The sequence below is a fragment of the Actinophytocola sediminis genome (genome assembly GCF_054779715.1).
Window position 1 is genome coordinate 1 of record NZ_BAAGXS010000023.1, and the last position, 57,671, is coordinate 57,671.

Sequence of the window (57,671 nt, forward strand, 5' to 3'; positions counted from 1 at the left end):
CGGCCGGCGCGGTCGAGGGCGGCCACCGCCGCGGCGGCGGCCAGCGCGGCCGCGCACAGCCGGGTGACCTCCGCCGGCGTGGTCTCCGTGGCGACGACCTCGGCCACCTCTCCGGTGCGCGGGTCGATGCTGACTACGTCGGTCACGGCGTTCCTTCCCTGTCGATGGTCACGCTCGCGACGGTCCACGCCCGCGCCTGTTCGCTGAGGGTGATACCGAGGCCGGGGCGGTCGGACAGGTGCATGCGCCCGTCCTCGGTCACCAGGCGCTCATTGAACAACGGGTACAGCCAGTCGAAGTGCTCCACCCACGGCTCGCGCGGGTAGGCGGCCGCGAGGTGCACGTGGATCTCCATCGCGAAGTGCGGGGCCAGCGCGAGGTGGTGGTGGTCGGCCAGGGTCGCGAGCCTGAGGAACTGGGTGATGCCGCCGATGCGCGGGGCGTCGGGTTGCAGGATGTCGGCCGCGCCCGCGCGGATCAGCTCGTAGTGTTCGGCGACGCTGGTGAGCATCTCACCGGTGGCGACCGCGGTGTGCAGCGACCGGGTGAGCTCCGCGTGCCCCTCGGCGTCGTAGGCGTCCAGCGGCTCCTCGATCCAGACCAGCCCGAACTCCTCCAGCGCCCGGCCCATGCGCGCGGCGGTCGGCCGGTCCCACTGCTGGTTGGCGTCCACCATCAGCGGCACGTCCGCGCCGAGGTGCTCGCGGACCGCGGCCACCCGGCGCAGGTCCGCGCGCCAGTCCGGCTGGCCGACCTTGATCTTGATGCCGCCGACGCCCGAGGCCAGGGTGCGGGTGCAGTTGTCCATGATCTGCTCGACCGACTCGTGCAGGAAGCCGCCGGAGGTGTTGTAGCAGCGCACCGAGTCGCGGTGCGCGCCGAGCAGCTTGGCCAGCGGCAGCCCGGCGCGCTTGGCCTTGAGGTCCCACAGCGCGACGTCGATGGCGGCCAGTGCCTGGGTGGCCGCGCCGCTGCGCCCGACGGAGGCTCCTGCCCAGACGAGCTTGGTCCACAGCCGGCCGATGTCGTTGGGGTCCTCGCCGATCAGGTCGGGCGCGACCTCGTGGGCGTGGGCGAACTGGGCCGGTCCCCCGGCGCGTTTGGCGTAGCTGAAGCCGATGCCGGTCAGGCCGGACTCGGTGCGCAGCTCGGCGAACAGGAACGCGACCTCGGTCATCGGCCGCTGCCGCCCGGTGAACACCTTGGCGTCGCTGATCCCCGCCGACAGCGGCAGCGTCACCGACGACAGGGTCACCGACGTGATCGCGTCCGTCATGAGGCACCAACCAGGCAAGGGCGCTTGGGGTCGAAGTGCCAGTCGGGCACCAGGTAGCGCATGGCGACCGCGTCGTCGCGGGCGCCGAGGCCGTGTTCGCGGTACAGCTCGTTGGCCGCGGCCAGCGCGTCGGGGTCCAGCTCGACGCCGAGACCGGGCGTGGCCGGGACGGCGAGGTGTCCGTGCTCGATGCGCGGCGGGCGGCGGGTGAGCGCCTGGCCGTCCTGCCAGATCCAGTGGGTGTCCAGCGCGGTGATCGGGCCGGGCGCGGCGGCGCCGACGTGGGTGAACATCGCCAGCGAGATGTCGAAGTGGTTGTTGGAGTGCGAGCCCCAGGTCAGCCCGAAGTCCGCGCAGAGCTGGGCGACGCGCACCGAGCCGCGCATGGTCCAGAAGTGCGGGTCGGCCAGCGGGATGTCGACCGCGTCCGCGCGGATCGCGTGCGCGAGCTGGCGCCAGTCGGTGGCGATCATGTTGGTCGCCGTCGGCAGCCCGGTCGCCCGCCGGAACTCCGCCATGGTCTCCCGGCCGGAGAAGCCGCCCTCCGCGCCGACCGGGTCCTCGGCGTAGGCGAGCACACCGTGCAGGTCGCGGCACAGCTCGATCGCCTCGGCCAGCGGCCAGGCCCCGTTGGGGTCGAGGGTGATCCGCGCCTGCGGGAACCGGTCGGCCAGCGCGCGCACCGCGGCGATCTCCTGTTCCGCCGGGAGCACACCGCCCTTGAGCTTGAAGTCGGCGAACCCGTAGCGCGCGCCGGCCGCCTCGGCCAACGCGACCACGGCCCCGGTGGTGAGTGCCGGTTCGCGGCGCAGCCGGGCCCAGTCGTCGGCCGGGTCGGGCTCGGCGAGGTAGGGCAGGTCGGTGCGGTGCCGGTCGCCGACGTAGAACAGGTAGCCGAGCACGGGCACCGACGCGCGCCGCTGGCCGTCGCCGAGCAGCTCGGCGACCGGCACGCCGAGGTGCTGGCCGAGCAGGTCGAGCAGGCAGGACTCCAGCGCGGTCACCGCGTGCACGGTGGTGCGCTGGTCGAAGGTCTGCCCGCCGCGGCCGGCGGCGTCGCGGTCGGCGAAGGTCTCGGCCACCGTGCGCAGCAGCCGGGCGTAGCCGGCCACCGGCTGGCCGACGAGCAGGTCGGCGGCGTCGGCGATGGTGCGCCGGATCGCCTCGCCGCCGGGCACCTCGCCCAGGCCGACCCGGCCGTCGCTGTCGGTCAGGATGGCCACGTTGCGGGTGAAGAACGGGCCGTGCGCGCCGCTGAGGTTCAGCAACATGCTGTCCCGCCCGGCGACCGGGACGACCTCGACCCGCGCGACGACAGTCATACGACCTTCTTTACCAGTGCGGTGAGGTCGGCGAGTTCGGTGGGGGTCAGGTCGGTCAGGGGTGGGCGGACCCGGCCGCCGTCGCGGCCGACGGCGGTCAGGCCCGCCTTGACGATCGACACCGCGTAGCCCCGGCCCCGGTCGCGGATGTCCAGGTAGGGCAGCACGAACTCGCGCAGCATGCGGTAGACCGCGTCCCGGTCCTGGGCGCGGACCGCGGCGTAGAAGCGCAGCGCGAACTCGGGCAGGAAATTATACAGCGCCGAGGAGTAGGTGCTCATGCCCAGCTGCAACAGCGGCAGCGCGAACGTCTCGGCCGTTGGCAGGCCGCCGATGTAGATCAGCCGGTCGCCGACCTTGGCGTAGGTACGGGTCAGCCGCTCGATGTCGCCGACCCCGTCCTTGAGGCCGATCAGGTTGGGGTTGCGCTCGGCCAACTCGGCCACCGCGGTGTCGCCGAAGACCGCGTTGGCGCGGCTGTAGACGATCACCCCGAGGCGGGTGGCCTGGCAGACCGTGCTGACGTGCTCGACCAGCCCACGCTGCCCGGCCTCGGTGAGATAGGGCGGGAACAGCAGCACGCCGGACGCGCCGGCGGCCTCGGCGGCCTTGGCCTGCGCGACCGCGACGACGGTCGCGCCGGTGGCCGGGGCCACCACCGGCACCGCGCCCGCGACCTCGTCGACGGCGGCCCGGACCACGCGGTCGGCCTCCGCGACGGTCAGCGAGAAGCCCTCCCCCGTGCCGCCGGCGGCGAACAGCCCGGCGATGTCGAACCCGGCCTGCCAGGCCAGGTGCTCGCGGTAGCGGACCTCGTCGAACTGGAGGTCGGCGTCGAAGTGGGTCACCGGGAAGGACAGCAGACCGGAACGGAGACGGTCGGCCAGGACATCCGGAGGCAGCAGGGTCACGGATCCATGAAAGGACGCCCCACGATGCATGTCCAAGAGCTGTTTCGCATGACGCGATGCCGCGCGAGCATCACGGGTTCGACGTGCGGCCCGCCAGCACCTGAAGTACCCGCCACAGCGCCGGGTTCGCCGATTCCCGCCGCCACAACACACTCCGCACTGTTCCGCCGCGTCCGTTGTTGTCGTTCGTGCAGGTCAGTGCGATGTCTGACCCGTTTGCGACGGTCCGAACGGTCCCGGACCGAGACGGTCCGTCGTGCGCCTACGGCTGGTCGTCGTGCTGACCACCCTGACCGATGATCGTGTTCAGCAAGTCGACGATCTGTTGCTGACCAGCGGCTGTGGCATCGAGCTTGCCGCGCACCTCGGTGAATCCCTGCTGGGACTCGCCGAACCCCTGCTCCAGCTTGCTGCGGAGGTCGTTCAGGTCGTCGCGCATCGCGTTGAAGCCGGACGTGGTGGCCTGACGAAAGTCCCGGATCTCGCCACGGATCTCCGCAACGTCGCGGTCGGCCCCGCCTGCCAGCACACGCGCGGCTGCTGCGTCCTGCTCACTGTGGCGGACGCGGTCGGCCAGTTGCCGGACTTCGGTCTCCAGCGCCGTCATGCGGGCTTCCAGGTCTTCAGGCTGAGCCATGCCGACAGCGTACCGAGTGGCCCTTGCCGTCCCCCGACGTGCTGTTCAGCGCTCCCGTGCCACGAACGTCCCGAGTCCGCGAGACACGACCAACACGCCGCTGTCCTTCCGTAGCTCCAACGCCGCCCGGCGGACTGTTCCTCGCGCCACGCCGTAGATCTCGGCGAGTTCCAGCTCGGCGGGCAGTCGAGCGCCTGGCGGTAGTTCTCCCGACTCGATCCGCGCGGCTATGTCATCGGCCACCTGTCGCCAGAGCGGCACCGCAGAGCCGTGCTCGATGAGGTCCGCGCGGGACGGCCAGGACATGCGTGCACTGTAGACACGCTCTGACCTGCATGGTTGTCACGCGCGAACCTCGTCGTGGGGAGCGCTGTGCGGGCGGGAAGCCGGCGGTGATCACGCACCTGCTCCAGAGTGCAGGCCATGCCGGGAAGGTATCAATCCACGCCGGCCGGGCGCGCGCGTGGCAACGTGAGTTCGGTCAACGTCGCGTGCAGCGCGGTGTCCCAGTCCGCGACGGTGCGCGCGGTGAACAGGTCGGTCGCGTACTCCCAGGTCACGGCGATGGTCTCGCCGAGGGTCAGCCGGAGGTAGAGCTCGTTGCGGGCCAGGCCGGGCACCGTCAGCTCCCGGACCGTCGCCGCGACGCCGGGCACGGTGAGCGCCGGCGGCGGGTCGGTGACGACCGTGAACAGGATGTTCGGCAGCCGTGCGCCCGGGACCTGCGCCACGACCTCGGTCAGCGGCAGGTCGCTGTGGTCCAGCGCCGTGTACAGCGTGGTCGACACCTGGCGGACCAGGTCGTGCGCGTCTGCCCGGTGCACGGGGACGCGCAGGGGCAGGGCGTCGCCGAGCATGCCGACCAGGGACTCGTGTGCCTGGCGGCCACGGTTGGCCACCGAGGTCGGGATGACCACCTCCGGCCGGCCGGACAGCCGCGCCGCCCAGACCGCGAACGCGGCCGCGAGGACCGCGTAGGGGGTGCTGCCCGCCTCGGTCGCGGTGGCGCGGACCCGGTCGGCCACCGCGCTCGGCACCGCCGAGTCGTGGCGGGCGCCGCGGCTGGTCAGGGTGGCCGGGCGGGCGTGGTCGGCCGGCAGCGGCAGCGTCAGGTCGGCGCCGGCCAACTCGTCGCGCCAGAACCGGGACAGCTCGGCCAGCCGGTGGCCGCTGAGGTGGTCGGCCTCCGCGTGGACGTGGTCGGCGAAGCGGGGCGCTGGCGGCAGGGTCTCGCCGGCACAGAGTGCGGACAGGTCGCGCCACAGCACGCCGAACGACCAGCCGTCGCACACGATGTGGTGGGCGACGAGCACCAGCACGTGGTGGTCGTGGTCGACGCTGGCCAACTGGGCGCGCAGCAGCGGCTCGCGGTCCAGGGCGAACGGCGTGGCGATCACGGTCTGGCACCAGTCGTCCACAGTGGACTCGGGGATCGTCGTGACGGGTAGGGAAATCGGGAACGGGGGCCGGAACTCCTGTGTCCGTTCGTCGATCAGGCGCGTCCGCAGGGCGTCGTGCCTGGCCACCAGCGCGCTCAACGAGCGTTCCAGGTTCGGCACGTCCAGGCGGCCGCGCAGGTCGATCCGGTGGCTGACGTTGTACACCGCCGGGCCGGTCTGCTCGTGGTGGCGGCGCCAGAGCCGGCGTTGCCGCGAGGTCGTCGGCACGGTCGCGGTGAGCCGGGCCGCGAGGCCGCGGATCGTGGGCGCGCGGAAGAACTCCGCCATGGTGACGGGGCGGCCCACCCGTTCGGTGACGCGGTTGAGCAGGCGGACCGCGGACAGGGAATGGCCGCCGAGCGCGAAGAACGAGCGGTCCACCGGCAGCTGTTCCCGGCCGAGTTCGGCGCACCACAGGTCGTGCAGTGTGCGTTCCAGTTCGGACACCGGCGCGGTGCCCGCCGGCTCGACCGCCAGCTCGGCCAGCGCGGCGGTGTCGAGCTTTCCGTTGGCGTTGACCGGAAGTTCGGGTACCGGGAGCCATCGGGACGGCACCAGGTAGTCGGGCAACAGGGTGCGTAGCCGGGTGGGCAGTACGTCGAGGTCCTGGCCGGGTGCGAGCACGACGTAGGCCACCAGCTCGGTCTCGCCGGCGCCGTCGCGGCGGGCGAGTACCGCGCTGTCCCGGACGCCGTCCAGGTCGCCGAGCACCAGCGCGACCTCGCCGGGCTCCACCCGGTTGCCCCGGATCTTGACCTGGTCGTCGCGGCGGCCGAGGAACTCGACCGTGCCGTCGCCGCGCCACCGGCCGAGGTCGCCGGTGCGGTAACGGCGTGCGCCCGGCCGCTTCTGGTCGGCGACGAACGCCGTCGCGGTCTCCTGTGGACGGCCGAGATAGCCCGCGGCGACGGCGGTTCCGCCGAGGTACAGCTCGCCGATGGCGCCGGCCGGCACCGGCAGCTGCCGATCGTCGAGCACCTCGACGGTGACGCCGTCGATCGGCCTGCCGATCGACGGGCGGGCCGGGCCCGCGGGGTCGACCTGGTGTGCGGTCACGATGATCGAGCCCTCGGTCGGGCCGTACTGGTTGTACAGCACGCAGTCGGGGTGCGCGGCGAAGAACCCGCGCAACGGCGCGGTGAGTACGAACGCCTCGCCCGCGGAGACCACCACCCGCAGGTCCGGAAGTTCGGCCGGGGACTCGAGCAGGTACTTCAGCGGTGTGTACGGCAGGAAGATCCGTTGCACCCGGTGTTCGCGCAGCACGCGGACGACCGCGGCGGGGTCGTGGCGCGTCCGGTCGTCGACCAGGACGAGGGTGGCCCCGGCTGCGAGCGTGCTGAAGATCTCCTGGACGCTGACGTCGAATGCCGGCGACGTCCACTGCAATGTCCGAAGTGGAGGGTGCTGGGCGGCTTGCCAGCGCACGACGTTGGCCGGGCCGCAGTGGGGCACCAGCACACCCTTCGGCCGGCCGGTGGAGCCCGAGGTGTACACGCAGTACGCCAGATCCGCCGGGGACACCGGCACATTCGGGCGGCTGGTGTCGGTGTGGACGGCCGGCAGGAGGTGGGCGCCGCTGTCCAGCAACAGGTGCTCGACCCGGGCGGCGGGCAGCGATGGGTCCAGCGGCAGGTAGGCCGCGCCGGACTTGAGCACGCCGAGGATGCTGGCGATGAGTTCCATGCCTCGGGGCAGCTGGACGGCGACCAGGTCGCCTCGGCCGATGCCGTTGGCCAGCAAGGAGTTGGCGAGCTGGTTGGCCAGGTCGTCCAGCTCCCGGTAGGTCAGCTCCGCGTTGCCGTCGACCAGGGCGACCGCGTCGGGCGTGCGGTCGACCTGCCGTTCGACCAGCGTGTGCAGACAGTCCGCCGCCGGCGCGGCCGCCCCCTGCCATCGGGTCAGCTCCGCGAGGTCGGCACCGGTGGGCGCGGTCAGCTCGGACAGCCTCGCCGACGGCGTGCCCACCGCCCGCCGCAGCACCTGCTCGACGAGGACGACCATCCGGCGGACGGTGTCCACTGTGAACAGATCGGTGTCGTACTCGATGCCGAGCCGCAGCCCGCCGGAATGCCGGGTCAGGTAGAGCGTGAGATCGAACGGCGCCCGGTCGGTCGGCACGTCCAGCGGCGTGACCGTCAGCGCGGGCGCGAAGTCGACGACGGTCTCGTTCTCGTACTCGACCACGACCTGGAACAGCGGGTTGCTGCCCGGGTCGCGTTCCGGGTTGAGCGCCCGCACCAGTTCGTCGAACGGCACCGGATGCTCGAAGGCGGACAGCGTGGTGTCCCGGACCCGGGTGGCCAGCTCGGTGAGGCTGGGGTCGCCGGTGAGGTCCACCCGCACGGCGACGGTGTCGAGCAGCAACCCGACGAGCTGGTCCCCGGCACGTCCCCGGTTGGCGACCACGGTGCCGAGCACGAGGTCGTCCTGGTCGGCGAACCGGCCAAGCGTCGCGGCGATCGCGCCGAGGAGCGTCATGAACATCGTCACGCCGTGCTCGCGGCTGAGCCGGTCGACCGGGTCGGCGAGGTCGGCGTCGAGGTGGTGGGTCAGCGCGGCGCCCGCGCCGGAACGCACCGGCGGGCGCGGGTGGTCGGTCGGCAGTCGCGGCGACCGCGCGCCGGCGAGCTGGGCACGCCAGTAGTCGAGGTGCTCGGCCGGATCGGCGGTCCGCTCCTCGGGCTCCGGCAACGCGGGCAGCTCGGGATCCCCGGGGAAGGCGCGGTAGTAGGTGGCGAGGTCGCGCAACAGGACCGCGGTGGACGCGGAGTCGAACACGATGTGATGGGCGTTGAGCACCAACAGGTGATGGTGCTCGGCGAGCCGGAGCAGGGTGGCGGTCAGCAGCGGGCCGGTGGCGAGGTCGAGCACCGTGTGGTCGGCCAGCGCCGCGCGCAGCGCCTGCTCCTCCGGGACGCCGGTGCGCTCGACGAGCGGGCAGTCCACCGCCATCGTGGGCAGCACCAGCCGGTACGGCTCGCCCGCCTCGTCGCGGAACACCGTGCGCAGCGCGGGTTGGCGGTCCACGACGCGCCGCAGGGCGGCCACGAGCGCGGGCACGTCGACCGGACCGGTGAACCGGATCGCCTTCGGCTCGTGGTAGATCAACTGGTCGGGGTAGAGCCGGTCGAGGAACCAGATCCGGCGCTGGGCCGGGGTCAGCGGCTCGGCCGCACGTTGGTGCGCACGGCGCAGATCGTCCAAAGTGGACAGTCCGGCGATGACCTGTTCGCGGGGCACGCCGAAGTCGACGAAGCAGGCGATCTCGTCGGCACCGGCGTCGACCAGGCGCCGCAGGACCGGGGTGACGCTGTCCCGGGTGCCGATCAACGCGCGCGACTCGCAGTAGCGCTGGTAGGCGCGTTCGAGGAGGAAGTCGACGTCGTCGGCGTCGGTGGCATCGAGGTCGACGTCGATGCCGAGGCTGTTGGTGACCTGGTTGAACAACGACAGGGAGGAGCGCAGGTAGTCGACGAAGGGACGGAAGGCCTGCTGGCGCACACGATCGAGGTCGTCGCCGAGATAGGTGTGCACGAGCACCACGACGCGGCCGGGGTCCCGGCCGAGCTCGGCCCTGGCGCGGCGGTAGCCGGCGATGTTCGCGGCGAGTTGGTCGACGTCCTGGGCCATGAGGTTGGTGACGACGCCGAGGTCGTGCTCGGCGGCCAGCCGGTAGCTCTCCGGGTTGCCCACGACGGCGACGTACATCGGGGGTTGGTCCTGCAGGGGACGCGGGTGCAGCCGGACGGGCACCTGGTCGCCGGAGCCGGAGGTGGCGGTGATCTCCTCCCCCGCCCACAGCCGGCGAACGGTGTCCAGCCGGGAGTACATGAGGTCGCGGTGGCGGCCGTAGTTCTCCGGCGCGAGCACGAAATCGGTGGCGTGCCAGCCGCTGGCGACACAGAGCCCGACCCGTCCGCCGGACAGGTTGTCCACAACGGACCATTCCTCGGCCACCCGGATGGGATGGTGCAACGGGAGGACGACCGAGCCAGCGTGCAGCCGGACGCGTTCGGTCTGGGCGGCGAGCGCGGCGGCGAGTACGGACGGGTTGGGGAACAGCGCGCCGAAGGAGTGGAAATGCCGCTCCGGCAACCAGAGCGCGTGGAACCCGTGCTGGTCGGCGAACCGCGCGGCAGTGGTGATCAGCTGATATTTGTCGGTTTCCGCGTGATCGGGATAGTCGCCGAAGAAGTAGAGGCTGAAGTCGGCGGTGCGCCGGCCGGGCGGGGACGCGACGGGGTGGGGTGCCTCGGGAACTGGCCGCGGAGTCGGGGCCGGAATCGCCGGAGCCGGGTCCGGAGCAGGCGGTTGCGGGGCGGAGGTGCGCTCGGGAGCGGGCGTGCCGAACGCGGCCAACTGGTCGGTCATCAATGTGCTGATCCGGTCGACCATCCGTTCGGCCAGCGCGAGTTGCCGCTCGACAAGCGCGCCGAACTCGGTGCGGTCCACCGGCTGCCCGACCGGGGCCACCGGTGGCGCCGGCGCGGTGACCGCAGGCGGCGCGGGGGGCTGCTGTGTGGTGGGCGGGCGGGCGGTGCGGTGGCTGGCCGCGAGTTTGCGGGGGGTGTCCAGGTCGGTGAAGAGCCTGCGGACCGAGATCGTCGTGCCGTTGGTCTCGTTCAGCTCGCGGACCATGCTCATCAGCGTCAGCGAGTCGGCGCCGATGCCGACGAACGTGCTGTCCGGGGTCACCGACGTCACCGGCACGCCGAGCAACCGAGCGGTCAGCGCACAGAGCGCCGCCTCGTCCGCCTCCGCCGCCTCCTGCGGCGGGTTCTCCCGCTGGAACGGGTAGGCCGGCAGGGGAATTCGTCGGGCACCGGCCACCATCAGCGCACTCCAGTCGATCTCGATCCCACCCCGGTACAGGTTTCCCACCGCCGTAAGGAATCCCGTCACCGGGTCGGGCGCCCTGCCGGTGTGCCAACGGGACTCCGGTGTCAGCCGGCGACCGAACGGCGCCAACACCTCACCGGCACCCAACTCCACCACGTCACGCTCACCCAACGCGGCCAACACCAGATCGAACCGCACCGGCTCCCGCGCGTGGCGGCACAGCGCCTGTGCGTCGAGCACCGTGCCCACCGGCAGGGTCACCCCGTCGACCCCGCGGACCAGCGGGACGCGCAGCGGTCGCCAGTCGACCTCCTCCCCCGCCCGCCGCAACGCCGGCAACGCGGGCTCGACCAGTCGCGAGTGGAACGCGATCGCGCCGGGCAACCGCCGGCCGCCGCCGGCCACCTCGGCCGCCGCGATCGCCTCCTCGGCACCTGACAGCACCACCGCGGCCGTGCCGTTCACCGCGGCGATCTCGACGCCCGTCGACGTCGCGACGCGGCGCGCGGTCGCCAGCTCCGTGTTGACGGCCAGCATCCCGCCCGGCTCGAGCCCGCTCATCGCCACCTCCCTGGCGAGCACCAGGCGCATCCCGTCCGCGAGCGACAACGCGCCCGCCGCGTACAGGGCGGCGTACTCCCCCAGGCTGTGTCCGGTGACCACGGCCGGCGACACGCCCACCGCCCGCCACAGCTCGACCATGGCCACCTGGCAGGCGAACAACGTCGGTTGGGCCGGGCCGGACCCGGTGAGCAGGCCGGGACAGCTCCGCGCGCACTCCTCGAGCACCGCGCGCACCACCGGGAACGCCGCGTGGAGCGCCGCCAGGTCCGGCACCCGCCCCTGACCGCTGAACGCGAACACCACCGGCCCGACCGCCGGCCCGCCGACGGTCAGCGACGCCACCAGTTCCTCGGCACTCCGGCCGACGGCGGTCGCCCGGAACGGCAGGTGGCGACGGCCGAGCGTGAGCGTCCGCGCCACGTCGGCGACCCGGGTGTCCGCCGGCGGCCGAAACCGGTCGACCATGGTCGCCAGCGCGGCCGGGTCCGCCGCCGACAGCGGGACCAGCACCGGCCCGTCGGCCACCGGCTCCTGGCCAACCGATGGCGGTTCCTCGAGCACCACGTGCGCGTTCGTCCCGCCGACGCCGAGCGCGCTCACCCCGGCCCGACGCGGTCCACTGTCGACAGTCCAGTTGCGACTCTCGGTCGCCAGTGTGAACGGGCTGGCGTCGAGCGCCAGCGCCGGGTTCGGCCGCTCAAGATTGATCGTGGGCACCAGCTCGCCGTACTTCACCATCAGCACGGCCTTGATCAGCCCGGCCATCCCCGCGCAGGTGTCCAGGTGGCCGATGTTCGGCTTCACCGACCCGAGCGCGCAGTAGCCGACCCGGTCGGTCGACGCGCGGAACGCCTCGGTCAGCGCCGCGAACTCCACCGGGTCACCCAGCTCGGTCCCGGTGCCGTGGGCCTCGACGTAGGTCACGGTCTCCGCCGACACCCCGGCACGGTCCAGCGCCGCCCGGACCACCGCCGCCTGCCCGGTCACACTCGGCGCGGTGAACCCCACCTTGTCCCGGCCGTCGTTGTTCACCGCCGAGCCGAGGATCACCGCGTGCACCGGGTCGCCGTCGGCCAGTGCGGCGGCCAGTGGCTTGAGCACGACCGCCGCGACGCCGTTGCCGCCGACCGTGCCGTCGGCCGCGCTGTCGAACGCCCGGCACCGGCCGCTCGCCGACAGGATCGACCCCGGCTCGTACCGGTAGCCGGTCTCCTGGGGCAGGTGCACGGCCGCGGCGCCGGCCACCGCGAGGTCCGCGTCCCCGTCGAGCAGGGCCCGCACCGCGAGGTGCACGGCGACCAGCGAGGTCGAGCATGCCGTGCGCACCCCGATCGCCGGACCGGTCAGACCGAGCCGGTAGGCCACCCTGCTGGCCAGGAAGTCCGGCTCGGCGCCGATCGTGGCCACCAGCCCGGACTCGGCGCCGTCCTGGTGGCCGTACAGGTGCATGCCCGACCCGGCGAACACCCCCACCCGGTAGCCGCTTTCCTGGCCGGCGTACCCGGCGTGTTCGAGTGCGTGGTAGCAGCACTCCAGGAACAGTCGGTGCGCCGGGTCGGTCAGCGCAGCCTCCCGTGGGCTGATGCCGAAGAACCCGGCGTCGAACCCGTCGACGTCGTCGAGCACCCCGCACACCGGCCGCAGGTCGGGATCGTCGGCCGAGGACGGGAACACCGTGACGCTGTCGACGCCGGCACGCAGGTTCGACCAGAACTGGTCGAGGTCCCGCGCGCCGGGGAACCGGCCCGACATCCCGATGATCGCCACCCGCCGGTCCGGCTTCCCCGACGGGACAACAGGTCGCGGCCGGGGCGACGAGCCCTCCGCCAGGTAGGCGGCCAGCCGATCGACCGTCGGGTGCCGGAACAGCGCGGTCACCGGGATCTCCGTGCCGAGCTCAGCCGCGAGCCGCGCGCGCACGCCGGCGAGCGCGATCGAGGTCAGCCCGAGGTCGAAGAACGGCGTCTGCCGGTCCACTTCGGACCCGACCACGTCGGACATGATCGCCGACACCCGGTCGGTCATGGACGCGCGTGTCGGGAGCGTTGGACTCGCGGGGCGGGAACGTTGGACTCGCGGGGTGGGTGGGTTGGACTCGCGGGGTGGGGTGGGGGCTGCTGGGGTGTCGTAGTGGCCGGCGAGGGCGCGCTCGCGCAACACACCGCGGCGTACCTTGCCGCTCGGGGTTCGGGGGAACTCCTGCTCGGTCAGGAAAACCACCCGGCAGCTCAGCCGCAGCCGCTCGAACACCGCCTGCCGCACCGCGCGCGCGTCACCGGTGCCGGCGATGAACACCACCAGGTCCTCGCTGCCGGTCGCGGGGTTGGGCACCCCGCACGCGGCGACCGCGGCCCCGGCCGGGCCCGCCGCGCGGACCACGTCCTCGATCTCGTGGCAGTAGTGGTTGTGCCCGTTGATGATGACGACGTCCTTGGCGCGCCCGGTGATCGTCACCGCGCCGCCGTCGAGGAACGCGAGATCCCCGGAGTCCAGCCAGGTCCGGTCACCGTTGGGGAACGCGGCGCGGTCGGCCTCCTCGTCGCCGAGATAGCCGGGCGTCACCCGCGCCGAGGACACCTGCAGCCGGCCGATCCGCCGCTCGGGCAGCACCGCGCCGTCGGGGCCGACCACCCGCAGCGCGACGCCCGCGACCGGGGTGCCCACCGGCACGAACGCGATCCGGTCGCGCTCGTCGGTGGTCTCGTCGACGAACACCAGGTCCCCGCCGAGACTCGCGGACAACACTTGCCGCACGGCCAGCCGGCCGTAGGTCACCGCGCTCGCGGTCTCGGCCATCCCCCACGCGGACACCAGCGCGTCCCGCCGAACCCCGAAATCCCGGGTCGCGGCAAGGAAATCGGTGGCCACCCGGTGGCTGATCTGCTCGCCACCGCACATCAACGTCACCACGCGGGACAGGTCCCAGTGGCGATCCGACCCGGCGAGCGCGTTGACCACCAGCTGGAAGCCGAAGGTGGGCGCCCAGCTGTGCGCCACCCGGTACTCGGCCAGCAGCTCCAGCCAGCGCACCGGTTCGGCGAGCACCAGGTCGGTGGCCACGTGCACGTTGGTGGCCCCGGCGAACACCGAGTTCACGTGGTACAGCAGCAATGCTCCACTGTGGTCGATCGGCAACCAGTTGAGGGTCACGTGCTCCGGCCGGAGCCCCACCGCGCGCCCACACCCCGCGGCGCCGAGCGCGAGCGCGCGATGGGTCAACGGCACCGCCTTCGGCCGGCCGGTGCTGCCCGAGGACAGGATCAGCAGTGCCGGCGCGTCCGGTCGCGGCTCGCCGCCGGCCACCGGACGCTCGTCGAGCGGGTCGCCCTGGGTGATCACCAGCGGGTCGCCGAGCAGCTCGCGGACGTGCCCGAGCCGCGCCGAGTCGGTCATCGGGACCGGCACCAGCCCGCCGAGCAGACAGGCCCAGAACGTCGCGAAGAAGTCCGGCAGCGGCAGGTCGGTGAGCACCACCGGGTCGCCCGGCCGCGCGCCCCGGTCCACCAGGCCACCGAGCAGGCCACGGGCGCGCGCCAACAGCTGGGGATAGGTCTGGCGGACGGTGCCGTCCTCGGTCACGGTCACCACGGCGTGCTCGGGGAACCGCTGGGCGGCCCGGTGCAGGGCCGCGACCGCGTCCCCCGGGTCGTCCTCGGTCAGGTCGAGCTCTTGGCCACAGGACAACGAGGTCATCGAGGACTCCCCACACGGCGCTGGATGAGCAACAGGACCAGCAGGCCACCGGCGACCAGGAACGCGAACCCGTGGAAGGACGCCACGACCACCACCGGCGCCGCCACCTCCAGCACCGAGGAGCTGACGAGCATGCCCACCGCGAACCCGAGGGTCTCCGCGGTGGCCGAGAACCCGAGCAGGCGGCTGCGCTCGGGATCGGGCGCCTGCTGCAGCCGGGTGACGTAGAGGATCTCGGTCGTGCCGTCCGCGAGCCCGGCCAGCGCGGCGAACAGCAGGAACAGCGGCCACGGCGGGCCGGTGAAGGCCAGCGCGAAGCACACCGACATCAGGCAGGTGCCGACCGCGAACGCCCACTCGCCGCGCGGCGGCGGCAGCCGGCGCAGAAGCTGGTGGGCCAACAGCATGCCCACCGCCCAGGACGCCCAGAACTGGCTCATCACCACCGCCGGACCCGCCGGGTCGACGACGGCGGCGTGGATCGGCAGCGCGGTGTTGTGCGAGGCGGACCCCAACGCGTCGGCCCCCCTGGTCACCAGCAGCGCGATGATCACCGGCGCGAGCCCGGCCAGCGGCAACCACCGCCGTGCCCCCGCCCGCGGCGTCGGCGGGTCGGCCGAGCGCATCGGCAGCCGCACCAACAGCAGCGACCCGGCGGAAACCAGGAAGGTGGCGGCGTTGACCAGGAACGCGACGCCGAACCCGCCGGCGGCGACCACCAGCCCCGCCGAGACGAAGCCGAGCACCATGCCGATCGAGCGCCCACTGACCAGCCAGCCGTTGGCCCGCGCCCGCGCGTGCTCGCCGACCATCTCCGGCACGCCGCTGCGCAGGGCGACGGTGAACAGCGTGTTGCCGAAGCCGAGCACGACCGCGACCGCGCCGAGCAGCACGACCTGCCCCGGGGCGACCGCGAGCGCGAGCATGCCGGCTGCCTGGGCCAGGTCCGTGCCGATCATCACCCGGCGCCGGTCGACCCTGGCGAGCAGCGCGCCGGCCACCAGTCCCGCGCCGAACCCGGACGTGAGCCGCAGCGCCATGACCACGCCGACGCCGAGCGGGGTGCCGGTCAACTCGTAGCTGAACAGGCTCAGCGCGATGAGGTTCAGATAGTTTCCGTATGCCGAGCAGGAATGGCCGACGACCAGCGGCAGGAAAGCCCGTGGCACCGCGACGGCCTCGGTCTTCGACATGTGACCAGTTTGCCCGGTTCAGCCGACCATGATCAACGTGCGCACGCAGTGTTCACATACACACCGACCTGGCCAGTCATGCCCGGAAGGTATCAATCCATGCCTCTTGGGATTTGGACAGGCATGAAGAATGCTCCTACGCTCCGCCGACGAGTGACGTCTCGAAGGAGAGCGCGACATGATCAGGAACCTCGGCGCACATCGTCTGCTGGCGGCCGGCCTCGGGCTGGTCACGGTCCTATCGCTCACCGGGTGCGGCAGCAACCTCGGCGGTGGCGGCGAGGAGGGCGCGGAGTTCCCCGGCGATGACCCGATCACCATCTACGTCGGCCAGGATCCCGGCGGCAGCACCGATCTGATCGCCCGCGCGCTGGCCGACGGCGCGACCGACGACCTCGGCGTCGCGATCACCGTGGAGAACAAGCCGGGCGCCAACGGCGCGTTGGCCGCCAGGGAGCTCGCCGGCCGCGACGCCGACGGCCACACGCTGATGATCTACAACGGCAGCCTCGCCTACATCACGCCGCTGGCCGTGCCCGACGACGAGGCGATCGACATCGCCGAGTACGAGATCGTCACCGGACTCTCCCAGGACGACTACGTCCTGGTGACCGCGCCCGGCTCCGGCCTCACCACGGTCGCCGACCTCACGGCGGCCGGGCGGGCGATCACCTACGGCACCACCGGTGTGGGCACCGGCAGCCAGCTGTCCCAGGCGCTGCTGTTCGCCCAGACCGGCATCCAGGCGACCGCCGTGCCCTTCGACGGCGGAAACCCCACGCTGACCGCGGTTCTCGGCGGCCAGGTCGACGTCGGCTCGATCCAGCTCGGGGAGGCCATCGAGCAGATCGAGGCCGGCAAGCTGACCCCGATCGTCACCTTCGCCGAGGAGCGCCCGTCCTACCTGGCCGACATCCCCACCGCCGTCGAGGAGGGCTTCGACGCGCCGGTGCAGCAGTCGCGCGCGGTGTTCGCGCCCAAGGGCACCCCGCGGGAGGTGCTCGACCGGCTGCGGACCGCGTTCAGCACGGCGTTCGAGTCCGACGCGTACCAGAAGTTCAACGAGAGCAACCAACTCACACCCAACGAGGTCAGCGGCGACGAGCTGCGCGAGCAGTGGAGCACCAGCCTCGACAGGTACCGGAGCCTGGCCGAGGAGCACCAGATCGACCTCGGCGAGTCGCGGTGACCGACCCGGCCGGCGAGGCGGCCGAGGAGGAGTACCGGCCGCCGCTCGCCGGGACCGTCGGCAACGCCGTGGTCGCGGTCGTGGTCATCGCCGTCGGGGTGGCCGCGCTGGCCGGGTCGCTCGCGCTCGGGGTCGGCAGCGCACGAGCCCCCGGTCCGGGAACCTGGCCGCTGGTGGTGAGCGTCGTGCTGGTCGTCCTCGGGGTGGCGTTGCTGGCCACCGCCCGGCGGGCGAGCGACGCCGAGCGGTTCGCCCCCACCAGCGTGCTGGTCGGCGCGGGCCTGGCGACCATGGTCGGGTTCGTCGCGGTCATCGAGGTCATCGGGTTCGAGGTGCCGGCCGCGCTGCTGTGTGTGGTCTGGCTGCGCTTCCTCGGCCGGGAGAGCTGGCGGACCTCGATCGTCGTGAGCCTCGCCGTGGTGGCCGCGTTCTACCTCGTGTTCGTCGCGGCGCTGGCCGTGTCGATCCCGCACCTGCTCTAGGAGAGTTCGTGGACCTGTCCCCGGTGCTCGACGGCTTCGGTGTCGTCCTGGAGCCGACGAACCTCCTGTACTGCCTCATCGGCGTCCTCGTCGGGATGTTGATCGGCGTGCTGCCCGGGCTCGGCCCGGCGGCCACCATCGCGATCCTGCTGCCGGTGACCTTCGGCATCGAGCCGGTGACCGCGATCATCATGCTGGCCGGCATCTTCTACGGCGCCCAGTACGGCGGGACGATCACCTCGGTCCTGCTCAAGCTGCCCGGCGAGGCCTCGTCGGTGGTCACCGTGTTCGACGGGCACGAGCTGGCCAGACAGGGCCGCGCCGGCACCGCGCTGGGCATCGCGGCGGTCGGCTCGTTCGTCGGCGGCACGGTGTCCATCGTGGCGATGTCGTTGCTCGCGCCGGTGGTCGCCGCGTTCGCGCTCGACTTCGGGCCGCCGGAGTACACCGCGCTCGCGTTGCTGGGCATCCTGTTGGTGTCCACGGTCAGCAGCGGGCACCGGCTCAAGGCGGTGATCGCGGCCTGTGTCGGCCTGCTGCTGGCGACCGTTGGGCGCGACGGGTTCACCTCGGCCGAGCGGTTCACCTTCGACAACCTGTCGCTGGCCGACGGGTTGGACTTCGTGCCGATCGCGATGGGGCTGTTCGGGCTCGGCGAGATCCTCTACAACCTGGAGCAACGCCACCGCGCGACGCGCCGGCCGCCGCCGGTGGCCAACGTGTGGCCGTCCACGGCCGACCTGCGCCAGTCCGCCGGTGCCATCGGCCGCGGCTCGGTGCTCGGTTTCCTGCTCGGCATCCTGCCCGGCGGCGGCGCGACGCTGTCGTCGCTGGTGGCCTACGCGGTGGAGAAGCGGCGCGCGAAGAACCCGGAGCGGTTCGGCCGCGGCGCGGTCGAGGGTGTCGCCGCGCCGGAGACCGCGAACAACGCGGCGGCCACCTCATCGTTCATCCCGTTGCTGACGCTGGGGATTCCGGCCAACGCGACCATGGCGGTGATCTTCGGCGCGCTGCTGATCCAGGACGTGAGCCCTGGCCCGCAGCTGCTGTCCGAGGACCCGGAGCTGTTCTGGGGCGTGGTCAACTCGATGTACCTCGGCAACATCCTGTTGCTGATCATGTCGATCCCGCTGGTCGGCCTGTTCGTGCGGATCCTGCGGGTGCGCGCCACGATCCTCGCGCCGATCACCGTGCTGATCACGCTGGTCGGGGTGTACACGGTCAACAACGACGTGTTCGACATCGTGCTGGTGATCGTCTTCGGCGCGCTCGGCTACCTGATGCGCAAGCTCGGGTTCGACCCGGGACCGCTGGTGCTGGCGTTCGTGCTTGGCTCGCTGCTGGAGGACTCGCTGCGGCGCTCGCTGCTGATCTTCGACGGCGACCCGACCGGATTCCTCACCCGGCCGATCTCCGGCACGCTGCTCGTGGTGTTCGTGGCGGTGGCCCTGCTGCCGCCGGTACGCGCGGCGCTGGCCCGCCGCCGGGCCGCCAGGCCATCCGCCGACAAGTGACAACGTTGCCACTGGTTGCCACTGTTGACATTCGCCGCCTGCCCTGTGTTAATCGTTTGGGAGCGCTCCCAAACCGACGGAAAGGAATACTGAGACCGATCCGCGCCGCGCGACCGAAACGGCGACCCGGGCGCGCGGCGGGATTCGGTCCTCAGCGCGGCGAAGGGTCCCTTCGCTGCGCTGCACGCGGTGAAGGGTCCCTTCGCTGCGGTCGGTCAGAGGCGGGCGGGGCGGTTGGGAGCCCAGGACTCGCGGTAGGACTGGGGTGGGATGCCCACCAGCTTGCGGAACATCCGGCTGAAGTACGCCCGGTCGTGGAACCCGACCCGCCTGGCCACCACCTGGATGCTGTCATCGCTCTCCCGCAGGCGTTCCTTGGCCCGCTGGATGCGCAACCGGTTCAGGTACTCCCACGGCGAGACACACAGCTCACGGTGGAACGTCCGGCTGAGATAGTCCTCGCTCATGCCGGCCGCCTGCGCGACCTGCCGCCGGGTGATCTGGTGGTGGTAGTGCTGGTGCAGGAACGCCACCGCGTGCTTGACCAGCAGGCTGCTGCGCTGCGGCGCCTGGTTGCGCGGCATCGACAGCCGGGCGATCAGTGCCGAGGTCTCGGCCTCGGACAGGATTCCCTTGCCCAGCAACACCGACCGCCCGTAGGGCTCGGCCCGCTGGATGTCGTCGATGGTGATCGCCCGTCCACTGAGGACCAACACGGGCACGTTCGGCAGCCTGCCCTCGCCGTGCAACCGGTCGAGCACGTCGAACCCGTCCATGTCCGGCAGCGTCTGCGACACGATCACCAGGCTCGGCACGTCGTCCTCCAGCGCGGACAACGCGGCCGCGCCGTCCGAGGCGATCAGCACCACGTGTCCCGGCCGCACCTGGGCGACCAGCCGGTGGTAGGTCGCCTGGGTGTCCGGGTCGACGTCGGCGATCATCACCGGCCCGGCCAGCTCGGCCGGCCGCCGCCCGGTGATCACCTCGTCCAGGTCCCCGCCGCAGACCTCGCCGTACACCAGGAACGGGGTGTGGCGCAGCATCGAGTGGTCGTGCAGGTACCGCACCAGCGGCCAGTCCTCCGGCCGCGCGGCCGCCACGTCCCACATCACCGCCGCCGGGCGGGTGCCGGCCAGCACGGCCGCGAGGTCGTCGCCGGTGCGCACGTGCCGGACGGGCAACCCGACCAGTTGACGCAGCGCCCGGTCGCCGCCGACGAGCAGCACGTGCTCGGCCGCGCCAACCGGATCCGGCTGCCCGTGCGGGCACGGCAACGGCAGCGACACCTCGACGGTGACCCCACGCGGCCCCGACTCGAACCGCAGCGACCCGTTGTGCAGGGTGATCAACCGCCGGGTGATCGGCAGCGCGAGACCACCGTCCACCGCGTCCGCGCCCCACAGCCCGTTGGGCCGCACACCGGTGCGGACGAACCGGATCCGTAGGTAGGGCGCCCGCACGTCGGCCTCGACCCGGACCCCGCCGACGCCGCCGGTGAGGCGCTCGACGCAGCCGTACAGGCTCACCAGCGCCTGGCGCAGCCTGCGCCGGTCGGCCTGGATCAGCGGGAGCGGGTCGGGCAGCCGGCGCCGGCCGACCTCCTCGAGCAGCGCGCCGGGGTCGACCAGTTCCGGGGCCAGGTCGAGGGTGTCGATCTCGGCCTTGGACAGGTCGAGCAGGTCGCTGAGCACCCCGAGCTGGTGCTCCGCGCTGACCTGGATCTCCTTGAGCCCTTCGACCAGCGTCGGTGACGCGTCCACTATGGACTCCATGGAGCGCAGGGCGTCGTCGACGCGGCGGCGGATCTCCTGCACCGGCGCCCGCAGCTCGTCGTTCACACTGCTCAGCAACGTGGTCTTGACCCGGTTCGCCTGCTCTGCCAGGTCTCTGGCCGCCCGCACCTCCTCGAACAGCCTGATCTCCTTGATGCTGGCGCTGATCTGGTCGGCCAGCGCCCGGTAGACCGCGCCGGAGTGCGGCCCGACCTCGAACAGCCCGAACCCCAGCAGTTCGTCGCGGACGTAGAGCGGCTCGGCCACCATGCTGAACCGGCGGTCGGTCGGCAGTCCCCCGGCCGCCACCGGCGGCCGTTCCTGGTCGAGCAGCAGCCGGCTGTGCGGCACGCCGAGCACGGGCAGCTGCCGGTCGAGCACGTCGGTCAGCGCGCGCATGTCCACCGCCGAGGACAGCGCGTTGCCCAACTCCCGCAGCCTGCGGGAGATCTGCTCCGCCTGCCAGCGCTCGTACTCCAACAGCCGCCTGCCGACATCGGCCACGATCAGCCGGGCCCGGTCGAGCAGCCGCTCGGCACGCAGCCGCGGCGGCCCGGTCACGTGCCGCATCGCCAGTGTCCGCAACGAGGTCAGGATCGCGTCCCACGGGTCGATGTCGCGGCTGCGGGTGGTCAGGCCGGTCACCAACCGGTCGACGTCGGTGAGGAAGGACCGGCCCTGGTCCTCGTCGTCCAGCGCGGCCAGGAACCCCACGCACAGCGCCCGTCTGCCGGCCGGCGGTACCGCGCTGTCCCGCGCCGCCATCGCGTTCACCTCGGCCCGCAGCTCGGCCGGCCGGTCCACGCCCGGGTCGGCGGGCACGCCGTCGTCCAGGTGCGCCAGCAGCGGCCCTGGACAGCCACAGGAGCGCCGCACGACCAGGGTCGAGGCCGGCGCGGGCACCCTGGCCGCGGCACTGCCCCGCAGCCGGGACACCATCGTCTCCACCGCCAGCTCGCCCAACTCCGCGAAGGGCATGGACACCGACGTCAGCGGCGGGTCGACGAGCGTGGCCTCCGGCGAGTCGTTGACGCCGATGACCGCCACGTCCTCGGGCACCCGCACCCCCCGCTCGGACAACGCCCGCAGCGCGTCCGCGGCGAGGAAGTCGCTACAGGCCACCACGGCGTCGAAGTCCCGGCCGGGGCGCAGTGCACGCGCGTCCAGCAGCACCCGCATGGCCGACGCGCCGGCCTCGAGGTGGAAGTCGACCGGGGCCGAGACCAGCGTGCGGTCCAGCGGGATCCGGTGGCGGGCAAGGGTGTCGGTGTAGGCGCGGTAGCGCTCCACGATGACCGGGTTGGCCACCGTGCCCCGGATGAACGCGAGTCTTCGGCGGCCGTGCACCTCGATGAGGTGGCTGATCGCCGTGCACATGCCCCGGTAGCTGTCCACGGTCAGCGGGCGGTCCTCCCCCATGGTGCCGTTGAGGCTGACCGTCGGCAGCCGCGCGAAGCGCCGTCCGAGCCTGGCCGCCCGTGCGTGCGCGACCGGCAGCCCGAGGGTCGACGCCCAGCAGATCAGGCCGTCGAGCAGGTCGGGACCGACGAGGTCGTAGACGCGGTTGCGCGGCCGGTCGGTCGCGCCGACCTCGCCGCCGGGGAAGCAGATCAGGTTGACGTCGTGGCGCCGGGCCGCGTCGAGCGCCCCGGACCAGAGCGTCGCGCCCACGCCGAGATGGATGTTGGCCGTGACCAGGCCGATGGTCAGCCGTGCAGCCGTCATGTTCGCCTCGCTCATCCACGTTGATGAACCGTGCGGTGGTCCGGCGACACTCTCTGCAACATAACGTTTACCCGGTGAGCATGGCAAGAGCGAGAGTCGTGTCGGCCCCCGTCACCGCGACCGGAGGCCGGGTGACGGGAGCCGAAGTGTCGGGACCGGAGTTGGTTCAGGCCACCTTGCCCGTGCCCGCGCCGCTCTCCACGATCGACTTGACGCTGCTGGCCGGGTCGACCGAGTAGGAGTACGGGATGCTGTTCACACTGCCGCGAACCGCGCAGGTGCCCGAGCTGACGAAGTGGTTGTTCCGCGAGACCAGATCGCCTTCCGGCGAGCTGCCCTGGCCCAACTCACACGGCGAGTCGGTGTTCTCGAAGTAGTTGCTCTCGACGAGAACCCCGGCCTCCTGTGTGGACGCGACGCCGTAGCTGCCGACGTTGTCGTAGTAGTTGTTGTACACGTGCACCGGGTCGCCGAAGCGCACCCGGGGGTGGCGCTGGTTGGTGCCGTCGAACCAGTTGTGGTGGTAGGTCACCCGCAGGTGGCCGCGGTCCTGGCCGCCGTTGTCATCGCTGTGCCCGAGCAGCGCCGTCTTGTCGTGGCTGAAGAACCTGTTCCAGGACACGGTGATGTTGTCCGAGGCCCGCTTGATGTCCAGCGCGCCGTCATAGCCGTTGCTGAAGCTGTTGTGGTCGATCCAGATCCTGGTCGAGCCGTCCTGGACGTTGATGCCGTCGTCGGACCAGTTGCGGAAGTTCAGGTTCTGGATGATCACGTTGGTCGCGCCGTCGACGTCCAGGCCACCACCGGTGATGCCGGAGCCGGAGCCGACGCCGAGCAGCGTCTTGTTCGACCCGACGTCCTGCATGCCGCTGATCGAGATCATGCCGCTGACCCGGATGACGTCCGAGCCGTCCGACTGCATGGCACTGATCAGCGCCGAGGAGCTGGTCACCGTCACCGGCGAGGCGTTGCCACCACCGGTGGTCCCGGCACCGAACCCGACCGGGGTGCCGACCGCGGCCGCCGATCCCGCTGACACGACGGTCAGCGCGGACGCGGCCGCGACCACGAGAGCACCCGCCAGGCCTCGTTTCGCGATCCGTTTGTTCATGATGCTCTCCATTCTGTGGAAGACCCTTCGAAAATCATTCGATAATCCGAATTTCTTCGATGGCGACCACAATTCACGTTACGGAGCAACATGTGGACAATCGCGAACAACGTGTGGACTCTTCCGCCGGGAATCTCCTCAGCCGGCCGGTCGGGAATCCGCGCCAGCGTGGTGGGAAACCAGCGCGGGCACCGACCGTGCCCGATCGATCCTGGTATGTCTGGTCGGCACCCAGCCGGCGTCGGCGCCCAGGTCCGGGTCGTTGGCCGCGTTGTACTCCGCGACCAGGTCGACCGGCGAACTCCGGTGGCCCGCGCGCAGCAGGTTGTCCCGCGCGGTCAGCGCCGTGCCGCCCCAGTCGTGGAGCAGTCTGCTCGGTGCCACGTCCTCGGCGAGCGCGAACACGTTGGCCTCGGCGAAGATCCGCGACTCCACCCCGACGCCCAGCGCGTAGACCAGGTCGTCCTGGAGGCGGTAGTAGTTGTTGTAGACGTGGACCTGTCCGAACCGGACTCTTGGCAGCCGCTGCAGGGTGGTGTCGAACAGGTTGTGGTGCACGGTCACGTTGAGCCGGCCCCGGTCGGTGGCCGGGTTGTTGGTCGAGCCGATCAGCATCGTCTTGTCGTGGCCGGTGAACTCGTTCCAGGACACCGTGATCAGGTCCGCGCCGTTGGTGAGGTCGAGCTGGCCGTCGTGCACCTGGTAGGGCCGCCCGAAGTAGCGCGGCTGCGCGGAGTCCGGGTTGTCCCCGTCGGTGAACGTGTTGTGGTCGGCCCAGACATGCGTCGACCCGGTCACCGAGACGTTGTCGTACAACGAGTTCCACTCACCGCTGGCGCCGTCGGTCGGGTCCCACTGCGGGAAGCAGTCGGCCGCGTCGACGAACGTGAGGTTGCGGATGATGACGTTGTCGGCCTGGTCGACGTGCAGGTTCATCCCCGACAGCACCGCGTCGCGGCCCAGGCCGACGATCGTGGTGTCCGAGCCGACCTTCAGCCTGATCCGCGCGGTCTGGTTGGCCGCCGAGGCCACCCTGGCCTCCTCCAGCGGCCCGGACGGCTCGGTCTCCCTGCCCCAGACCTCCGGGTCGTAGGCGGCCAGGTAGGCCGCCAGGCTGTAGCCGGGGGCGTGGTAGTCCGCGCAGTCCAGCGGGCGGCCGGCGTCGTCGGTGTTGCCGTCGATCGCGCCCCGCACGAGCACGATCCGGGGAGCCGGCGCGGCCAGGGCCGCCACCAGCTCCGCCCGGTCGTCCACGACGTGCACGTGCGCCGGCGGGGCCGCGGCCCCGCCGGTGGTGCCGGTGCCCGCGCTGGCCCAGCCGTCGTTGGGCGCCAACACCTGGCGGGCCAGCGGCAGGTCACGGTCGGCGGTGGCGGTCGCCGGCCAGCACAGCGCGGCCGTGACAAGACCGGCGACCATGGCTGCGACCAGCGTGGGAACGGTTCTCATCGGTGCTCCTCAGCCGCCGTTGCGTTCCGCGTAGGACGCCTGGGCCTCGGTGAGCTTGCCGGCGATCTCGTCCAGGAATTCCTTTTCGGACATCTCGCCGAGCAGGACCTTCTGGAACAGCGGTTCGGCGTCGGTCTTGGTGATGGCGTTGAACTCCGGCAGGTAGTAGGGCAGCTGGACCAGCTTGGTGCTCGGGTCGTTGAGCACCTCGGTGGCCGTGGCCATGTGGTCCATGCCGGCGATGTCGGCCTCGGTGTTCGCCGGCAACACCCCGGTCTCCTTGGCCCAGTAGGAGTTCATGTCCTTGCTGGCGACGAACTCGGCGAAGGTGAACGCGGCGTCCTGCTGCTCGCCGCTGCCGAACACGCCCAGCCCGGTGACCGGGTGCGAGGTGACCGTGCGGCTGCCGTCATCGCCAGGCGGCACGACCATCGCGGCCACCTTGTCCTCGCCGAGGGTCTCCACGTGGTCGGTGAAGGAGCCGAGATTGTGTTGCATGATCCCGATGTTGCCGCCGTCGAACTGGGCGACCATCTTCACGTAGTCGTTGGTGACGTCCGCGTCGGGCGTGTAGTTCTTGAACAGCCCCGAGATCCGCTCCAGCGCCGCGACGTTGCGCGGGTCGTTGACCGTGGACTCGCCACTGGAGTCGAACACCTCCTCGATGCCCGACTGGCCGTAGAGCACCTCCAGCAGCTGGGAGATCGAGCCCGCGCCACCGCGAATGGTGTAGCCGTAACGATTGTTGTCCTTGTCGGTCAGCTTCTCCACCGCGGTGAAGAACTCGTCCCAGTTCTTCGGCGGGGCGAGCTTGGCCTCGGCGAACCAGTCGGTGCGGTACCAGAACACGCCCATGTTGGTCGACAACGGGACCATGTACAGCTTCTCGTCCGGCACGGTGGCGCGCACGGTGTCCACCACCTGCTCGTTGAGCTTGCCCTCAAGCGAGCTGGCCGCGATGCGCTCCTCGGTCGGCACGAGCGCCTCCCGCGCGACCAGGTTGGCGAGCATCGCGGTGGACACCCCGCCGACATCGGGCAGTCCCCCACCGGCGATGGCGGTGTCGTACTTCTGCTGGACCTGCGCGATCGGGATGCCGACGTACTTCACCTTGATCGTCGGGTGCTTCGCCTCGAACTCGTCGATCATGTGCTCCCACACCGGGGTGCGCGCCGGACCGCCGTTGTCGTCCCAGAAGGTGATCGTCGTGGTGCCGTCGGCGGCCTGGTCCTCGCCACACCCGGCAAGGGCCAGGCTCGAGCCGACCGCGAGCGCCGCGGCCGTCCTCAACCATCGTCGTGGTGCCATGGCCTTCTACCTTTCTGTCGTGCTGGCGATCAGGTCCGCCGAGGTGTCTCGGTCGAGCCGGCCGTCGGCGATGATCGTGGTCACTCGTCTGGTCATCGACTCGGCGATGACCAGTGGGCGTTCCCAGGCGAGCGCCGGGCCGATCCCGGGATACTCGCGAACCCGGACGAACCAGGGGTCGGTCGAGCCGTGTTGGGCGAACACCAGGGTCCAGTCCCGGCCCTGCGGCGTGGTGCCGGTCATCGCCACCCACGGCGCGCGGCTGTGGTTGACCCGGTCCTCGCCGTCGAGGTGCTCGGTGAAGACCGTGCGGGCGGTGGCCGAGCCGGGCGCGCGCCAGAAGAACCCGCCGTAGCCCGCGCCGGACCGGCCCTTGGTGGCCGAGCTGCGGATGGCCAGCGGGGTGTCGGTCAGGTTGGTGAGGGTGAAGGTGAAGTCCAGCACCCAGCAGGTCCCGTCGAGCCGGGCCGCGGTGATCGTGCGCTCCTCGCCCAGGATCGGGTCGCCCGCCGGGTCCAGCCACTCCAGGTGCTCGCCGAGCCGGTCGGCCTCCCTGCGGGCGAACCGCAGGTGTCGCTGGCGGCCGTGGTCGTCGCGCCAGGTCGGCCCGGCGTCGGGCACGTAGGTCCGGCCGCCCCAGAAGTTCACCCCGCCAACGTCGGCGATGGCCACGCCGACGCCGAGGTGGTGCACGTGGTCGGCCGGCGTCACCTCGCTCACCTCGATGCCGCCGAGGGTGCGTACCGGGTGCAGGTGTGGCCGAGGCGCGGCGGTCACCGGGAGGTCCACGCGCCACCGGTAGCGCGCGACGGTCCGGTCGGCGACCCGCAGCACCTGCTCGGCGGGCGCCCACGGCACGTCCAGCTCGGAGTACAGCGCGAGCCGCTGCGCGCTGCGCGCGGTCACCTCGGCGATGCCGGGCAGCACCCGGCCGACGGTCTGGCCGGTCTCGTCGCGGCGGAGCTGTTGGAGGCGCTCCGGGATCGCCACCGGCTCGGCGGCCAACCGCACCGCCTCCAGGACCTGGGTGAAGGCGCCGGTCCTGGCCAGCGGGACGAGCAGCTGCGCGTCGGCGCGGACGTGGTCGACGAGGTTCTCCAGCAGGTCGGTCCTGGCGTGGGAGGTGGTGGTCGGCTGCCCGTTCGCCGGGACGACCTCGACCTCGTCGCGGGTGTAGACCAGGCTCGCCCGGCCGGCCTCGCCGTGCACCAGCAGGTAGGGCTCGTGGCGGCGGGGCGCGCACAGTGAGACCGCGACGGTGATCACCAGCCCGGTCGGCAGCCGCAGCCGCACGCACGAGGTGTCGTCGGCCTCGATCGGGTTGGCCCGGTAGAGCTCGACCTCGATCTCCGCGACCGCGCCGAGTTGTTCGGCCTCCACCACGGCCAGCGCGGTGGCGATCGCGTGCGCGAACGGGTTGGTCAGCGCGCCGTCGGTGACCGCGTGGCCGTCCAGCGTGCGCCTGCCAGCCCAGGGCACGCGGCCGAAGTAGCTGGCCGGGCGCTCCCAGGCCCCGGCCACGCCGATGCCGGTCACCCTGCCGAGGTGGCCGCCGGCGATCAGCTTGCGCAGGAAGGGAATCGCGTCCGAGCCGAGGGTCTGGAAGCCGACCTGGCAGGCCAGTCCGGTGTCCCGCACGGCGTTCGCGATCACCTCGTGGTCGGCGAGGCTGGGTGCCGGCGGTTTCTCCAGCAACAGATGCGATCCCGCGTGCAGCGCGGCGACCGCGAGTTCGGCGTGCGTGTGGATCGGCGTGACCAGCACGGTGATCTCCGCACCGGTCCGCCGGATCAGCCCGGCCAGGTCGCTGGACTGCGCCGGCGCCCCCAGCCCGGCCAACGCCTCCTGGTCCACCGGCCGCACGTCACACACCCCGACCAGCTCGACCACCCCGGCCCCGGCCAACCGCCGCAGGTTGTCCAGATGCCACCACCCGTGCCCACCGGCACCGGCCAACACCACCCGAGCAGCCCTCACCACGCCCCCCAACACACTCGACCCCGCCGCTCTCGGTTCCCACCGCAGCGAAGGGTCCCTTCGCTGCACTGGCCGCAGTGAAGGGACCCTTCGCTGCGTTCCGGCTGGCGGGTCACCCCTTCACCGCCCCGGCTGACAGGCCCTGGACCAGGTAGCGCTGGATCACGGCGAACACCAGCACCACCGGGACCGCGGCCACCACCCCGCCGGCGGCCAACGCGCCGAAGTCCACACTGAACTCGCCGAGGGTGAACGCGAGCCCGACCGGGATCGTGTACTTCTCCTGCTCGCTGACGAACATCAGCGCGAACAGGAAGTTGTTCCAGCTGTGGATGAACGCGAACGAGCCCACCGCCACCAGCCCCGGCCGCAGCATCGGCAACACCACGATCAGGAACCCCCGCAGCCGCGAGCAGCCGTCCACCCAGGCGGCCTCCTCCAGCTCGACGGGCACGTTGCGGATGAACCCGCTCAGCAGGATCAGCGACAGCGGGAGCTGGAAGACCGTCTCCGCGATCACCAGGCTCCACAGGCTGTTCACCAGCTCGAGCGTGCGGAACACCTCGAACAGCGGGATCAGCATCATCGCGCCGGGAATGAACTGCGTGCACAGCATCGCGACCATGAACGCCGTCCGGCCGCGGAACCGGTAGCGGGCCAACGCGTACCCACCGGCCAGCGCGACCACCGTGGTGGCCACCAGCGCGGCCAGTCCGACCTTGAGGCTGTTGGCGAAGAACACGCCGAACCCCAGCCCGTTCCACACGGTCTCGAAGTTCTCCAACGACATCGGCCACGGCAGCAACGAGGTCGACCCCCGCGGCCGCACCGCGAAGACCAGCATCCAGTAGAAGGGCACCAACGTGAACAGCAGGTACAGCCCCAACGGCACATAGATCTGCCACCGGCCGACACGCAGCGCCTTGTTGACCCTGGCCGGCGGCGACTGTCCCGCCTCCCCGGATTTAACTGCTGTGGTTGCCTTGCGTTGGCGCCTTCCGGTTCGGTACGTGTCGGTGGCTGGGTTGCGTTCCGTTCCCCTTAGGTGCGGTTGGGAGCCACGTGGCTCAGGCGAGCCGTGGGATGGCCGCAGGTCGCCCGGTGATACTGATTCGGTCGCGGGGTCGTTCATGACTTGGCTCCGAACTTGCCCATCCGCAGATAGGCGACCGAGAAGAACGTCAGGATCACGAACCCGGCGGTGGTGAGCGCCGAGCCGTAGCCGAAGTCCTGCGACTGCACCGCGGTGGAGGCCACATACAGCGGCAGCGTGGTCGTCTGGTGCGCCGGCCCGCCGCCGGTGAGGGTGTAGAGCAGGTCGACGTTGTTGAACTCCCACACCGCCCGCAGCAGCGTGGACAGGATGATCGCGTCCTTCAGGTGCGGCAGCGTGACGTGCAGGAAACGCCGGAACCGGCTCGCCCCGTCCACCGCGGCCGCCTCGTAGAGATCCCGGGGAATCGACTGCAGGTCGGCCAGCAGCAGGATGGCGAAGAACGGCACCCCGCGCCACAGCTCGGCCAGCACCGCGGCGGCGAAGACGGTGTCCGGGTCGGCCAGCGGCGCCGCGCCGTAGTCCATCAGCCCGAGATCGGCCAGATATCGGGAAAGCCCGGTCGTCGGGTTGTACAGCAGCACCCAGATGCCGGTGGTGAGCACGCCGGACACCGCCCACGGCGAGAACACCATCGCCCTGGCCATCGCCCGGCCGATGAACGACTCGTTGACGATCAGCGCGAGCGCGAGGCCGAGCACCAGCTGCAGCGACACCTCGACCACGACCCAGCGCGCGGTGAACCCGAGGCTCTGCCAGAACAACGGGTCGTCGGTGAGCATCCGCTGGAAGTTGTCCAGCCCGGCGAACCCGTCCTCCCACGGCTTGCTGAGGTTGTAGTGCCGCAGGCTGTAGTAGACGACGCTGGCCATGGGGTAGACCAGAAACCCCAGCATCGCGACCACCGCGGGCGCGATCAGCAGGTAGGGCGTGCGTGGTCCGCGCCGGCGACGTGGTCGCCGCACGCTCACCTCACCGACTGCCATGCCCATCGTCCCTTCTACCCGGCGGACCGTCGACCCGCCAGAACAGGACGAATGGCCGGAAATCCCGCTCCGTCCGTCCTCATCGCATGAGCCAAAGATTAGGTAGGAACGTGTGGACAATTGCGTAGAGCGTGTGGACTATGGCGTCCGTCGGCGAGCGATGCGGTCTTCGGTCGTGCGCACCTTGCCCCGACGCGTTGTCCGCGGACACCGGTGCTGGCTACCGTTTTTCCGTGGAGCCGTCGATCTCGCTGAGCACCGACCTCGCCGCCGACCCGGAGGTCGTGTGGGCGCTGGTCACCGATCTGCCGCGAATGGGCCGGCTCAGCCCGGAGAACGTCGGCGGCCACTGGCTCGACGGCGCGACCGGCCCGGCGCTGGGCGCGCGGTTCCGCGGCACCAACCGCAACGGCGACCGGCAGTGGTGGACCAGGGTCCGGGTGGTCGTGTGTGAGCCGGGCCGGCGCTTCGCCTTCGACGTGCGCACCCCGTTCGGTGTCCGGGTGTCCCGCTGGGCCTACGAGATCACGCCGACGCCGGCAGGCTGCCGGCTCACCGAGAACTGGTACCGCGTCGGCAGCTGGTTCGTCCGCCGCTTCCTCGGCCCCCGGGTCACCGGCCGGGCCGACCGGCCCGGCTACAACGTCAGCTCCATCGAGCACACCCTGGCCGCGGTGAAGGCCACCGTCGAGGGCCAGCGCGCCGCCTGAGCCCAACCGCCCGCGTCTGGGTAGCGTTGAGGCGCGGAGGACGGGAGCGGCGGATGGCGCAGACAGAACAGACCGAACACACCGGGCGCGGCGGCCGGCGCTGGGCGTTCGCGGGGATCATGATCACCGCGGTGCTGCTGTTGTTCGGCGTGCCGTGGTGGACGTTGGCGCTCGGGCCGAGCTGGCCGGGCGCGGTGTTCGTCGTCGCCACCGTGGTCCTCACCGTCGGCGCGGTCGCGCTGCCGTTGTTGATGAGGTTCGGCCACCGACGCGGCGACGACCGCGCGGCCAGGGTCGGCGACACCCTGCTCGGCGTGATCTGGGTGCTGTTCGCGTGGTCGGTGCTCGGCATCCTGGCCAGGATCGTGCTCTGGCTGGCCGGGGTCGACGACCCGGCGCGCTCACGGATCGTGGCGGTCGCGGTACTGGTGATCGCGGCCGTGCTCGTGGCCTGGGGTGCGGTCGAGGCGATGCGGGTGCCCAGGATCCGGCGGGTCGACGTGTGGCTGTCGCGCCTTGGCCCCGGCCTGGACGGCACCACGGTCGCGCTGCTCGCCGACACCCACTACGGCCCGATCGACCGGACCACCTGGTCGCGGCGCACCGCCGAGGCGGTGAACGCGCTGGCGCCCGACATCGTGGCCCACGCCGGGGACATCGCCGACGGCACCGCGACCGAACGCCGCGAACAGGCCGCGCCGCTGGGCACCATCCGCGCCCGGCTGGCCAAGGTCTACGTCACCGGCAACCACGAGTACCTCGGCCAGGCACAGGGCTGGCTCGACCACATGACCGAGCTGGGCTGGCAGTCGCTGCACAACCGGCACGTCGTGGTCGAGCGCGGCGGCGACCGGCTGGTCGTGGCCGGCATCGACGACGCCACCGCCGGCTCCTCCGGCCTGCCAAGCCACGGCGCCGACCTCGCCGGCGCGCTCACCGGCGCCGACGCCGACCTGCCGGTGCTGCTGCTCGCCCACCAACCCCGGCAGGTGGCCCAGACCAGGGACCTGGTCGACCTCCAGGTCTCCGGGCACACCCACGGCGGCCAGATCTGGCCGTTCCACTACCTGGTGCGCATCGACCAGCCCACCGTGCACGGCCTGTCCCGCCACGGCGAGCGCACCCAGCTGTACACCACCCGGGGCGCCGGCTTCTGGGGGCCGCCGCTGCGGATCTTCGCGCCGAGCGAGATCAGCCTGCTCACGTTGCGCCGCGCTCTGCCATGATGCGCTGACCACTCCGGATGCTCGAGCCGTGAGGAGAGCACCATGCCGTTGCTGCGGGACCTGTTGGACGCGATCGGCGACCGCCGGATCGAGGTCGTCGACCTGACCGCGCCGCTGTCGGCCGACACCCCGATCCTGGCGCTGCCGGAGCCGTTCGCGAACACGATTCCCTTCCAGCTGGAGCAGATCAGCCGCTACGACGAGGCCGGCCCCGCCTGGTACTGGAACAACATCCACACCGGCGAGCACACCGGCACCCACGTCGACGCGCCGGTGCACTGGGTGTCCGGAAAGGACGGTGTGGACGTCTCCCGGCTGGCACTGTCCCAGCTGATCGCGCCCGCCGTGGTGCTCGACGTGTCCGATCGGGTGGCCGCCGACCCCGACCACCTGGTCGAGATCGACGACATCCGGGCCTGGGAGCAGACCAACGGCCAGCTGCCGACCGGCGGCTGGCTGCTGGTGCGCACCGGCTGGGACGAGCGGTCGACCGACACCGAGCGGTTCCTCAACGCCGACGAGCACGGCCCGCACTCCCCCGGCCTGTCCGCCGCGTGCGCGCGCTGGCTGGCCGAGGAGACCCCGATCGCCGGCCTTGGCGTGGAGACCGTGGGCACCGACGCCGGCGCGGCCCACGGCTTCGACCCGCCGTTCCCCTGCCACAGCCACCTGCTGGGCGCCGGCAAGCTCGGCCTCACCCAGCTGCGCAACCTCGACCGGCTGCCGGCGACCGGCGCGGTGGTGGTGATCTCACCGCTGCCGATCGTCGGCGGGTCGGGCAGCCCGGCCAGGGTCTACGCGCTGATCGAGCGGTGACCGGGAGATGATCGTCGCCGATCTGGTCGGCGCGACGCTGGCCAGGCTCGGGGTCGCGCAGGCCTTCGGCGTGGTCGGCAGCGGCAACTTCGCGGTGACCAACGCGTTGCGCGCCAACGGGGTGCCGTTCGTGGCGGCCAGGCACGAGTGCGGCGCGGCGACCATGGCCGACGCCTACACCAGGATGTCCGGGCGCCCGGCGGTGGTCACCACCCATCAGGGCTGCGGGCTGACCAACGCGCTGACCGGCATCGCGGAGGCGGCCAAGAGCCGGACCCCGCTGCTGGTGCTGACCGGCGACACGCCGAGCGCGGCGGTCACCTCGAACTTCCGGATCGACCAGGACGCGGCGGTCACCGCGATCGGCGCGGTGGCCGAACGGGTGCACTCGCCGGCCACCGCGGTCGCCGACACCGTGCGCGCCTACCGCCGCGCGGTGCACGAGCGCCGGACCGTCGTGCTGAACCTCCCGTTGGACGTGCAGGCCGCGCCGGCGGCGGAGTCCCCGTTCGTGGGGCCGCCGTCGCCGACGACGGTCCGGCTCGACGCGGCGGCGGTCGCCGACCGCGCGGCGTTGCTCGGCGCGGCGCGCAGGCCGGTGTTCGTGGCCGGGCGCGGCGCGCGGGCGGCGGGGTCGGAGCTGCGGGAGTTGGCCGGCGTGGCCGGGGCGTTGCTGGCCACCTCCGCGGTGGCCAACGGGTTGTTCGCCGGCGACCCGTGGTCGGTTGGCATCTCCGGCGGGTTCGCCTCCCCGCTGGCCGCCGAGCTGATCGCCGCGGCCGACCTCGTCGTGGGCTGGGGCTGTGCGCTCAACGCGTGGACCACCCGGCACGGCACGCTGATCGGCCAGGACACGAAGGTGGCCCAGGTCGACCTCGACCCGGCCGCCATCGGCGCGCACCGGCCCGCCGACCTCGGGGTGCTCGGCGATGTGGCGTCGACCGCGCGGGATGTGCTGGGCGAGCTGTCCCCGCGCACCGGCTACCGCACCGGCGAGGTCCGCGCCCGGATCGCCGCGCGGGGCCGGTGGCCGACCGTGCCGTTCACCGACGAGTCCACTGTGGACCGGATCGATCCGAGGGCGCTGAGCGTCCGGCTCGACGAGCTGCTGCCGGCGGAGCGGATCGTGGCGGTCGACTCGGGCAACTTCATGGGCTACCCGAGCGGTTATCTGGCGGTCCCCGACCAGCACGGGTTCTGTTTCACCCAGGCGTTCCAGTCGATCGGCCTCGGGTTGGCCACGGCCATCGGCGCCGCGCTCGCCCGCCCCGACCGGCTGTCGGTGGCCGCGCTCGGCGACGGCGGCGCGCTGATGAGCGTCGCCGAGCTGGACACCGTGGTCCGCCTGGGCCTGCCGATGGTGATCGTGGTGTACAACGACGACGCCTACGGGGCGGAGGTGCACCACTTCGCCGGCCAGGACCTTGGCGCGGTGCGCTTCCCGGACACCGACATCGCGGCGATCGGCGCCGGCTTCGGCTGTGTGGGGCTGACCGTGCGCACGGTCGCCGACCTCGACGGCCTGTCCGTCTGGCTGGCCGGCCCGCGCGACCGCCCGCTGCTGATCGACGCGAAGATCACCAGCGACGGCGGTTCCTGGTGGCTGGCCGAGGCGTTCCGGTGACGTTCCAGTGACGTTCCACTGACGGCACGGAAACTTGTCCGCCACCACCCGGGTTACGCACTATCGCGGTATGACTCCAGAAGAGGTACGGCGCGACGCCACCGGGCCGACCGCGGGGCTGGCGATGGGGTACACCCAGGCGAACCTGATCGCCCTGCCCGCCGACCTGGCCTACGACATGCTGCTGTTCGCCCAGCGCAACCCTGGCCCGTGCCCGGTGCTGGACGTGACCGACACCGGCAGCCGGCACACCGTGCTCGCCCCCGGCGCCGACCTGGCCACGGCCATCCCCCGCTACCGCGTCTGGCGCGCGGGCACCCTGGTCGACGAGCCACACGAGGCGACCGCGTACTGGCGCGCGGACCTGGTCGCGTTCCTCATCGGCTGCAGCTTCACGTTCGAGAGCGCGCTGGCCGCCGCCAACATCCCGCTGCGCCACCTGGACCAGGGCACCAACGTGCCGATGTACGTGACCGACCGCGCCTGCCGCCCCGCAGGCTCGCTGCACGGCCCGCTGGTCGTGTCGCTGCGGATGATCCCGGCCCCGCTGGTCGACCTCGCGGTGCGGATCAGCGCCCGGATGCCGGCCGTGCACGGCGGCCCGGTGCACATCGGCGACCCCGCCGCGCTGGGCATCACGAACCTGGCCACCCCCGACTTCGGCGACCCGGTCACGGCCCACCCCGGTGACGTGCCGGTGTTCTGGGCCTGCGGCGTGACCCCGCAGGCGGTGCTGATGGCCTCCCGCCCACCGTTCGCGATCACCCACGCCCCCGGCCACATGCTGGTCACCGACGTGCTGGACACCGAGTACGCGATCGCCGCCGTTTAGGGTGCACCCGTGACCGACAACCACTTCCTGCCGACCGCCACCGCCGTCGAGGAACAGGCGCGCGGCGCCACGATCGCGCTGTTACCCGTCGGCAGTTTCGAGCAGCACGGCGCGATCCTGCCGCTGAGCACCGACACGGTCATCGCGGTCACCGTGGCCAGGGCGATCGGCGAAGCCACCACCGTGTTCGAGCTGCCACCGGTCACCATCTCCTGCTCACACGAGCACGCCGGCTGGCCGGGCACGGTCAGCATCTCCGCGGCCACGCTGTACGCGATGGTCAACGACATCGCCGCCTCCCTGCGCGCACAGGGCGTCGACAAGCTCGTGCTGGTCAGCGGCCACGGCGGCAACTACGTACTTGGCAACGTCGTCCAGGAGGCCAGCGCCGCTGGCCACGCGATGGCGCTGTTCCCGACGGAGAACGACTGGGACCGGGCCAGGCGCGCGGGCGGGGTCGAGCTCACCGCGGTCAGCGACATGCACGCCGGGGAGTTGGAGACCTCGATCCTGCTGCACGCCCACCCCGAGCTCGTGCGGCCCGACTACGCCGAGCACGACCAGCTGGCCGACGACCGCGACCGGTTCCTCACCCTCGGCCTGGCCCCCTACACCGAGTCCGGCGTGATCGGCCGCCCCTCCCTGGCCTCGGCCGCGAAGGGCAGGGGCGCGTTGCGCAGCTTGGTCGACTCGTTCGCCGGTGTGGTCGACGCACTCGACAGGTGCGGCAGGTAGTGGCCGAGCCGTTCACGTTTGGTGGCCAGGTAACCGAGGTTGTCCTGGCTGGGCTCGATCAGCAGCGGCACCCGCTCGCTGATCCGGATTCCCTTGGCCCGTAACGACTTCACCTTCTGCGGGTTGTTCGACAGCAACCGGATCGACGGCACCCCGAGATCGTTGAGGATGTCCGCGGCGACGTCGAAGCTGCGCGCGTCGACCGGCAGGCCGAGCGCGACGTTCGCCTCGACGGTGTCCATGCCGTCCTCCTGCAGCCGCATCGCCTTGAGCTTGGCGACCAGCCCGATCCCCCGGCCCTCGTGGCCGGTCAGGTAGATCACCACGCCCGCGCCGGCCGCGACGATCTCCCGCAGCGACGCGCTGAGCTGCTCGCCGCACTCGCAGCGGGTCGAGCCGAAGACGTCGCCGGTGAGGCATTCGGAGTGCACCCTGGTCAGCGGGCTGAACCCGGTGAGGTCGCCGTGCACCACCGCCATGTGCTCGTTGCCGAGCTGGTCGAGGTACCCGACCGCGCGGAACTCCCCGTACTTCGTGGGTAGCCGAGTCTCGTCGGCTCGAACGATCGAGTCATCCCGTTCGATGTCGGCCAGATCAGTCATGCACCCTCTCCCGTCGGACCATCAGCATCAGCGCCCCTGGCAGGCTCGCGACCAGGCCGAGCAGCCCGTAGGCGACGGCGGCGGTGAGACCCTGCGCGGCGCCGAGCCCGGCGGCGGCGAACATCAACGCGGTCACCCCCTCCCGCGGCCCCCAGCCACCGATGTTGATCGGCAGCCCCATGGCGAGCAACGCGACCACCACGATCGGCAGAAGTTGGTGGGCCGACTGGTCGGCGCCCGCCGCCTTCATCGCGATCAGGAACAGCGTCACGTGCCCGGCGAGCGCCAACGCGGACAACAGCGCGACCCCGGGCCACGCGTCGCGAGCCAGCAACCCGGTACGCACGTCATCGACCGTACGCCGCCAACGGGACTGCGCCCCGATCAATTTACGTGCGAGAACGAAGGCGACCACCAGCACCGCGACCCCGCCGAGCACCGCGAGCCCGACCTCGCGCGCCGGTCCGGCGACCAGCACCACGATCCCGGCGGCGATCACCACCGCCTGTCCGGCCATCCGCTCGAGCACCACCGCGCGCACGCCGGCGCCGACGTCGCCCTCCTCCTTGCCGTGGCGCACCGCGCGTTGCACGTCGCCGAGCACCCCGGCCGGCAGCACCGCGTTCAGGAACAGCGCCCGGTAGTAGTCGGTGACCGCCCGGCCCAGCGGCAGCCGCAGCCCGAGGCGGCGGGCCACCAGACACCAGCGCCCGGCGCACAGCACCGTGGTCGCCAGCCCGATGCCGAGCGCGGCCACGATCTCGACGCCCGAGATCACCCGCAGCCCGTCGACGAACCCACTCGCGCCGAGCTTCCACACCAACGCGCCGACGATGCCGACACCGACGAGCAGCTTCACCCACGCCCACAACCGTTTGGTGTCCCGGCGGCCGGTCGTGCTCGGCGGCGCGGGGACCGGCTCCGGTCCGACGGGCAGGTCCGGCAGTTCGGCCGCCGGCCGCTCCAACATGGCGGTCACCAGGGCTCACCCCCAAGCTGGTCGAGTACGGCGGTCAGTCGGTCGCCCGCGGCGTCCCAGCCGTCGAGTTCCCGTTTGCGGGCGACCTCCCGGAGGCGTTCGCGTAGCCGGGGTTCGGTCAGCCACCGGCGCAGCGCGGCGCTCAGCGCCGGCACGTCGCCGGGGGGCACCAGCAGGCCGGGCACCTCGCCGCTCGCGGTCTGCCCGAGGGTTTCCGGCAGCGCGTCCACCGCCGTGGTCAGCACCGGGATGCCGCGGGCGAGTGCCTCGGTGACCGCCATGCCGTAGGTCTCCTGCCGCGAGGGCAGCACCAGCAGGTCCGAGGAGTGGAACAGCCCGTCGAGCTGTGCGCCCGGCAGCGCGGGCACCGCGCCGGACAGGGTCATCCGCCCGGCGAGCCCGTGGTCGTCGATCAGGCCACGCAGCCGCTCGACGAAGTCCGGGTCGCGGTGCACCGACCCGACGCACTCGCAGGTCCACGGCAGGTCGGCGATCCCGGCGAGCGCCTCGACGAGCAGGTCCTGGCCCTTGCGCGGAATGATCGCGGCCACACACAGCAGCCGGGACCCGTCGGCGCTGCCGGCGGCGACCGGCGCCTGGTCGGTGCCCGGCTCGACGACGTACACCCGTTCGGCTTCCAGCCGGTGCAGCCCGATCAGCCGCCGCCGCGCCCACCCGCTGGTGGTGACCACCGCGAACGCCGCGCGCAGGGTCTCGCGCTCCAGCGCGTCCAGTTCGGCGGCGCGCTCGGTGGGCAGGCCGGTCTCGTCGCCCAGCGGCAGGTGCAGCAGCACCACCAGCCGCAGCCGCCGGGCGTGCGGCACCACGACCGCCGGCACGCCGCAGGCCACCAGCCCGTCGACCAGCACGATCGAGCCGTCCGGCACCTCGGCCAGCGCGCGGTCCAGCGCGACCCGGGAGGCGGTGTCCGGCGTGGGCCAGGACCCCGCGACCGGCACCGGCCGCAGGGCGGCGACCTCGCCGATGCGCCGGTCGTAGATGTTGCCGCCGCTCGCGTAGTTGACGTCGTCGACGTCGGCAGGCACGACGAAAGGGATCACAGTGCGGATCACACTGGCCGCCGGTAGCTCGCCCACGCGACGTGGGACTCGCGCAGCGTCACCGACAGCTCGGCCAGCCCGCGCGCGCCGTCGCCGAGCTGGCCGTCCTGGATCCGCTCGACCAGCCGGTCGGCGATCACCTTGGCCAGGAACTCGGTGGAGGTGTTGACCCCGACGAAGTCGGGCAGCTCGTCGAGGTTGCGGTAGTTGAGCTCGCCGAGCACCTCGGCCAGCCGGGCGCTGGCCAGGCCGATGTCGACGACCAGGTTGTCGGCGTCGAGCTCGGCTCGGTGGAACGTGGCGTCCACGACGAACGTGGCGCCGTGCAACCGTTGCGCGGGCCCGAACACCTCGCCGTGGAAACTGTGCGCGACCATCATGTGGTCCCGGACGGTGAGGCTGAACACCCGCGCCTCCTGCTGTGTCGGTTACGTGTTGTCGTAGCTAACACGGACACAGAGCGCGGTCAGTTCAATCTTGTTCAGCCGGTTCAGTACGGCCGGTAGCTCGGCGAACCGGCACTCGCCGGTGATCAACGCGTCGAATCCGGGGTCGGCCAGCAGATCCATGGCCACCGCCAGTCGCTGCGCGTAGTCCCGGCGGCCGCGCTGGGCGGGCGAGATCATGCCCACCTGACTGGCGCGGATGGTGAGCCGGCGGGAGTGGAACCACTCCCCGAGCGGCACGCTCACCCGCTGGTCGCCGTACCAGCTCAGCTCGACCACGACGCCCTCCGGCGCGAGCAGCTCCAGCGAGCGGGTCAGCCCGGCCGAGGTCGCGCTGGCGTGCACGACCAGATCGCAGCCGTCCCGCGCGGTGTCCGGCGTGGCGAACTCGACGCCGAGCGCGTCGGCCAGCACGGCCCGCCCGGGGTTGGTGTCCACCAGCTGCACCCGCGCGGCCGGGATGCCGGCGAGCACCTTGGCCACCGACGCACCGACCATGCCCGCGCCCACGACCGCGATCCGGTCGCCGACCAGCGGGCGCGCGTCCCAGGCGGCGTTCACCGCGGTCTCGACGGTGCCGGCGAGGATCGCCCGCTCCGGCGGGACGCTGTCGGGCACGGGCGTGACCGCGGTGGCCGGCACCACATACCGGGTCTGGTGGGGGTACAGGCAGAACACCGTCCGCCCCAGCAGGTCGGCCGGCCCGTCCTCGACGACGCCGACGTTGAGATAGCCGTACTTGACCGGCGCGGGGAACTCGCCCTCCTGGAAGGGCGCCCGCATGGCGGCGTGCTGGCTGGCCGGCACGCCGCCGCGGAACACGAGCGTCTCGGTGCCCCGGCTGACCCCGGAGTACCGGGTCCGCACGAGCACCTCGTCCTGGCCGGGGGTGGGGACGTCGACCGGTCGCAGCTCGCCGCGACCGGGTTCACTCAGCCAGAACGCATGATCCATAGGGACACGGTACGGCTCAGAACTGGAGGAACCAGGAGGTGAGCGTGCCCGTGTCGGCCTGGGCGGCGTCGCGCACGCGCAGTTGCCACTGGCCGTTGGCGCCCTCGCCGGGGGCGTTGATGGTGAAGGTGCCGATGAGGTTGTCCGCGCCGCCGCCGCCGCGGTTGTGCAGGTTGTAGGCGGTGCCGTCCGGTGCGAGCACGTCGACGACCAGGTCGCCGCGGTAGGTGTGCCGGATGTCGACGCCGACGCTCAGCGAGGTCGCCACGGTGTCCGGCACGCCGGAGACGGTGATCGGGCTGTGCACCGTGGTGAGGTCCGGGATGGCGAGGTCGGTGTCGTTCACGAAGCGCGGCCCGGGCTCGGGGTCGGCCGTGGTGGACAGCGTCCAGACCGCGTAGGCGATCGCGTCGGCGTTGCGGTCCAGGGCGGTGAGGTGGATGTTGCTGATGGTGTCGCAGGCGCGGTGGTAGCACTGGTCATAGGCCTGCCCGGCGGTGCCGCCCCACTTCTGGGCCTGCGCGCTGGTCTTGGTGCCCTCCGCGCCGGTGAACAGCCCGCCGACCGGGATGCCGACGTTGGCGAACGCGGCGTGGTCGGAGCGACCGCCGACGGAGGTCAGCTCGGTCGGCACACCCATTTCGGCGAACGGCGCCTCGAGCACGTTCTGCAGCTCAAGCGACCCGGATGGTTGCCCGCTGGCGGAGTAGACGAAGTACCCGGGGTTCGGGGAGCCGATCATGTCGAAGTTGATGTAGGCGTCGATGGTGGCCCGTTCGGTGGCCGACAGGTTGTTGACGTAGTTGGTCGAACCGACCAGCCCACGCTCCTCGGCTCCCCACCAGCCGAACCGCAGCCGCTTGGCCGGCGCGAGGTTCTGGCTGGCGACGGTCAACGCGACCTCGAGGAGGGCGGCGGACCCGGAGCCGTTGTCATTGATGCCGGGCCCGGCGGTGACGCTGTCCAGGTGCCCGCCGGCCATGATCACGTTCTCGGCGTCGCCATGGGGCCACTCGGCGAGCAGGTTCCAGCCGGTCGTGCCACCGGAGGTGAAGGGCTGCACGGTGGTGACGAACCCGGCGGCGTCCAGCCGCGCCTGCAGGAAGTCGATCGACGCGCGGTAGCCGGGGTTGCCGTGCGCGCGGTTGCCACCGTTGGCGGTGGCGATGGACTGGAGTTGGTTGAGGTGCGCCTGCACGTTGGCGACCGGGATGTCCGGCGCGGCGAGGATGTCGGACGCGGGCGCGGCGGTCGCGGTGGCGCCGCCGGCCAACAGGACGCCGACGGTGAGCGCGGCGAGGATTCTCATGGTTGGAGCCTCCAGCGATGAGCAGCGACCAGGGTCATCACTCAGCGTCCTGGACAGATCGGCACGCGGCGTTCAGCCGTTTGATGGTTGTTGTTCCCAGTTACCGCGACCGGCGGGTGCCGTAGCGGCGAGGCCGATGGCGTCGGTGAAGCCACGACGGCCGGCTTCGGTGACGCGGAATGGATCGCCGGCCAGGGGTGACCGGATCGGTCAGTTCCGTAACTCGGCCAGGAATCGCGCCCATGCCGGCACCGGGATTTCGACCAGCCCGCCGCCCGGGCTCTTGGAGTCCCGTAAGGCAACCAGACCCAGACGTGCACCCACTTCAACGCATTGGCCACCATTGGTGTCGCTCGCACTCGACTTGCGGAACCGGACCGAAGCCCAGCCCTCGACCGTGGAGGCGGTCATCGCGTCAACTCCTCACAGTCTCCGCTGCGGTGTATTCCTCCGCGACGGCCTCCATCCAGTGTCGCGACTCCACTGGCCCCAGCGCTACCCCTTGCAGGCGGCCGAACAGCTCGGCGTAGCGGCGCACCGTCTCCGGCGGCTTGTCCAGATAGCCGGCGTCGGCGTACATCTCCAGATAGACGATGTCGTTGGCCATCTCGTGGCCGAACCGGAACAGGGTGAAACTGCTGCCCATCGGTTCGTAGGACCGAGCGTCGAACGGGATGATCTGGAGAGTCACATTGGGCAGCAAGGCCACCTCCGCCAGGTGCCGCAACTGCTCGGACATCACCACCGGTCCGCCGATCCGCCGACGCAAGGCGGATTCGCTCAACACGAACGAGAACCGGGCAGGGTTCTCCCTGGTGAGTAGTCGACGCCGATCGGCCCGCACGCGCAGTGTGTCATTGATGATCTTGTCGTCCGGGTCGACTCCCTGCGCGTCGAACATGGCCCGGATGTAGTCGTCGGTCTGCAGGATCCCGGTGACGATCTCGGAGCGGACCTCCATGATCTCGCTCGCGTCGGCCTCCAGGTCGCGGAACGCGCGGAACCAGCGCGGCCCGAGGTAGAGCGTGGTCTCGCTGTTCGGCCGGCCTCGCCTCGGTTTGGCCGTGCGGTTCAGCTCCCGGCACCAGAGCTGGTCCTTCTCCGATGCCTGGTACAGCTCGAGCAGTACGTCCAGGTCGGTCTTGTCGACGCCGATCTTCCCGGACTCCGCGCGGCTGATCTTGTTGCCCGCCTTGCCCAGCCGCTCTCCCGCCTCGTCCTGGGTCAGGCCGGCGACCTCCCGCAGCCGCAACAACTCGGCACCGAGCAGCCGCCGCTGCATGCTGATCGATCTCGATGGGCTCGTCATGACGCGGATCCTCTCACAACCGATCACCGTGTGTGACTCAGAATCCTTCACCCGATCTGGCGACTATGCAAGTTGAAGCTACAACATAGGCTTGTTCCAGGGCTGAGCCGATCAACTCACCTAATCATAGAGGTGCAACATGTACCGCTGTTGCTATCAGTAATTGCAATGCCCTGTGCCGCCCACGCACCGATGGAGGAAAACCCCATGACCGCAGCCACCGCCCCGCACGCGCCACATCCGCTGGAAGAACTCGTGCCCGACCCCACCGACCTGACGCCCGTGTGCGACGAGCCCCAGTTCGCGACGATGCTGGCGGAGATGGTCGCCGACGACGCGCCCCGGCTGTTCGCCATCGTCCAGGAGTACGGCGAGCGCGTGGACGCCACGATCGCGGCCTGGGGCCTGGCGTTCGCCGACCGCGCCGAGATCAGCTCCGCGACCGGCTCCCTGCACATGAACCTGCGCGCCCCGGAACACGCGCTACCCGGGTTCTCCATCGGCAGCCGGATCCGCGCCCGGCTGGTGTGGTTCGACCCGAACGCGGCCAGCCCCACCGAACCCGACGACGACACCGACTGATCGCCGGGCCTGGAGATGCGGTCGGTGGGACTCAGTCGTTGGTCGACGGCGCTGGTCCGGTCGCGGCGTACCGGGCGGCGATGGTGCGGACGGCCTCGTCGACCACCTGAGCGACGCGTTCGGCGCTCACCTCCCAGCCCGGCACCAGGAGTGTCGGCCAGAAGACGTAGTTGGAGATCATGCCCAGGAACTGGGTGGCTACGAGGTCCACGTCCTCGATCCGCACCGTTCCCGCCTCGTGCTCAGCCAGGAGGTAGCCGCGTACGGACTCGAAGTAGGGCATCTTCCCGTGCGAGAACTGCGCATTGGCGAGTTCCGGGAATCGCGGCAGCTCGGCGATGACGATTCGGAACAGGTCGGTCATCTGGGCACGGCCCAACAGCTCGGCGTAGCGGCGACCGATGATGCTGAGCCCGTCAACGACGTTGCCCGCTGGCGGAGAATCCTCCTCGTCGGCGGTCGACCAGGACTCGGTCACGATGGCGTCGAACAGGGCCGCTTTGCTCGGAAACTGCTTGAACAGGGTGGCCCGCGACACGCCCGAGCGCTCCGCGATCCGCGCCAGCGACGTCCGGTCGTAGCCCAACTCGAGGAACAGCGCGGTCGCGGCCGTCACGATCAGTGCGCGCTTCTCCTGGGCGACACGCTGGTGATACGTCGTCACGACCCTGCTCATGGGCCGAGCATACGAGGTGAGTGGCTTGACTCGCCACTGGCGTCGACCTAGTGTCAATGCCGATGGTGAGTCGCTCGGCTCACCACTGCACCCACGTACCGAAGGAACATCCGATGCGCCGTTTCGACGACCAGACCGTGCTCGTGACCGGTGGGACCGGTGGCCAGGGATCGAGTCACGTGCGCGCCTTTCACGCGGAGGGAGCGAACGTGGTGATCGGCGGCATCGACGCGGAACGTGGCGCCGCGCTCGCCGACGAGCTCGGGACCCGCGCTCGCTTCGCCCGCCTTGACGTTACCGACGAGAGCTCGTGGTCCGCCGCGGTGCTGGCCGCCGAGAGCGCCTTCGGCGCCCTGAACGTGCTCGTCAACAACGCGGGCGTGCAGAACCCGCCGGCGACAATCGAGAACACGGACCAGGCCACGTGGTCGCGCATCCTGGACACCAACCTCACCGGGACCTTCCTCGGCATCAAGGTCGCCGCCCCCGCTCTGCGCCGCGCGAAAGGGGGAGCCATCGTCAACATCGCCTCGACCATGGCCCTGGGCGGCACAGCGCACTACGCGCCGTACGTCGCCAGCAAGTGGGCCGTGCGAGGTCTCACCCAAACGGCAGCGCTCGAACTCGGCCGGGACCACATCCGGGTGAACACCATTCACCCCGGCGTGATCGCGACCTCCTTCATCCACGAACCAGCAGCCGGCGCCACCGCGGCAATCGCCGACTTCTACTCACCCGAGCCGTTCGCCATCCCCCGACTGGGAGAGCCGACCGACGTCAGCCGTCTTCTCCTGTTCCTCACGTCATCAGACGCGTCGTTCATCACGGGGTCGGAGTACGTCATCGACGGTGGACTCCTCCTCGGCCCCGCCCTGCAGACCGAGACCGCATGAGCACTCCAGACACGACCGGATGGAACGACTCCGCACGGGACGCGTCCTTGTCGCACCTGCCCAACCACATCCGACGAGCCATCGAGATCACCCCCGCCGCGGGCACCAGCGAACGGATCATCGACATCACCACGCTGGGGCGCCGCACCGGCCGGCCACGCCGCATCGAGATCTTCTTCTACCGAGCCGCGGGCACCACCTACCTGTGCAGCGGCGCCGGTGGGGCTGCTACCGACTGGCATGCGAACCTTCTCGCCAATCCCACCTTCACCTTCCACCTCAAGAACGGGATCCGTGCGGATCTGCAGGCACGGGCCACGCCGGTCATCGACCCGGCCGAACGTCAGGCCGTGCTGGCGGAGATCGTCGCGGATCTCAATCAGCCCCACGATCCCGGCACCATCCGGCCGACTCGGCTCGAAGACTGGGCCGACAGCCGGCTGATGCGCATCAACTTCCGCCATCGCGACAGCTGAGGACAAGCAAGATCGAATACCGGCGGGCCCACCAGGTCGTCATTCACCCACGTGCGCGGAGATACGTCGGCGCAGGGCCCGTGCCACATCGTCGTCGAACTCGGTCAACAGCTCGAGCGCCGCACGCCAGTGTTGGTGTGCGTGGTCGGCATCGCCGTCCTGGGCAAGGGCGGTGGCGAGGTGGTCGAGCGCGGTCGCGGTCTGCCACCCGTCGCCCAGTTCACGTTGGACCTGGGCCGCGCGGCGATGAAACTTGGCGGCCTCCTCGTAGTTGCCGAGCAGTTGGAAGGCCATGCCCGAACCGTCGGTCGCGATTGCCTCGCGGCTGCGGTCGCCTAACCGGCGTTGCAGGACGGCCGCCCGGTGGTAGTTCGTCAGCGCGTCGATCGGGCTTCCCGCGTCGAGTTGGATGGTGGCCAGTTCCACCAGCCAATGCGCCCGCCACACGTCGTTGTCGTCCTCGTCCGCGAGCACGAGTGCCTCGGAGATGGCGGTCTCGGCGTCATTCAGCCGACCGGCGGTGCGCAGCGCCTTGGCGAGGGTGAACAACCCGTTACCCATCCCGAACCGGTCGCCGAGATCGCGAAAGGTCGCGAGCGCGGCGCGCGCCAGTTCGACGGCGCGCCCGGGAGTTCCGGCGTCGGCCAACGTCTCGGCGAGGTTGTCGTGCAGCAGGGCCGCCAGGCGTCGCTCGCCGAGGGCGGTGAACATGTCGGCACCAGCCGCGAAATGCTCCTCCGCGTCCTCGAGCTGCCTGCGCCGCAACGCCAGAAGGCCAAGGGCGTTCACGGACTTGGCCTCGCCGAACCGATCACCGAGACGCTGGCGCAGAGTCAACAGACGTCGGTGGTGCACCGCCGCCTGATCGAGCAGCCGAGCTTGGAAGAACGCCTTCGCAAGGCAGTCGAGTGCCTCGGCTTCCGCGACCCCGTCGCCCAGTTCGTCAGCGGCTGCCAGACCGATCCTGCCCACCGTGATCCAGTCGTCGAAACTGTTCTGGTGGATGTAGATCGCCCGCAGGACCGCGGCGAACTGCCAGGCGACGGTATTGCGGCCGTGCTCGCGGGCGCGGTGAACCGCGGCCACCAGGTTCCGTGACTCCGTTCGGTACCAGGCAAGGGCGTCGTCATAGCCGTCGAAGCTGAGCGGGATGACGCCGGAGGCCGGTTCTGCCGCCAGCGCGTAGCTGTCGAACGGCGCGATGGCACGTTGTGCGGCATCGGCCGTGTGCAGGTACCACGACAACACGCGGCCCACCGCCGCGTCGACGACCTCCTCGCCGTGCGCCAACTGGTCCATCGCGTAGGCGCGCAGGAGGTCGTGGAACCGATACCGGCCATGGCCGCTGTGTTCGATCAGTTGGGCACCGACCAGTGCCTCCAGACTCTCGCGGGCGTTGCGGACACTCACGCCGGCGAGTGCGGCACCGGCCGGAACGCCGAAATCCTCGCCGGGGTGTAACCCCAACAGGCGAAACATCTCGGCGGCCGGCGCGACGAGCGCCCGATAGGACCAGGCGAACACCGTCCGCACCGCGTCCGCGTCGTCGTCGCCGTCCGGTGTCAGCGCCTTCCAGAGGTTGCCGGACTCGTGGCGGAGGTCCGCGATCAGCTCGGACAACCGCATCCGCGGGCGCCCGGCCGCCCGCTCGGCCGCGATTCTCAGTGCCAGCGGCAACCGCGCGCACAAAGCGGCGAGTTCCACCATCTCGGCATGGTGGTCGTGGTCGCGATAGCCCTCGGTCACGGTGCGCAGCAGGGAGACGGCGTCGTCCTCGCCAAGCAGATCCAGCGTGACCCTGGCGGCGCCCTGCCGGACAACCAGACCGGACAGTCGGCTGCGACTGGTGACGATGACCAGGCACTCCCGCGAACCAGGAAGCAGCGGTCGCACCTGGTGGACGGTGGCCGCGTTGTCCAACACGACCAGTACCTGTCTGCCGGCCAGGACCGAGCGGAACAGTGACGCCCGGTCGTCCAGTTCGTGCGGTATCGCCGCCGGCGGTACCCCGAGATCTCGGAGGAACCGGCCGAGCACTTCCCCCGGGTCGGCCGGCTGGCTCGGGTCGTAGCCACGCAGGTTCACGTAGAGTTGCCCGTTGGGATGCTGACCGCGAAGACTGTGCGCCCAACGCAGCGCGAGTGCCGTTTTCCCGACCCCCGCGGTACCGGTGATCACGACGACCAACGGCCCGTCATTGCTTACCTCGAGGATTCTGGCCAGGTGGGCGAGTTCCGCCTGCCGATTGACAAACCCCCGGTCAAGGCCAGGGATCTGTCGCGGAATCACCCTGAACGACGACCCTCGACCGTGGAGTTGGTTGTCCGCCCGGTCCGGTTCACCCGGACGTAGCGATTCTTCGTCACGCATAGGGACTGCTTCCACCAATGACTAGGCCATGGACCCACTGCAGGGGGCAGGCAGGCCAGCGACGCACCGGTCGAAGTACGACCGCAGTGGCTCTCCTTTTTCGTAGAGGTTCGCGATGAATTCCTGACAGTGCTCGATCAGCGTACGATCAGTGAATTTTCGGGCCGAGTCGAGTATGCCGTGATCGTTGTAGACCGCCTCATACATCACGTCGTGACCCAGCGTGTAGATCTCGGGTAGTGGATCTCCGTCTTCCCACGTCGCGACCACCTCCGGCCCGACGACCCGGACCAGTCCGCCATTCTCGTCACGCGCACGCAGCACATGCAACTCCCATTGCAGATAATCCGTGATCGACTCCTCCACGATCCGAACGCGCTTGGCGGAAAAACCATTTTCGGCGACTCTGGAGTAGTAGTCCCGCATATCCCGGCGACCAGCCTCGACCAGATCCATGGACTCGGCCCAGCGACCGCCGGCGAACGCCTCCCAGCTGTCGTTTCCTGGCTCCTGGAATTCCTGTCCACGTTCCAGCTTCCAGAACCCAGGACTCCCGGTGCGCCAGAAGTTTCGCTCGAAGTCCGCCCAGTACACATCGAGTGCCAAGGTCTCGAACCGGGCGCCGCGTATCAGTTCATGCATCAGGAATGTCCGGTTTCGCGGCGAGCATCATGTTACGCGGAATTATCACCAACCGCCCTCCTTGATCCCCGGACACGCCAGCGGGCAGCCGCCGCTGGCATTTGTTAGATTATTCATCAATCTGAATATACCAGCGGGTCATCGAGTCGTCCACAGGTCAACACCTGGATTAATCCGCATGTTGCGAAACCAGGCACAACAAGAGATCATGTCCAACCGGATCTGGCGACAGCACATTTAGGAAATCCAGATCACCAGAATTCTGCGAAACATGGTCATTTGCGCGATAATCGGGCCTGATAGCGCTCGGTGACGATCCCCCGCAGACCAAGCCGGTCACCACCGCCCCGGTCAGGAGCGTTGGACTCGCGGGGGGTGGTGGGCTAGTGTTCGGCGTCGAAGCGATTCGACGATCCCGGGCGGCGATGTGGCCAAGATCGAGGATGTCGCCCGGCACGCGGGCGTGGCTCCCAGCACCGTGTCGTATGTGCTGAGTGGCAAGCGGTCGATCACCGAGCGGACTCGGCAGCGGGTGCTGCGCAGCATCGAGGAGCTCGGCTACCAGCCGCATGCTGGTGCGCGGGCGCTGGCCAGCAATCGCTCCAACGTGGTCGCGCTGGTCGTCCCGTTGCGTACCGGGATCCATGTGCCGGTGATCATGCGGTTCGCCACCTCGGTGGTCACCGCCGCCCGGGAGCACGACCACGACGTGCTGCTGTTGACCCAGAACGAGGGCGTCGCCGGGTTACGCCGGGTCGCCGGCACCTCGTTGGTGGACGCGATCATCGTGATGGACGTCGAGCTGCGCGACGAGCGGGTCCCGGTACTGCGCGACCTGCGCCTGCCCGCCGTGCTGATCGGCTTTCCCGCCGAGCCCGACGGGTTGACCTGCATCGACCTCGACTTCACCGCGGCGGCCGTCGCGTGTGTTGACCATCTGGCCGAGCTGGGCCACCGACGCGTCGCGCTGATCGGCTCTCCGCCCGAGGTCTACGCCCGCGGCACCGGCTTCGCCACCAGGACCACCGGCGGGTTCGTCGAGGCCACCGCCCGCCACGGGATCGCGGCGAGCGTGCACCCGTGCGAGTCGACGCCGGCCGGCGCGCGGGCGGTGGTGGCCGAACTGCTGCGCGACCATCCCGACCTGACCGGCGTCGTGGTGCACAACGAGCCGATCATCGCCCCGGTGCTCGCGGCGTTCCGCGAGGCCGGCCGCACGGTGCCCGACGACCTGTCGGTCGTCGCGATCTGTCCCGACGACCTCGCCGAACACGCCATGCCCGCGCTCACCTCGGTATCCATCCCCGCCGAGGAGGTCGGCCACGAGGCGGTCGCCCTGCTGATGGCCAAGCTCGGCGGCCAACCCGTGCCCGACGCCACCCTGATCGAGGCCCGCCTCACCCGGCGGGACAGCACCAGCCACACCAGGTAGCACCGACAACCACATAGGAACCTCCGGCGCACATCGTCGAATCGCTTCGACGATCCATCCCCACTGGTTGGAGACAACGATGTTCACCCCAGGAAGGCTCGCCGTGGTCATGGTCGCCTCGGCCATGGTCCTCACCGCCTGCGGCGACGACGGCGACGCGGGCGCCGGCAACGAACTCACCCTCTGGCACTACGAAAGCCCGGACAGCGCCATGGGCGTCGCCTGGACCAAGGCGATCGAGGAGTTCGAGCGCACCCACGACGGCGTCACGGTGAAGTTCGAGGAGAAGGGCTTCGAGCAGATCCAGAAGAGCGCCCAGATGGTGCTCAACTCCAACGAGGCACCGGATCTCCTGGAGTACAACAAGGGCAACGCGACCGCCGGCCTGCTGTCCAAACAGGGCCTGCTCACCGACATGTCCGCCGAGGTCACCGAGCGCGGCTGGGACAAGCTGCTCTCCCCCAGCCTGCAGACCACCTGCAAGTACGACGAGCGCGGCGTGATGGGTGGCGACAAGTGGTTCGGCGTGCCGAACTACGCCGAGTACTCGATGGTCTACTACAACAAGGACCTCTTCGACCAGCACGGCATCGCGGTGCCGACCACCTTCGACGAGCTGACCGCGGCCATGGACGCGTTCGTCGCCAAGGGCGTCCCGCCGCTCTCGCTCGGCGGCAAGGAGTATCCGGCCCAACAGCTGTTCTACCAGCTCGCACTGTCCAAAGCGGACACCGACTGGGTGAGGAACTTCCAGCAGTACAACGGCGAGGTCAACTTCCACGACGACGCCTGGGTCTACGGCGCGGAGACCTTCGCCGACTGGGTGGCCAAGGGCTACATCGACAAGAACGCCACCAGTGTGGACGCCGAGGGCATGGGCCTGGCGTTCATGGACGGCAAGTTCCCGATGATGATCTCCGGCAGCTGGTGGTACGGCCGGGTGCAGTCCACGGTCAAGGACTTCACCTGGGACACCTTCCTGTTCCCCGGCAGCGACCTGACGCTCGGCTCGAGCGGCAACCTCTGGGTGGTGCCGGAGAACTCGCCGAACAAGGACCTGGCCTACGACTTCATCGACATCACCATGAAGCACGAGTCCCAGGCTCTGCTCGGCAACTCCGGCGGCGTCCCGGTCGCGGCCGACGCCAGCGCGATCACCGACCCACAGAGCAAGAAACTGGTCGAGGACTACCAGACGCTCGTCGACCGGGACGGGCTCGCCTTCTACCCGGACTGGCCGGTCCCCGGCTACTACGACGTGCTGGTATCCATGACCCAGAAGCTGATCAGCGGCTCGGCCGGACCACACGAGGCACTCGAGGACCTGGTCGGGCCGTACCAGGAGAACCTCGCCACCATCGGTTCCTGACATGGCGCTGCTCAGCCGGGAAGGGCGCCGGAGCGCGGGCTACCTGCCCTACCTGGTTCCCGGCGTGCTGTTGTTCGTCGTGATCATCGCCGTGCCGCTGGCGATGAACATCGGGATCAGCTTCACCCGGTGGCAGGGTGTCGGCACGCCCGACTGGGTCGGCCTCGACCAATACCGCAAGCTGTTCGCCGACGCCACGTTCTGGGTGTCCTTTCGGAACAACCTGGCGCTGATCGTGGCGATGGCGGTGTTGCCGACGTTCTTCGGGCTGTTGCTGGCCACCGCGCTGTTCGACGTGGTGGCCAAGCGGTTCGGCAACCGCACGACCACCGTGCTGCGCGCGTCGTTCTACCTGCCGCAGGTGCTGCCCGCGGTGGTGGCCGGGGTGGTGTGGGGCTGGATCCTGCATCCGGAGTACGGCTCGGCGAACGCGTTGTTGCGGTTGGTCGGGCTGGAGTCCTGGACCCAGAACTGGCTCGGGGACGAGCGGACCGCGCTGTTGTCGGTGATGGGGGTGCTGCTGTGGATCCAGCTCGGCTACCCGCTGGTGATCTTCCTGGCCGGGCTGCAGCGAGTCGACCCGCAGCTGTACGAGGCGGCCGAGCTCGACGGCGCGTCCTGGTGGCAGCGGCTGTGGGCGGTGACCGTGCCCCAGATCCGGCCTGAGATCTTCGTGGTGTTGCTGACCTGCACGATCGCCTCGTTGAAGTCCTTCGACAAGATCTTCGTGCTGACCAGTGGCGGACCGGGTGGCTCGACGAACACCCCGGCGTACTTCTCGTTCCAGAACTTCTTCGAGAAGACCAATGTCGGCTACGGCGCGGCGATCGCCACGGTGTTGACGGTGCTCATCCTCGGGCTCACGTTCCTGTTCCTGCGGGCGCAGAACGCGAGGGACAAATGACCATTCGGCGACATGTGGTGCTCGGCGTGTTGGTCCTGCTCGCCGCGGCGATGCTGTATCCGTTCGCGCTGGTCGTGGTCAACGCGTTCAAATCGCCGACCGACTACACCACCAACGGTCCGCTCGGGCTGCCGGAAAGCCTGTATCTGCAGGGGATCGTGGACTTCTGGCAGCGGGTCGACTTCGAGCTCAAGCTGGTCAACAGCACGGTGATCGCCGGCTCGGTCGCCGTGCTCGCGGTGCTGGTGTCGATCGTCACCGCCTACGCGCTGGGCATCGGCCGGATCAAGGGTCGCGTGTGGATCGTCGCGGTCTTCCTGCTGGCCAACCTGATGCCGCAGGAGGCGTTGGTCTATCCGTTGTACTTCATGGCGAAGGAGGTCGACCTCTACGACACCCGGCTCGCGGTGATCATCATCTTCACCACCATCCAGAGCGCGTTCGGCACCTACCTGCTCTCCTCGGTGCTGGCGACCTTCCCGCGCGAGCTGGTCGAGGCGGCCAGGATCGACGGCGCGAGCCGGTGGCAGATCCTGTGGCGAGTGGTGGTGCCGATCTGCTGGCCGACGCTGTCGGTCCTGCTGGTCTTCTTCTTCATCTGGACCTGGAACGAGTTCTTCATCCCGATGATCATGTTGGTCTCCAACGACAACCAGACCGTCCCGGTGGCACTCGGTGTGCTGCAGGGACAACGACTGATGGACGTCACCGCGCAGAGCGCGTCGGCACTGCTGGGCATCCTGCCCGCGGTGGTGTTCTTCCTGATCTTCCAACGAACACTGACCCGAGGTATCGCGGTGGGAGCAATCAAATGAAGTTCACCGACGGCCACTGGATGATGCGCCCCGGCGTCACCGCCGCCTATCCCGTCGAGGTACTCGACGCCGCGCCGACCGCGGACGGCCTGCGGATCCTCGCGCCGACCTATCCGGTGCGCACCCGCCAGGACCTGCAGAGCGGCGCGGTACTCACCATCGACCTCAGCTCGCCGATGCCCGACGTGATCGGCGTACGGATCACCCATCACGCGGGCAGCGCGACCACCGCGCCGCGGTTCGAGCTGTTCGGCGATGGCCAACCAGCCGGCACCGTCGAGGTCACCGACACGTCGGCGGCACTGACCTCCGGCGAGCTGACGGTGCGGGTCGGCCGGGCGGCGCCATGGCAGGTGACGTTCACCGCCGCCGGGCGGGTGCTCACCACCAGTGGCGACAACGACCTGGCCATCATGTCCACAGCAGACGGTGGGCATCATCTTCGGGAGCGGCTCACGCTCGGCGTCGGCGACGCGGTGTACGGGCTGGGCGAGCGGTTCGGGCCGCTGGTCAAGAACGGTCAGGTGGTCGACATCTGGAACGCCGACGGCGGCACCAGCAGCGAGCAGGCCTACAAGAACATCCCGTTCTTCCTGACCAACGCCGGCTACGGGATCTTCGTCAACCACACCGGCCTGACCTCCTTCGAGGTCGGCTCGGAGGACGTCTCCCGGATCCAGTTCAGCGCCGAGACCCAGTCACTGCAGTACTTCGTGATCCACGGCCCGTCACCGAAGGAGATCCTCGCCAGGTACACCGCGCTCACCGGGCGGCCGGCGCTGCCGCCTGCGTGGTCGTTCGGCCTGTGGCTGTCGACCTCGTTCAACACCGACTACGACGAGGCGACCGTCAACTCGTTCATCGACGGCATGGCCAGCCGCGACCTGCCGCTGTCGGTGTTCCACTTCGACTGCTTCTGGATGCGCGAGCTGTCCTGGTGCGACTTCGAGTGGGACCCGAAGACGTTCCCCGACCCGCGCGGGATGTTGGCCAGACTCAAGGAACGCGGGCTGCGGGTGTGCGTGTGGATCAACCCCTACATCGCCCAGCGGTCACCGCTGTTCGCGGAGGGCATGGCCAGGGGCTACCTGCTCAAGCGCCCCAACGGCGACGTCTGGCAGTGGGACCTGTGGCAGCCGGGCCTGGCGGTGGTGGACTTCACCAACCCGGAGGCGCGCGAGTGGTACGCGGCCAAGCTGGACGCGCTGCTCGATCTCGGTGTCGACTGCTTCAAGTCCGACTTCGGCGAGCGGATTCCCACCGACGTGGCCTACTTCGACGGCTCGGACCCGGAGCTGATGCACAACTACTACGCCTACCTGTACAACCGCACGGTCTTCGACCTGCTGCGCAAGCGGCGCGGCGAACGGGACGCGGTGGTGTTCGCCCGCACGGCCACCGTCGGCACCCAGCGGTTCCCGGTGCACTGGGGCGGGGACAACCTGTCGACGCCGCAGTCCATGGCGGAGTCGCTGCGCGGCGGGCTGTCGCTGACGATGTCGGGCTTCGGGTTCTGGAGCCACGACATCGGCGGCTTCGAGGGCACCCCGCCGGCCTGGCTGTTCAAACGCTGGATCCCCTTCGGACTGTTGTCCTCGCACAGCAGGCTGCACGCCAACTACTCCTACCGGGTGCCGTGGGCCTTCGACGAGGAGGCCGTGCGGGTGTTGCGCCAGTTCACCAAGCTCAAGGCCGCGCTGATGCCCTACCTGTACCAGGCGGCCAGAGTGGCGCACACCGATGGCGTGCCGGTGATGCGCGCCATGGTCCTCGAGTTCCCCGACGACCCGGCCTGCGTGCACCTCGACCGGCAGTACCTGCTCGGCGAGGACCTGTTGGTGGCGCCGGTGTTCACCGACGACGGCACGGTCGACTACTACCTGCCGGCCGGGCAGTGGACCAACTTCCTCACCGGGCAACAGGTTTCCGGACCGCGCTGGGTCCGGGAGCGGCACGGGTTCGACAGCGTGCCGCTGTTCGTGCGGCCGGGCGCGGTCATCCCGGTCGGCGCGGTCGACGACCGGCCGGACTACGACTACGCCGACGGCCTCACCCTGCGCGTCTTTCAGCTCGCCGACGGCGCCACCGTCATCACCACGATCCCCACCGAGGGCGGTGACGTCGCGGCCACGTTCACCACGACCCGGCGCGGCGACACCGTGCGCGTCGAGGTCGACCGGCCGCCCGCCACCTGGCGGGTCCAGCTCGCCGGCGCCGACCCGGTCGAGGCGACCGGATCGACCCTTACCGTCCACATCTGACTGTCCACATCTGACAGCACACTGGAGTGCTCATGTCGCTCAGCAGACGCATGTTCCTCACCGTGTCCGGTGTACTGGCCGCCGCGTTCGCCGCGCCGGCCGGCGCCGCGGCCGCGGCCGGTAAGCACGCCCACCCGTTCCGCGACCCCCGCCTGCCGCTGAACCGTCGCATCGACGACCTGCTCGGCCGGCTGACGCTGCCGGAGAAGATCTCCTGGCTGCACCAGTACCAGCCGGCGGTCCCCCGGCTCGGTATCGCGCTGTTCAAGACCGGCACCGAGGCACTGCACGGCCTCGCGTGGTCGACCGACATCACCTCCACCCCCGAGCCCGGCGCGGTGCGCACCGCGACCGCGACCGTGTTCCCGCAGGCGGTCGGGCTCGGCGCCACCTGGGACCATGACCTGCTCCGCCGGGTCGGCTCGGTGGTCGGCGACGAGTTACGCGGCTACCACTCGGCGAACCCGGTGGTGTGGGGGCTCAACGCCTGGGCTCCGGTGGTGAACCTGTTGCGCGACCCGCGCTGGGGCCGCAACGAGGAGGGCTACGCCGAGGACCCGTACCTGACCGGCGTGCTGTCCACCGCCTACGCCCTCGGCATGCGCGGCGACCACCCGCACCACCTGAAGACCGCGCCGACGCTCAAGCACTACCTGGCCAACAACAACGAGATCCGCCGCGACCGCACCTCGTCGAACCTGCGCCCCCGGGTGAAACACGAGTACGACGAGCCAGCATTCCGCCCGGCCATCGCCAACAACGCGGCCACCGGCGTGATGGCCGCCTACAACCTGGTCAACGGCCGGCCGATGACCGCGCACGACGACCACGACGGGGTTGTCCGCTCCTGGACCGACCAGACGCTGCTGAACGTCACCGACGCCGGCGGGCCGAACAACCTCGTCGGCTCCCAGGCCTACTACCCGACCCTCGCCGAGGCGAACGCGGCGACGCTGCGGGCCGGGGTGGACAGTTTCACCGTCGACAACACCAACGCCGTGCCGACCGTGGACGCAATCAACGCCGCGCTGGCCGCCGGCCTGCTCACCGAGTCCGATGTGGACACCGCGGTGCGGCGCATCCTCAGCATCCGGTTCCGGCTCGGCGAGTTCGACCCGGACGGCGGCCCGTACGCGGGCATCACCATGGACGCGGTGGACCGCCCGGAACACCGGGCGCTGGCCAGGGAGGCGGCCGGCAAGGCCGTCGTACTGCTGAAGAACAACGGCGTGCTGCCGCTGTCGGCCGACCTGCGCGAGGTCGCCGTGGTCGGCCCGCTCGCCGACACGCTCTACACCGACTGGTACTCCGGCCGGATGCCCTACCAGGTCACGCCCCGCGCCGGCATCGCGGCCCGGCTCGCCGGGGGGACGGTGACCGGCGGCGAGGCCGTCGACCGGATCGCGCTGCGAACCGTGGACACCGGCAGGTACGTCACCGCCGGGTCCGGTGTGGACGGTGCGCCGCTGACCGCGACCGCCGCGGTGGCCGGCGACACCGAGCACTTCGACGTGTTCGACTGGGGCCAGGGGGTGCTCGCCCTGCGCAGTGTCGCCAACGGCCTGTACGTCGAGCGCGCGGACTTCGGCGCGACCAGCACGTTCGTGAACCGCGCGCCGCAGCCACGGGACTGGTTCGTGCACCAGCAGTTCACCCTCGAGGACGCGGGCGCGGGCACCGTGGTCGTCAGGTACGTCGGCTACGAGACCGTCAACGACTGGGAGGGACCGAACAACTACCTGACCGTCGACGCCCAGGACCAGCTCGTGCTCGGCTCGCCGGACGCCGCCGGCGCGACCCGGTTCACCACCGAGGTCCTAGCTCGGGGGATCGACCTCGCGGTCACCGCCGCGGCCCGCGCGGACGCGGCGGTCGTCGTGGTCGGCAGCATGCCGTTCATCAACGGCCGCGAGGACCACGACCGGACCACGATGGCGCTCGCCGAAAGCCAGGCGGCGCTGATCAAGGCGGTGTACGCGGCGAACCCGAACACCGTCGTGGTGGTGGAGAACAGCTACCCGACCACGCTGACCTGGGAACAGGACACCGTGCCGGCGATCCTGTGGACCAGCCACGCCGGCCAGGAGACCGGCAACGCGGTGGCCGACGTGCTGTTCGGCGACGTCAACCCGGCCGGGCGGCTCCCCCAGACCTGGTACCGCACCGATGCCGAGCTGCCGAGCATCCTCGACTACGACATCATC

42 protein-coding genes and 1 pseudogene (1 of these 43 running past the window's edge) are annotated in these 57,671 nt (G+C 70.7%); 18 read left to right on the top strand and 25 right to left on the bottom strand.

Going from position 1 to position 57,671, the window contains the following annotated elements; all coding sequences use genetic code 11:
• Positions 1–142: 142 nt before the first annotated feature.
• The 7 genes from ACYVIP_RS15095 to ACYVIP_RS15125 form a co-directional block, all read right to left on the bottom strand.
• Complete coding sequence (locus tag ACYVIP_RS15095; RefSeq protein ID WP_460396497.1) at positions 143–1,276, bottom strand: L-talarate/galactarate dehydratase; 1,134 nt, start codon at positions 1,274–1,276, stop codon at positions 143–145.
• Positions 1,273–2,598: an enolase C-terminal domain-like protein gene (locus ACYVIP_RS15100; RefSeq protein WP_460396499.1), complete on the bottom strand. Its 1,326-nt coding sequence runs from the start codon at positions 2,596–2,598 to the stop codon at positions 1,273–1,275. Before ACYVIP_RS15100 ends, ACYVIP_RS15095 begins: the two co-directional genes overlap by 4 nt.
• Positions 2,595–3,509 (bottom strand): 5-dehydro-4-deoxyglucarate dehydratase, encoded by a 915-nt coding sequence (kdgD, locus tag ACYVIP_RS15105; RefSeq protein ID WP_460396501.1) that lies wholly within the window; start codon positions 3,507–3,509, stop codon positions 2,595–2,597. The genes ACYVIP_RS15100 and kdgD overlap by 4 nt, the downstream gene beginning before the upstream one ends.
• 262 nt (positions 3,510–3,771) lie before the next feature.
• Positions 3,772–4,146: a permease gene (locus tag ACYVIP_RS15110; protein ID WP_460396503.1), complete on the bottom strand. Its 375-nt coding sequence runs from the start codon at positions 4,144–4,146 to the stop codon at positions 3,772–3,774.
• A gap of 45 nt (positions 4,147–4,191) precedes the next feature.
• Positions 4,192–4,452 carry a GntR family transcriptional regulator gene (locus tag ACYVIP_RS15115; RefSeq protein WP_460396505.1) on the bottom strand — a complete coding sequence of 87 codons (261 nt, stop codon included), beginning with the start codon at positions 4,450–4,452 and terminating at the stop codon, positions 4,192–4,194.
• A 131-nt stretch (positions 4,453–4,583) separates the two neighbouring features.
• Entirely contained in the window at positions 4,584–14,684 is a 10,101-nt protein-coding gene (locus ACYVIP_RS15120) for a MupA/Atu3671 family FMN-dependent luciferase-like monooxygenase (protein ID WP_460396507.1), read from the bottom strand.
• Positions 14,681–15,877: an MFS transporter gene (locus tag ACYVIP_RS15125; protein ID WP_460396509.1), complete on the bottom strand. Its 1,197-nt coding sequence runs from the start codon at positions 15,875–15,877 to the stop codon at positions 14,681–14,683. Before ACYVIP_RS15125 ends, ACYVIP_RS15120 begins: the two co-directional genes overlap by 4 nt.
• 178 nt (positions 15,878–16,055) lie before the next feature.
• On the opposite strand from ACYVIP_RS15125, the gene ACYVIP_RS15130 reads away from it, so the two are divergent.
• From ACYVIP_RS15130 to ACYVIP_RS15140, 3 genes are read left to right on the top strand one after another with little or no spacing between them, the layout of a single operon-like run.
• Positions 16,056–17,066, top strand: coding sequence for a tripartite tricarboxylate transporter substrate binding protein (locus ACYVIP_RS15130; protein WP_460396511.1), 1,011 nt, complete (start codon positions 16,056–16,058; stop codon positions 17,064–17,066).
• Complete coding sequence (locus ACYVIP_RS15135) at positions 17,063–17,548, top strand: tripartite tricarboxylate transporter TctB family protein (RefSeq protein WP_460396513.1); 486 nt, start codon at positions 17,063–17,065, stop codon at positions 17,546–17,548. The genes ACYVIP_RS15130 and ACYVIP_RS15135 overlap by 4 nt, the downstream gene beginning before the upstream one ends.
• Positions 17,549–17,556: 8 nt before the next feature.
• Positions 17,557–19,062 carry a tripartite tricarboxylate transporter permease gene (locus tag ACYVIP_RS15140; protein ID WP_460396515.1) on the top strand — a complete coding sequence of 502 codons (1,506 nt, stop codon included), beginning with the start codon at positions 17,557–17,559 and terminating at the stop codon, positions 19,060–19,062.
• A gap of 215 nt (positions 19,063–19,277) precedes the next feature.
• On the opposite strand, the gene ACYVIP_RS15145 is transcribed toward ACYVIP_RS15140, so the two are convergent.
• The 7 genes from ACYVIP_RS15145 to ACYVIP_RS15175 all read right to left on the bottom strand — a co-directional run bounded on the left by ACYVIP_RS15145 (position 19,278) and on the right by ACYVIP_RS15175 (position 30,444).
• Positions 19,278–22,559, bottom strand: coding sequence for a substrate-binding domain-containing protein (locus tag ACYVIP_RS15145; RefSeq protein ID WP_460396517.1), 3,282 nt, complete (start codon positions 22,557–22,559; stop codon positions 19,278–19,280).
• Between the two features lie 166 nt (positions 22,560–22,725).
• Positions 22,726–23,670, bottom strand: a complete 945-nt coding sequence (locus tag ACYVIP_RS15150) for a pectate lyase family protein (RefSeq protein WP_460396519.1) — start codon at positions 23,668–23,670, stop codon at positions 22,726–22,728.
• A 138-nt stretch (positions 23,671–23,808) separates the two neighbouring features.
• Positions 23,809–25,119: a pectate lyase family protein gene (locus ACYVIP_RS15155; protein ID WP_460396521.1), complete on the bottom strand. Its 1,311-nt coding sequence runs from the start codon at positions 25,117–25,119 to the stop codon at positions 23,809–23,811.
• 9 nt (positions 25,120–25,128) lie between these two features.
• A complete protein-coding gene (locus ACYVIP_RS15160; protein ID WP_460396523.1) occupies positions 25,129–26,427 on the bottom strand; it encodes an ABC transporter substrate-binding protein in 1,299 nt (432 codons plus the stop codon).
• A gap of 6 nt (positions 26,428–26,433) precedes the next feature.
• Positions 26,434–28,407 carry a DUF6807 family protein gene (locus ACYVIP_RS15165; RefSeq protein WP_460396525.1) on the bottom strand — a complete coding sequence of 658 codons (1,974 nt, stop codon included), beginning with the start codon at positions 28,405–28,407 and terminating at the stop codon, positions 26,434–26,436.
• 109 nt (positions 28,408–28,516) lie between these two features.
• On the bottom strand, positions 28,517–29,296 hold the full coding sequence (locus tag ACYVIP_RS15170) for a carbohydrate ABC transporter permease (protein WP_460396527.1): 780 nt from the start codon (positions 29,294–29,296) through the stop codon (positions 28,517–28,519).
• A gap of 236 nt (positions 29,297–29,532) precedes the next feature.
• Positions 29,533–30,444, bottom strand: coding sequence for a carbohydrate ABC transporter permease (locus ACYVIP_RS15175; protein ID WP_460396529.1), 912 nt, complete (start codon positions 30,442–30,444; stop codon positions 29,533–29,535).
• Between the two features lie 233 nt (positions 30,445–30,677).
• On the opposite strand from ACYVIP_RS15175, the gene ACYVIP_RS15180 reads away from it, so the two are divergent.
• The 6 genes from ACYVIP_RS15180 to ACYVIP_RS15205 all read left to right on the top strand — a co-directional run bounded on the left by ACYVIP_RS15180 (position 30,678) and on the right by ACYVIP_RS15205 (position 36,387).
• Positions 30,678–31,154: an SRPBCC family protein gene (locus tag ACYVIP_RS15180; protein WP_460396531.1), complete on the top strand. Its 477-nt coding sequence runs from the start codon at positions 30,678–30,680 to the stop codon at positions 31,152–31,154.
• Between the two features lie 53 nt (positions 31,155–31,207).
• Positions 31,208–32,380, top strand: coding sequence for a metallophosphoesterase (locus tag ACYVIP_RS15185; RefSeq protein ID WP_460396533.1), 1,173 nt, complete (start codon positions 31,208–31,210; stop codon positions 32,378–32,380).
• 42 nt (positions 32,381–32,422) lie between these two features.
• Positions 32,423–33,196, top strand: a complete 774-nt coding sequence (locus ACYVIP_RS15190; RefSeq protein ID WP_460396535.1) for a cyclase family protein — start codon at positions 32,423–32,425, stop codon at positions 33,194–33,196.
• 7 nt (positions 33,197–33,203) lie between these two features.
• Positions 33,204–34,820 (top strand): thiamine pyrophosphate-binding protein, encoded by a 1,617-nt coding sequence (locus ACYVIP_RS15195; RefSeq protein ID WP_460396537.1) that lies wholly within the window; start codon positions 33,204–33,206, stop codon positions 34,818–34,820.
• A 70-nt stretch (positions 34,821–34,890) separates the two neighbouring features.
• The gene (locus ACYVIP_RS15200; RefSeq protein WP_460396539.1) at positions 34,891–35,652 is read left to right on the top strand and encodes a putative hydro-lyase; all 762 of its coding nucleotides are present in this window, start codon (positions 34,891–34,893) and stop codon (positions 35,650–35,652) included.
• A 9-nt stretch (positions 35,653–35,661) separates the two neighbouring features.
• Complete coding sequence (locus ACYVIP_RS15205; RefSeq protein WP_460396541.1) at positions 35,662–36,387, top strand: creatininase family protein; 726 nt, start codon at positions 35,662–35,664, stop codon at positions 36,385–36,387.
• A gap of 50 nt (positions 36,388–36,437) precedes the next feature.
• Here the strand turns inward: ACYVIP_RS15205 and ACYVIP_RS15210 are convergent.
• The 8 genes and pseudogenes from ACYVIP_RS15210 to ACYVIP_RS15245 all read right to left on the bottom strand — a co-directional run.
• Positions 36,438–36,989 (bottom strand): annotated as a pseudogene (locus ACYVIP_RS15210) (GTP cyclohydrolase II); the annotation flags it as partial.
• Complete coding sequence (locus ACYVIP_RS15215; RefSeq protein WP_460396957.1) at positions 36,982–37,959, bottom strand: lysylphosphatidylglycerol synthase transmembrane domain-containing protein; 978 nt, start codon at positions 37,957–37,959, stop codon at positions 36,982–36,984. The gene ACYVIP_RS15215 and the pseudogene ACYVIP_RS15210, both read right to left, overlap by 8 nt.
• A gap of 5 nt (positions 37,960–37,964) precedes the next feature.
• Positions 37,965–39,029, bottom strand: a complete 1,065-nt coding sequence (locus ACYVIP_RS15220; protein ID WP_460396543.1) for a glycosyltransferase — start codon at positions 39,027–39,029, stop codon at positions 37,965–37,967.
• 8 nt (positions 39,030–39,037) lie between these two features.
• Positions 39,038–39,436, bottom strand: coding sequence for a 6-pyruvoyl trahydropterin synthase family protein (locus ACYVIP_RS15225; RefSeq protein WP_460396545.1), 399 nt, complete (start codon positions 39,434–39,436; stop codon positions 39,038–39,040).
• Positions 39,437–39,457: 21 nt separating this feature from the next.
• Entirely contained in the window at positions 39,458–40,429 is a 972-nt protein-coding gene (locus tag ACYVIP_RS15230; RefSeq protein WP_460396547.1) for a zinc-dependent alcohol dehydrogenase, read from the bottom strand.
• Between the two features lie 16 nt (positions 40,430–40,445).
• Complete coding sequence (locus ACYVIP_RS15235; RefSeq protein ID WP_460396549.1) at positions 40,446–41,738, bottom strand: M28 family peptidase; 1,293 nt, start codon at positions 41,736–41,738, stop codon at positions 40,446–40,448.
• A gap of 210 nt (positions 41,739–41,948) precedes the next feature.
• Positions 41,949–42,149 carry a DUF397 domain-containing protein gene (locus ACYVIP_RS15240; RefSeq protein ID WP_460396551.1) on the bottom strand — a complete coding sequence of 67 codons (201 nt, stop codon included), beginning with the start codon at positions 42,147–42,149 and terminating at the stop codon, positions 41,949–41,951.
• Between the two features lie 4 nt (positions 42,150–42,153).
• Complete coding sequence (locus tag ACYVIP_RS15245) at positions 42,154–43,047, bottom strand: helix-turn-helix domain-containing protein (RefSeq protein ID WP_460396553.1); 894 nt, start codon at positions 43,045–43,047, stop codon at positions 42,154–42,156.
• 207 nt (positions 43,048–43,254) lie between these two features.
• Here ACYVIP_RS15245 and ACYVIP_RS15250 point away from each other — a divergent pair, with 207 nt between their 5' ends.
• Positions 43,255–43,629, top strand: a complete 375-nt coding sequence (locus ACYVIP_RS15250) for a hypothetical protein (protein ID WP_460396555.1) — start codon at positions 43,255–43,257, stop codon at positions 43,627–43,629.
• A gap of 31 nt (positions 43,630–43,660) precedes the next feature.
• Here the strand turns inward: ACYVIP_RS15250 and ACYVIP_RS15255 are convergent, their stop codons facing one another.
• The gene (locus ACYVIP_RS15255) at positions 43,661–44,305 is read right to left on the bottom strand and encodes a TetR/AcrR family transcriptional regulator (RefSeq protein ID WP_460396558.1); all 645 of its coding nucleotides are present in this window, start codon (positions 44,303–44,305) and stop codon (positions 43,661–43,663) included.
• A 113-nt stretch (positions 44,306–44,418) separates the two neighbouring features.
• Between ACYVIP_RS15255 and ACYVIP_RS15260 the strand changes: the two genes are divergently transcribed.
• Together ACYVIP_RS15260 and ACYVIP_RS15265 are read left to right on the top strand one after the other, a co-directional pair.
• Positions 44,419–45,198, top strand: coding sequence for an SDR family oxidoreductase (locus tag ACYVIP_RS15260; protein ID WP_460396560.1), 780 nt, complete (start codon positions 44,419–44,421; stop codon positions 45,196–45,198).
• Positions 45,195–45,674, top strand: coding sequence for a nitroreductase/quinone reductase family protein (locus tag ACYVIP_RS15265; protein ID WP_460396562.1), 480 nt, complete (start codon positions 45,195–45,197; stop codon positions 45,672–45,674). The genes ACYVIP_RS15260 and ACYVIP_RS15265 overlap by 4 nt, the downstream gene beginning before the upstream one ends.
• Before the next feature lie 39 nt (positions 45,675–45,713).
• Here the strand turns inward: ACYVIP_RS15265 and ACYVIP_RS15270 are convergent, their stop codons facing one another.
• A complete protein-coding gene (locus ACYVIP_RS15270) occupies positions 45,714–48,044 on the bottom strand; it encodes an ATP-binding protein (RefSeq protein ID WP_460396564.1) in 2,331 nt (776 codons plus the stop codon).
• A gap of 21 nt (positions 48,045–48,065) precedes the next feature.
• The gene (locus tag ACYVIP_RS15275; protein ID WP_460396566.1) at positions 48,066–48,686 is read right to left on the bottom strand and encodes a DUF6879 family protein; all 621 of its coding nucleotides are present in this window, start codon (positions 48,684–48,686) and stop codon (positions 48,066–48,068) included.
• Positions 48,687–49,113: 427 nt separating this feature from the next.
• Here ACYVIP_RS15275 and ACYVIP_RS15280 point away from each other — a divergent pair, with 427 nt between their 5' ends.
• The 6 genes from ACYVIP_RS15280 to ACYVIP_RS15305 form a co-directional block, all read left to right on the top strand.
• Positions 49,114–50,118 (top strand): LacI family DNA-binding transcriptional regulator, encoded by a 1,005-nt coding sequence (locus tag ACYVIP_RS15280; protein WP_460396568.1) that lies wholly within the window; start codon positions 49,114–49,116, stop codon positions 50,116–50,118.
• A gap of 79 nt (positions 50,119–50,197) precedes the next feature.
• Positions 50,198–51,487, top strand: a complete 1,290-nt coding sequence (locus ACYVIP_RS15285) for an ABC transporter substrate-binding protein (protein WP_460396570.1) — start codon at positions 50,198–50,200, stop codon at positions 51,485–51,487.
• A 1-nt stretch (position 51,488) separates the two neighbouring features.
• The gene (locus tag ACYVIP_RS15290; protein WP_460396572.1) at positions 51,489–52,391 is read left to right on the top strand and encodes a carbohydrate ABC transporter permease; all 903 of its coding nucleotides are present in this window, start codon (positions 51,489–51,491) and stop codon (positions 52,389–52,391) included.
• Positions 52,388–53,206 (top strand): carbohydrate ABC transporter permease, encoded by an 819-nt coding sequence (locus ACYVIP_RS15295; RefSeq protein ID WP_460396574.1) that lies wholly within the window; start codon positions 52,388–52,390, stop codon positions 53,204–53,206. Before ACYVIP_RS15290 ends, ACYVIP_RS15295 begins: the two co-directional genes overlap by 4 nt.
• Positions 53,203–55,467, top strand: coding sequence for an alpha-xylosidase (gene yicI / locus ACYVIP_RS15300; RefSeq protein WP_460396576.1), 2,265 nt, complete (start codon positions 53,203–53,205; stop codon positions 55,465–55,467). The genes ACYVIP_RS15295 and yicI overlap by 4 nt, the downstream gene beginning before the upstream one ends.
• A 32-nt stretch (positions 55,468–55,499) precedes the next feature.
• Positions 55,500–57,671 carry the 5' portion of a glycoside hydrolase family 3 C-terminal domain-containing protein gene (locus ACYVIP_RS15305; protein WP_460396578.1) on the top strand. 810 nt of this gene lie beyond the right edge of the window, so only the first 2,172 of its 2,982 coding nucleotides appear in the window; its start codon is at positions 55,500–55,502; the stop codon falls past the right edge of the window.

Coding starts and splice junctions, on each gene's coding strand:
- ACYVIP_RS15095 (WP_460396497.1), bottom strand. CDS start 1,276: ATGACGGACGCGATCACGTCGGTGACCCTGTCGTCGGTGACGCTGCCG.
- ACYVIP_RS15100 (WP_460396499.1), bottom strand. CDS start 2,598: ATGACTGTCGTCGCGCGGGTCGAGGTCGTCCCGGTCGCCGGGCGGGAC.
- ACYVIP_RS15110 (WP_460396503.1), bottom strand. CDS start 4,146: ATGGCTCAGCCTGAAGACCTGGAAGCCCGCATGACGGCGCTGGAGACC.
- ACYVIP_RS15115 (WP_460396505.1), bottom strand. CDS start 4,452: ATGTCCTGGCCGTCCCGCGCGGACCTCATCGAGCACGGCTCTGCGGTG.
- ACYVIP_RS15120 (WP_460396507.1), bottom strand. CDS start 14,684: ATGACCTCGTTGTCCTGTGGCCAAGAGCTCGACCTGACCGAGGACGAC.
- ACYVIP_RS15125 (WP_460396509.1), bottom strand. CDS start 15,877: ATGTCGAAGACCGAGGCCGTCGCGGTGCCACGGGCTTTCCTGCCGCTG.
- ACYVIP_RS15130 (WP_460396511.1), top strand. CDS start 16,056: ATGATCAGGAACCTCGGCGCACATCGTCTGCTGGCGGCCGGCCTCGGG.
- ACYVIP_RS15145 (WP_460396517.1), bottom strand. CDS start 22,559: ATGACGGCTGCACGGCTGACCATCGGCCTGGTCACGGCCAACATCCAT.
- ACYVIP_RS15150 (WP_460396519.1), bottom strand. CDS start 23,670: ATGAACAAACGGATCGCGAAACGAGGCCTGGCGGGTGCTCTCGTGGTC.
- ACYVIP_RS15155 (WP_460396521.1), bottom strand. CDS start 25,119: ATGAGAACCGTTCCCACGCTGGTCGCAGCCATGGTCGCCGGTCTTGTC.
- ACYVIP_RS15160 (WP_460396523.1), bottom strand. CDS start 26,427: ATGGCACCACGACGATGGTTGAGGACGGCCGCGGCGCTCGCGGTCGGC.
- ACYVIP_RS15175 (WP_460396529.1), bottom strand. CDS start 30,444: ATGGCAGTCGGTGAGGTGAGCGTGCGGCGACCACGTCGCCGGCGCGGA.
- ACYVIP_RS15185 (WP_460396533.1), top strand. CDS start 31,208: ATGGCGCAGACAGAACAGACCGAACACACCGGGCGCGGCGGCCGGCGC.
- ACYVIP_RS15190 (WP_460396535.1), top strand. CDS start 32,423: ATGCCGTTGCTGCGGGACCTGTTGGACGCGATCGGCGACCGCCGGATC.
- ACYVIP_RS15195 (WP_460396537.1), top strand. CDS start 33,204: ATGATCGTCGCCGATCTGGTCGGCGCGACGCTGGCCAGGCTCGGGGTC.
- ACYVIP_RS15200 (WP_460396539.1), top strand. CDS start 34,891: ATGACTCCAGAAGAGGTACGGCGCGACGCCACCGGGCCGACCGCGGGG.
- ACYVIP_RS15215 (WP_460396957.1), bottom strand. CDS start 37,959: ATGTTGGAGCGGCCGGCGGCCGAACTGCCGGACCTGCCCGTCGGACCG.
- ACYVIP_RS15230 (WP_460396547.1), bottom strand. CDS start 40,429: ATGGATCATGCGTTCTGGCTGAGTGAACCCGGTCGCGGCGAGCTGCGA.
- ACYVIP_RS15235 (WP_460396549.1), bottom strand. CDS start 41,738: ATGAGAATCCTCGCCGCGCTCACCGTCGGCGTCCTGTTGGCCGGCGGC.
- ACYVIP_RS15240 (WP_460396551.1), bottom strand. CDS start 42,149: ATGACCGCCTCCACGGTCGAGGGCTGGGCTTCGGTCCGGTTCCGCAAG.
- ACYVIP_RS15245 (WP_460396553.1), bottom strand. CDS start 43,047: ATGACGAGCCCATCGAGATCGATCAGCATGCAGCGGCGGCTGCTCGGT.
- ACYVIP_RS15250 (WP_460396555.1), top strand. CDS start 43,255: ATGACCGCAGCCACCGCCCCGCACGCGCCACATCCGCTGGAAGAACTC.
- ACYVIP_RS15255 (WP_460396558.1), bottom strand. CDS start 44,305: ATGAGCAGGGTCGTGACGACGTATCACCAGCGTGTCGCCCAGGAGAAG.
- ACYVIP_RS15260 (WP_460396560.1), top strand. CDS start 44,419: ATGCGCCGTTTCGACGACCAGACCGTGCTCGTGACCGGTGGGACCGGT.
- ACYVIP_RS15265 (WP_460396562.1), top strand. CDS start 45,195: ATGAGCACTCCAGACACGACCGGATGGAACGACTCCGCACGGGACGCG.
- ACYVIP_RS15270 (WP_460396564.1), bottom strand. CDS start 48,044: ATGCGTGACGAAGAATCGCTACGTCCGGGTGAACCGGACCGGGCGGAC.
- ACYVIP_RS15275 (WP_460396566.1), bottom strand. CDS start 48,686: ATGCATGAACTGATACGCGGCGCCCGGTTCGAGACCTTGGCACTCGAT.
- ACYVIP_RS15285 (WP_460396570.1), top strand. CDS start 50,198: ATGTTCACCCCAGGAAGGCTCGCCGTGGTCATGGTCGCCTCGGCCATG.
- ACYVIP_RS15290 (WP_460396572.1), top strand. CDS start 51,489: ATGGCGCTGCTCAGCCGGGAAGGGCGCCGGAGCGCGGGCTACCTGCCC.
- ACYVIP_RS15295 (WP_460396574.1), top strand. CDS start 52,388: ATGACCATTCGGCGACATGTGGTGCTCGGCGTGTTGGTCCTGCTCGCC.
- yicI (WP_460396576.1), top strand. CDS start 53,203: ATGAAGTTCACCGACGGCCACTGGATGATGCGCCCCGGCGTCACCGCC.